Source organism: Bacteroides sp. HMSC067B03 (assembly GCF_001811315.1).
GTDB lineage: Bacteria > Bacteroidota > Bacteroidia > Bacteroidales > Bacteroidaceae > Bacteroides > Bacteroides faecis.
Window position 1 is genome coordinate 104,008 of sequence record NZ_KV804412.1, and the last position, 57,671, is coordinate 161,678.

At 43.8% G+C, this 57,671-nt stretch carries 42 protein-coding genes (2 of these 42 only partly in view); 30 read left to right on the top strand and 12 right to left on the bottom strand.

The genetic code is table 11. The features are described from left to right. Positions 1-2,803: the 5' portion of a hybrid sensor histidine kinase/response regulator transcription factor gene (locus HMPREF2794_RS19355; RefSeq protein ID WP_070752285.1), read on the bottom strand. 1,229 nt of this gene lie to the left of the window's left edge; the window shows 2,803 of its 4,032 coding nt (coding positions 1-2,803); the start codon lies at positions 2,801-2,803; its stop codon lies off the left edge, out of view. A gap of 177 nt (positions 2,804-2,980) precedes the next feature. On the opposite strand from HMPREF2794_RS19355, the gene HMPREF2794_RS19360 reads away from it, so the two are divergent. The 9 genes from HMPREF2794_RS19360 to HMPREF2794_RS19400 all read left to right on the top strand — a co-directional run bounded on the left by HMPREF2794_RS19360 (position 2,981) and on the right by HMPREF2794_RS19400 (position 20,304). After that, positions 2,981-5,410, top strand: a complete 2,430-nt coding sequence (locus HMPREF2794_RS19360; protein WP_070752287.1) for a glycoside hydrolase family 95 protein — start codon at positions 2,981-2,983, stop codon at positions 5,408-5,410. A gap of 440 nt (positions 5,411-5,850) precedes the next feature. After that, positions 5,851-7,212: a DUF4998 domain-containing protein gene (locus HMPREF2794_RS19365; RefSeq protein WP_192915345.1), complete on the top strand. Its 1,362-nt coding sequence runs from the start codon at positions 5,851-5,853 to the stop codon at positions 7,210-7,212. A gap of 19 nt (positions 7,213-7,231) precedes the next feature. After that, complete coding sequence (locus HMPREF2794_RS19370) at positions 7,232-8,605, top strand: IPT/TIG domain-containing protein (RefSeq protein WP_010535913.1); 1,374 nt, start codon at positions 7,232-7,234, stop codon at positions 8,603-8,605. A gap of 29 nt (positions 8,606-8,634) precedes the next feature. Then, positions 8,635-11,757 (top strand): SusC/RagA family TonB-linked outer membrane protein, encoded by a 3,123-nt coding sequence (locus tag HMPREF2794_RS19375; RefSeq protein WP_070752289.1) that lies wholly within the window; start codon positions 8,635-8,637, stop codon positions 11,755-11,757. Between the two features lie 5 nt (positions 11,758-11,762). Beyond that, positions 11,763-13,766: a RagB/SusD family nutrient uptake outer membrane protein gene (locus HMPREF2794_RS19380; RefSeq protein ID WP_070752291.1), complete on the top strand. Its 2,004-nt coding sequence runs from the start codon at positions 11,763-11,765 to the stop codon at positions 13,764-13,766. A 30-nt stretch (positions 13,767-13,796) separates the two neighbouring features. After that, complete coding sequence (locus tag HMPREF2794_RS19385; protein WP_070752293.1) at positions 13,797-14,747, top strand: BT_3044 domain-containing protein; 951 nt, start codon at positions 13,797-13,799, stop codon at positions 14,745-14,747. A gap of 21 nt (positions 14,748-14,768) precedes the next feature. Continuing rightward, complete coding sequence (locus HMPREF2794_RS19390) at positions 14,769-17,312, top strand: glycoside hydrolase family 3 C-terminal domain-containing protein (protein WP_070752295.1); 2,544 nt, start codon at positions 14,769-14,771, stop codon at positions 17,310-17,312. A 255-nt stretch (positions 17,313-17,567) separates the two neighbouring features. Continuing rightward, the gene (locus HMPREF2794_RS19395) at positions 17,568-18,245 is read left to right on the top strand and encodes an SGNH/GDSL hydrolase family protein (RefSeq protein ID WP_022301313.1); all 678 of its coding nucleotides are present in this window, start codon (positions 17,568-17,570) and stop codon (positions 18,243-18,245) included. A 34-nt stretch (positions 18,246-18,279) separates the two neighbouring features. Next, on the top strand, positions 18,280-20,304 hold the full coding sequence (locus HMPREF2794_RS19400) for a glycoside hydrolase family 97 protein (protein ID WP_070752296.1): 2,025 nt from the start codon (positions 18,280-18,282) through the stop codon (positions 20,302-20,304). 133 nt (positions 20,305-20,437) lie between these two features. Here HMPREF2794_RS19400 and nadA read toward each other — a convergent pair whose 3' ends face one another. After that, positions 20,438-21,376: a quinolinate synthase NadA gene (gene nadA / locus HMPREF2794_RS19405; protein ID WP_010535920.1), complete on the bottom strand. Its 939-nt coding sequence runs from the start codon at positions 21,374-21,376 to the stop codon at positions 20,438-20,440. A gap of 491 nt (positions 21,377-21,867) precedes the next feature. Between nadA and HMPREF2794_RS19415 the strand changes: the two genes are divergently transcribed. Continuing rightward, positions 21,868-22,395: an RNA methyltransferase gene (locus tag HMPREF2794_RS19415; protein ID WP_070752299.1), complete on the top strand. Its 528-nt coding sequence runs from the start codon at positions 21,868-21,870 to the stop codon at positions 22,393-22,395. Positions 22,396-22,779: 384 nt separating this feature from the next. Here the strand turns inward: HMPREF2794_RS19415 and HMPREF2794_RS19420 are convergent, their stop codons facing one another. Beyond that, a complete protein-coding gene (locus tag HMPREF2794_RS19420; RefSeq protein WP_010535923.1) occupies positions 22,780-23,355 on the bottom strand; it encodes a DUF4294 domain-containing protein in 576 nt (191 codons plus the stop codon). A gap of 145 nt (positions 23,356-23,500) precedes the next feature. Between HMPREF2794_RS19420 and HMPREF2794_RS19425 the strand changes: the two genes are divergently transcribed. From HMPREF2794_RS19425 to HMPREF2794_RS19435, 3 genes are all read left to right on the top strand, one after another. Then, positions 23,501-25,549: a helix-hairpin-helix domain-containing protein gene (locus HMPREF2794_RS19425; RefSeq protein ID WP_070752300.1), complete on the top strand. Its 2,049-nt coding sequence runs from the start codon at positions 23,501-23,503 to the stop codon at positions 25,547-25,549. Positions 25,550-25,629: 80 nt separating this feature from the next. After that, complete coding sequence (locus tag HMPREF2794_RS19430) at positions 25,630-26,403, top strand: radical SAM protein (protein ID WP_010535925.1); 774 nt, start codon at positions 25,630-25,632, stop codon at positions 26,401-26,403. A gap of 291 nt (positions 26,404-26,694) precedes the next feature. Next, complete coding sequence (locus HMPREF2794_RS19435) at positions 26,695-30,579, top strand: TIM-barrel domain-containing protein (RefSeq protein WP_070752301.1); 3,885 nt, start codon at positions 26,695-26,697, stop codon at positions 30,577-30,579. A gap of 238 nt (positions 30,580-30,817) precedes the next feature. Here HMPREF2794_RS19435 and HMPREF2794_RS19440 read toward each other — a convergent pair whose 3' ends face one another. Together HMPREF2794_RS19440 and HMPREF2794_RS19445 are read right to left on the bottom strand one after the other, a co-directional pair. Beyond that, on the bottom strand, positions 30,818-31,114 hold the full coding sequence (locus tag HMPREF2794_RS19440) for a hypothetical protein (protein ID WP_238702398.1): 297 nt from the start codon (positions 31,112-31,114) through the stop codon (positions 30,818-30,820). A gap of 897 nt (positions 31,115-32,011) precedes the next feature. After that, entirely contained in the window at positions 32,012-33,445 is a 1,434-nt protein-coding gene (locus HMPREF2794_RS19445; RefSeq protein ID WP_070752303.1) for a sialate O-acetylesterase, read from the bottom strand. A gap of 261 nt (positions 33,446-33,706) precedes the next feature. On the opposite strand from HMPREF2794_RS19445, the gene HMPREF2794_RS19450 reads away from it, so the two are divergent. Beyond that, positions 33,707-34,837: an acyltransferase family protein gene (locus HMPREF2794_RS19450; RefSeq protein WP_070752304.1), complete on the top strand. Its 1,131-nt coding sequence runs from the start codon at positions 33,707-33,709 to the stop codon at positions 34,835-34,837. 251 nt (positions 34,838-35,088) lie between these two features. Here the strand turns inward: HMPREF2794_RS19450 and HMPREF2794_RS19455 are convergent, their stop codons facing one another. After that, positions 35,089-36,768, bottom strand: coding sequence for a SulP family inorganic anion transporter (locus tag HMPREF2794_RS19455; protein WP_010535930.1), 1,680 nt, complete (start codon positions 36,766-36,768; stop codon positions 35,089-35,091). Between the two features lie 245 nt (positions 36,769-37,013). Here HMPREF2794_RS19455 and rbr point away from each other — a divergent pair, with 245 nt between their 5' ends. Next, entirely contained in the window at positions 37,014-37,592 is a 579-nt protein-coding gene (gene rbr, locus HMPREF2794_RS19460) for a rubrerythrin (RefSeq protein ID WP_010535931.1), read from the top strand. Positions 37,593-37,673: 81 nt separating this feature from the next. Here rbr and HMPREF2794_RS19465 read toward each other — a convergent pair whose 3' ends face one another. Together HMPREF2794_RS19465 and nadB are read right to left on the bottom strand one after the other, a co-directional pair. Then, complete coding sequence (locus HMPREF2794_RS19465) at positions 37,674-37,949, bottom strand: DUF4884 domain-containing protein (protein ID WP_029425154.1); 276 nt, start codon at positions 37,947-37,949, stop codon at positions 37,674-37,676. Positions 37,950-37,951: 2 nt separating this feature from the next. Beyond that, positions 37,952-39,523, bottom strand: coding sequence for an L-aspartate oxidase (gene nadB, locus HMPREF2794_RS19470; RefSeq protein ID WP_010535933.1), 1,572 nt, complete (start codon positions 39,521-39,523; stop codon positions 37,952-37,954). A 106-nt stretch (positions 39,524-39,629) separates the two neighbouring features. Here nadB and HMPREF2794_RS19475 point away from each other — a divergent pair, with 106 nt between their 5' ends. The 7 genes from HMPREF2794_RS19475 (at position 39,630) to HMPREF2794_RS19505 (ending at position 46,847) form a co-directional block, all read left to right on the top strand. Next, a complete protein-coding gene (locus HMPREF2794_RS19475; RefSeq protein ID WP_010535934.1) occupies positions 39,630-40,025 on the top strand; it encodes a PH domain-containing protein in 396 nt (131 codons plus the stop codon). An 11-nt stretch (positions 40,026-40,036) separates the two neighbouring features. Further along, the gene (lpdA, locus tag HMPREF2794_RS19480; RefSeq protein WP_010535935.1) at positions 40,037-41,380 is read left to right on the top strand and encodes a dihydrolipoyl dehydrogenase; all 1,344 of its coding nucleotides are present in this window, start codon (positions 40,037-40,039) and stop codon (positions 41,378-41,380) included. A gap of 139 nt (positions 41,381-41,519) precedes the next feature. After that, positions 41,520-42,920 (top strand): D-alanyl-D-alanine carboxypeptidase/D-alanyl-D-alanine endopeptidase, encoded by a 1,401-nt coding sequence (gene dacB, locus HMPREF2794_RS19485; RefSeq protein ID WP_022301305.1) that lies wholly within the window; start codon positions 41,520-41,522, stop codon positions 42,918-42,920. Positions 42,921-43,068: 148 nt separating this feature from the next. After that, a complete protein-coding gene (locus HMPREF2794_RS19490) occupies positions 43,069-44,250 on the top strand; it encodes a hypothetical protein (RefSeq protein WP_070752306.1) in 1,182 nt (393 codons plus the stop codon). Positions 44,251-44,271: 21 nt separating this feature from the next. Further along, positions 44,272-45,612, top strand: a complete 1,341-nt coding sequence (locus tag HMPREF2794_RS19495; protein WP_070752308.1) for a hypothetical protein — start codon at positions 44,272-44,274, stop codon at positions 45,610-45,612. Beyond that, entirely contained in the window at positions 45,609-46,199 is a 591-nt protein-coding gene (locus HMPREF2794_RS19500) for an RNA polymerase sigma factor (protein WP_055269302.1), read from the top strand. The genes HMPREF2794_RS19495 and HMPREF2794_RS19500 overlap by 4 nt, the downstream gene beginning before the upstream one ends. Further along, positions 46,200-46,847 (top strand): hypothetical protein, encoded by a 648-nt coding sequence (locus HMPREF2794_RS19505; RefSeq protein WP_081030803.1) that lies wholly within the window; start codon positions 46,200-46,202, stop codon positions 46,845-46,847. 109 nt (positions 46,848-46,956) lie between these two features. On the opposite strand, the gene HMPREF2794_RS19510 is transcribed toward HMPREF2794_RS19505, so the two are convergent. The 3 genes from HMPREF2794_RS19510 to HMPREF2794_RS29040 form a co-directional block, all read right to left on the bottom strand. Continuing rightward, on the bottom strand, positions 46,957-47,682 hold the full coding sequence (locus tag HMPREF2794_RS19510; RefSeq protein WP_055269303.1) for an energy transducer TonB: 726 nt from the start codon (positions 47,680-47,682) through the stop codon (positions 46,957-46,959). A 3-nt stretch (positions 47,683-47,685) separates the two neighbouring features. Continuing rightward, positions 47,686-49,185 (bottom strand): butyryl-CoA:acetate CoA transferase, encoded by a 1,500-nt coding sequence (locus HMPREF2794_RS19515; protein WP_070752310.1) that lies wholly within the window; start codon positions 49,183-49,185, stop codon positions 47,686-47,688. A gap of 103 nt (positions 49,186-49,288) precedes the next feature. Continuing rightward, positions 49,289-49,744 (bottom strand): hypothetical protein, encoded by a 456-nt coding sequence (locus HMPREF2794_RS29040; RefSeq protein ID WP_010535943.1) that lies wholly within the window; start codon positions 49,742-49,744, stop codon positions 49,289-49,291. 334 nt (positions 49,745-50,078) lie between these two features. Here HMPREF2794_RS29040 and miaB point away from each other — a divergent pair, with 334 nt between their 5' ends. After that, complete coding sequence (gene miaB, locus HMPREF2794_RS19525; RefSeq protein WP_070752312.1) at positions 50,079-51,446, top strand: tRNA (N6-isopentenyl adenosine(37)-C2)-methylthiotransferase MiaB; 1,368 nt, start codon at positions 50,079-50,081, stop codon at positions 51,444-51,446. Positions 51,447-51,573: 127 nt separating this feature from the next. On the opposite strand, the gene HMPREF2794_RS19530 is transcribed toward miaB, so the two are convergent. Then, positions 51,574-52,284, bottom strand: a complete 711-nt coding sequence (locus HMPREF2794_RS19530; RefSeq protein ID WP_010535945.1) for a helix-turn-helix domain-containing protein — start codon at positions 52,282-52,284, stop codon at positions 51,574-51,576. A 440-nt stretch (positions 52,285-52,724) separates the two neighbouring features. Here HMPREF2794_RS19530 and HMPREF2794_RS19535 point away from each other — a divergent pair, with 440 nt between their 5' ends. The 7 genes from HMPREF2794_RS19535 to HMPREF2794_RS19560 all read left to right on the top strand — a co-directional run. Beyond that, the gene (locus tag HMPREF2794_RS19535; protein ID WP_070101318.1) at positions 52,725-53,045 is read left to right on the top strand and encodes a hypothetical protein; all 321 of its coding nucleotides are present in this window, start codon (positions 52,725-52,727) and stop codon (positions 53,043-53,045) included. Between the two features lie 60 nt (positions 53,046-53,105). Further along, positions 53,106-54,164, top strand: a complete 1,059-nt coding sequence (locus HMPREF2794_RS19540) for a DUF4373 domain-containing protein (RefSeq protein WP_022301303.1) — start codon at positions 53,106-53,108, stop codon at positions 54,162-54,164. 179 nt (positions 54,165-54,343) lie between these two features. Next, positions 54,344-54,838, top strand: coding sequence for an HU family DNA-binding protein (locus HMPREF2794_RS19545; RefSeq protein ID WP_022301302.1), 495 nt, complete (start codon positions 54,344-54,346; stop codon positions 54,836-54,838). 170 nt (positions 54,839-55,008) lie between these two features. Then, positions 55,009-55,524, top strand: a complete 516-nt coding sequence (locus HMPREF2794_RS19550) for an N-acetylmuramoyl-L-alanine amidase (protein WP_010535949.1) — start codon at positions 55,009-55,011, stop codon at positions 55,522-55,524. Positions 55,525-55,529: 5 nt separating this feature from the next. Next, a complete protein-coding gene (locus tag HMPREF2794_RS29045; protein WP_149931992.1) occupies positions 55,530-55,625 on the top strand; it encodes a smalltalk protein in 96 nt (31 codons plus the stop codon). A gap of 103 nt (positions 55,626-55,728) precedes the next feature. Then, positions 55,729-56,418, top strand: coding sequence for a hypothetical protein (locus HMPREF2794_RS19555; protein WP_139147276.1), 690 nt, complete (start codon positions 55,729-55,731; stop codon positions 56,416-56,418). 2 nt (positions 56,419-56,420) lie between these two features. Next, positions 56,421-57,671, top strand: the 5' portion of a protein-coding gene (locus HMPREF2794_RS19560) for an FG-GAP repeat domain-containing protein (RefSeq protein WP_083312137.1). Its footprint extends 1,536 nt past the window's final position; only the first 1,251 of its 2,787 coding nucleotides appear in the window; its start codon is at positions 56,421-56,423; its stop codon lies beyond the right edge, outside the window.

Sequence of the window (57,671 nt, forward strand, 5' to 3'; positions counted from 1 at the left end):
CCACAGCTGCCCATACCTGCTCGTCTGTCGATTTCAACTGCAATTCTTTGCGGTTCAAACTGAACGTCACTTCAAAGCGTTCCACGATTCCGGCAAGAAGTTCGGTAATATCCACACTCTCAAATTTCATGGTCAGCTTGTTGGCGCCAATCTTCTGGAAGTCCAGCAGTTGCCCGGTAAGTTCCAGCAGGCGTTTGGTGTTCTGAACCATCACACTGATATATTTCTTCATCTTGGGTTCCTGTATTTCCATTTCCCCAATGGCTTCAAGGGGACCGTTGATCAGGGTCAAAGGAGTACGTACTTCATGCGCTATCTCTGTGAAGAAGTCTACTTTGGATTCGTACAGTTCTTTCTCCTTTTCAATCTCGAACAGCTTTTGCCGCTCTTCCAGTTGTTTCTCCTTGCGGCGTTTATACCATAAGATGACACCTACCACAATGAGGATAATACATACGGTATATACAATGTACGCAATGACAGACTGCCACCACGGAGGAAGAATGATAATAGACAGAGAGCGTGTGGACGACTCGGACTTATTGCCGTGAGTAGCCTGCACCCGGAAGGTATATTTTCCCGGCGGAAGTTTGGCATACGAGATATTCTGATTGCTGGCTGCCCGTACCCAATCCCTGTCAAGTGGTTCCATACGATAATAGTATTGGTTGGACTCGGCAGTAGAGTAACTGAGCAAAGCCACGTCAAAACTGATATTGGACTGGTCGTAAGGCAATACAATTTCATCCGTATGTACGATGCATTGTTTTAAGGGTGAGGCGGGAGTATGAACCGTTACCTCCTTATTATATATACTAAACTTGGAAATGTAGACAGGAGGGAGCGGCTTCTCTTCTTCCTGAACCGTAGGGTCAAAAGCGATCAATCCGTCCACCCCGCCAAAATAGAATCGTCCATCCTGAGCTTTCAACGCCGACTGATAATTGAACTGGTTGCCCAACAGCCCGTCTTTGTTGGTAAAAACACGTATATCCTTACTCTCAGGATTAAACCTGACCAATCCTTTATTGGTGCCAAACCACAGATTTCCGGCATCGTCCTCCAAGATGTTATAAGCGACATCGTCCGGTAGTCCGTCTTCGATACTGAAAGTCGTAAAGTCATCCTGTGCTTCATTATACCTGCATATACCGCCACGGTCGGTAGAGAACCATATATTCCCCTTGCTGTCCTGCATGATGGAGCTGACGGAGTTCGAACTTAGAGAGTTGTCCACTCCTTCTTTATAAGAATAATTCTTATAAGAATTGGTTTTAGGATCACATTTCCATACACCATTTCCCATAGTAGCAAGCCAAATTATGCCATCTTTGGACTCCATTATATCAAAAACCCAGTTATATCCTACTTCTTCCACACGACGAAACTTCCTTTCCTTAGGTTGTGACACATATAATCCCCATCCAGGTCCTATCCAGGTACGACCTTTACTATCTTTTAAAAAACTATATACACTTCCTTCTTCAATATTCAATTCCTTATCACTGATATATTTAAGATGTTCACCAGGTATACTGATATCATTCATTCCTTGTTTAAATAATCCAACATATATATGATTTTCATAATGTTTTACTGATAGTGTAATGAGACGACCTGGAACATTATCATGTATCTGATGTACTTTACCTGTTCGAGGGTCCAATACATTAACACCATTATCTTCAGTACCTATCCAAATACACCCATTATTATCCTCTGCTAATCCACGGATACGTTTGGTATTCAAAGAATGTGAATCGCTCCCCGGTACGTATTTATCAAAAGTCAAGATACGATTAGGCAGATAGTTGACACCTCCAAACATTGTCCCGATCCAAATTCCTCCTTCATGATCTTTGTAAATAGAATAAATACTATTATCCGACAGGCTAAATGAACGCATCAAGTCTTCTTTCAAATGAATAACATTATTTTCTTTCTCATTAATAATGAAAATTCCATGAAGAGAGCCTACCCAAATTTCATCTCCGAAACACATCACATCTCGCAAAAATGTCTTTTTCTCACCAAGGAACGAAACTTCACTCAATTCATCTGTTCGAGTATTATATTTCAGCAAATCTCCTTCATGTATTCCCAAGATAGCATTCTCCTTCTGAAAACAAATACTTATAATTGTTTTGCCAATTAACGAACGTCCCATTCGGTCTGCCAGATATTGTTCAAACTTATCATCCCGATAATTATACTTGAATAAACCCACTCCTGAAGTGCCTACCCATACTTCACCCTGCTCATTGATACAAATACATTCCGGATTATTATTTTTTAAATTGTCTTTATCTAACAAAGAATAATGATGAACCTTTCCGTCTTTATAACGAAAAAGTCCCTGATCAGGAATCAACACCCAAATATTATCTAGTGAATCAGATAGGATTTCCGCTACCCAGTTATCAAGAGTTATTCCTTCTGATGAAGCTATTTTGAAACGTTTAAATACATCGACCGCCGGATTATATATATAAACTCCTCTGTCTGTACCAACCCATAAATTCCTTTCTTTATCCTCAAAAAGAGCACCAATATTATGATTACCCGTACCCTCCTCCAAATCATCACAATCAAATTGAAGAATGGAAGTTCCGTCATAGCGGTTGAGTCCGTTTTTTGTCCCAAACCACATAAATCCATAGCTATCCTGCAAGATTGCTTTTACATTACTTGCCGACAATCCATTTTCTCCATTGACATGAGTGAAATAAAAATCGGAACGTTCCTGCGCACGAACGACACAGATAGAGAGTAACAACAAATAGTTCAGGAGGAACAATCGCATCAGGTGTTTTTTCATATATTATAGAGCTATTATGTTTGCTATGCGGGCAAATATACGCCAAAAAATGGTACGCAGAAAGCAGTTGACGCATTTGTTTCAGTAATAGCCGCATTTGTGCATTTTTTAAATAACCTTCCCGGATACCTTTGCAGCATCATTGAATAACTATTTTATAACATGAGAAACATAACGAGATCATTAGGCCTGATTATCGGGGCCGCACTTCTGTTTAGTGGTTGCCTGCCATCGGAGGCGACCGAAGATACGATGAAATTATGGTATGACAAACCCGCCGACGAATGGATGAAATCTCTTCCTTTAGGAAACGGTCGTCTCGGAGCAATGGTATATGGTGGCGTGGAAACAGAAACCATCGGCCTGAACGAATCGACTATGTGGTCGGGAGAGTACGACGAACATCAACAACGTCCGTTGGGAAGAGAAAAACTCGACCAGATACGGAAGCTGTTTTTTGAAAACAACCTCGCCGAAGGCAACCACATTGCCGGAAATACGATGGCAGGAAGTCCTCATTCCGCCGGAACGCATCTTCCGATCGGTGACTTGAAACTGAATTTCACCTACCCGGAAGGAGAATTATCGGACTATCATCACGAACTGGACTTAACTACCGCCGTCAATACCGTCACCTACAAAGTAGGCGATACAGAATATACCCGCCAGTGCATCGCCTCCAATCCGGATGACGTAATTGCGATGCATATAAAAGCCAGCCGTCCGGAATCCATCACAGTGGAACTGGAACTGCAGCTACTCCGGAATGCGGAAGTCGTAGCTTCCGGCAATCAACTGATTTATACCGGCAATGCCGAATTTGAAAAACACGGCAGAGGAGGCGTATTGTTTGAAGGACGCATCGCCGCAGAGATAAAAGGAGGGACCATCAAAGCGGACGGAAAGAAACTTCTCATCGACAAGGCTACGGAAGTACTCTTACTGTCTGACGTACGTACCAATTATAAGAATACGACATTTGCAGGATACGACTATCAGCAAAAATGCAAGGAAACAATTGAAGCAGCCTCCAAAAAGAGTTTCAAGACACTGAGAAATACACATGTAGAAGACTATACCCCACTTTTCTCCCGGGTAGCCCTCTCGTTCGGAGACAATGGAAAATTCAGCCATTTACCAAACGACCAGCGCTGGGCACGAGTGAAAGCAGGAGAATCTGATCCGGGACTGGACGCTTTATTCTTCCAGTATGCCCGTTATCTGCTGATTTCGTCTTCACGTCCCAACTCTCCGCTACCCGTAGCACTGCAAGGGTTCTTCAATGATAATCTGGCTTGCCACATGGGCTGGACGAACGATTATCATCTGGATATCAATACGGAACAGAACTACTGGATCGCCAATGTAGGTAACCTGCCCGAGTGTCATCTCCCGCTTTTCGACTATATCAAAGACCTGTCTGTACATGGTTCAAAAATAGCTCAGGACTTATATGGCTGCAAAGGATGGACCGCCCACACTACATCGAATCCGTGGGGATACGCAGCCGTATCAGGCAGTATTCTCTGGGGACTGTTCCCGACTGCCTCTTCGTGGATCACTTCTCACGTGTGGACACAGTACGAATATACACAAGACAAAAACTTCCTGAAAGAAACCGCTTATCCTTTATTAAAGAGCAACGCTGAATTTCTGCTGGATTATATGGTGACAGATCCCCGGAACAATTACCTCGTGACGGGTCCCAGCATCTCACCGGAGAACAGTTTCCGCTATCAGGGGCAAGAGTTTTGCGCATCCATGATGCCGACCTGCGACCGTGTACTGGTTTATGAGATATTCTCCGCATGCCTGAAATCTACGGAAATATTGAATGTCGATGCTGCATTTGCCGACAGCCTCCGTACCGCCATCAGCAAACTCCCTCCTTTCCGCATCAGTGCCAACGGAGGAGTACAGGAATGGTTCGAAGACTACGAAGAAGCACATCCCAACCACCGTCACACCACACACTTGTTATCGCTCTATCCTTATTCGCAGATTACATTAAATAAAACACCCGAACTGGCGAATGCAGCCCGCATCACTATTGAAAGACGTCTGGCCGCCAAAGACTGGGAAGATACGGAATGGAGTCGTGCCAATATGATTTGCTTCTATGCCCGCCTGAAAGATCCGATAAAAGCATACAACAGTGTAAAGCAGTTATTAGGACCATTATCCCGCGAAAACATGTTCACTGTCTCTCCTGCCGGAATTGCCGGAGCAGGTGAAGATATCTTCGCCTTCGACGGAAACACAGCCGGAGCCGCAGGCATCGCAGAAATGTTGCTGCAAGGCTACGATAACCGGATTGAACTGCTTCCCTGTCTGCCGGAAGAATGGAAAAACGGAAGCTTCAAAGGACTTTGCGCCCGCGGTGGAATCGAACTGGATGCAAGCTGGAAAAATGCTCAGATAGAACAGACAGAATTAAGGGCATCCGTCCCGGCTGAATTCTCTTTCCGCATTTCAAATGCAAGTGCATATAACTGGAAAATGAACAAGAAAACATTCACACCGGAAATAAATGCGGACGGTTCGGTACAGATCAGTATGAATGCGGGAGATAAACTCACTGTTTCGCTGTAAAGGGAGTACTTGATCAATTAGTTTCTAGTACCGGAGTTGTCCGTTCCTAGTATGCGACCAAACGGAACAAAGTAACAGCCTTGCTTGTGCCAAGCCTTTGGCACAGTTATGCCACCCTATTGGCACGGTTATGCCAAGCCTTTGGCACAGTTGTGCCAAAGGGATGGTACAAGCAAGAGCATACTATAAACTAATTTCAATAGCCTGTCGGCTACTCTTTAAAAAGAGCTTTTGCGGCAGACAATAGCGCGATATGGAAATAGTACGAGTTAAAACCTGCAGGACTCATAAAATAACAGGTATTATTCCCTATTTTGGCGCATTCTGACTAAAGTTTGCAGCATTCGTACTCAGATTTAAACCAGCTTTATCGTACGTTTGCAACACCAGATAACTAAAAAAAGAATAGATTAACCTTAAAAAATTAGGAGGAATTTACTATGAGTAAATATGTAAGTAAATTATCGAAAGTGGGTATATCGCTGTTTGCAGTCTTTTGCATGATGGCATGTCACACCGGAGAAATCGATCACAATTATGAGAACATGGTTTATGTCAATCAGAACTCATTGAACCTGTTCTTCGGAGATACGGAGCAACTGACCGCAAGCCCCACCGAAAGTACGTTTGAATGGACAAGTGAAGACCCATCTGTCGCCACAGTAAACAATAAAGGACTGGTAACCGCTACCGGAGTCGGCAACACACAAATCATCATTACGCAAGGAGAATGGACCCAAACAGTAGATGTAACCGTAAGCTTGCCCACATCCAAAGAAGTACTGGCACGCGCAGGAAATAAACGTGTTTTGATAGAAGTGACTATCGACAACGAAAAAGTTCAGAAAATGAACGTCGTATGCAATAACAACGACAGCTCTATCGAAGAAGATGTAAACTACAAAAGCGGCGTATTCAAATTCTATTATGACGACCTGGAAGAAAATAAAAAGTACGACTTTACAGTGACTTGTATAGACCGGTATGGAAATCAATCAAAACCGATCAACGTCTCTGCCAATGTGTACGGCGAATCATTCCAATCTACGCTGAGCAACCGTACGGTAGAAGTAGCTACCCGCTTCGGTAACGGACTGGTGGTGAAATGGAAAGACAGACCGGGAAGCTGTGTACTGAACTACAAAGACGAAGCAGGAAAAGAAGTAACCAAATACATCACTTCCGGTGAAACAAATTCTTATTTATTGGATTTCGGTTCCGACTTATCATACGCAACTTATGCAGTTCCCGAAAGTAATGCCGCAGATACATTCTATGTGGCCCCTGCCATACTGGACAATTATGAGGACCTGCGTTCCATCCTTTCCGCTTCTGAAACCCGCGAGATTTCCGTTTTCAATTTCGACTTGGGAGGTGAAGGCATAGGTTATCATGACAACAGCGCTAACAATGAGGCCGGCTACAACTACCGGTCGGAAAAAGGTGACGACAACAGCCCCGGTGTGGATTTGGAATTCGGTATGAACATCGGATACACCGGCGAAGGCGAATGGCAGATGTTTACTCTCGACGTACAAGACGCAGGTACATACGCGTTCGACCTGTTCCGTTCTGTCAACAACGGTAACGGCGGATACTATTCGCTGGAAGTGGACGGTGTGCCAACCAATTCCGTATATATGATAAATGACAATGACTGGAGCGCCTTCAAATGGCAACATGCTACTTATCCCGAAAATCAACCCAAACTTCACTTCACGAAAGGAAAACACACAGTGAAACTTGTCATTGGCGAGGGAGGTAACTTCAACTATAAATTCATACGTTTCACTTACGAATAATTAATGTTATATCAATATTATGAAGAAAAATTTAATACACCAAATTCTTTTTTTATTGTGCATAGGAGGATGTGCCCTGACAATCATCATCGCATCTTCCTGTGAAGATAAAACATCGGCTCAGGTACACAATCCCAATGAACCGATCACAGTCACTAATTTTTATCCGGACTCAGGTGGCATCGCTACGCAAGTGATTCTGAACGGGGAAAACTTCGGAACTGATTTGGAAAACATTGAGGTTTATTTTAATAATAAGAAAGCGGCATTAGTCGGCTCCTTGGGAAATAAGCTTTATGTCATTACTCCGCGCCGTCCGGGCGACGGTATGCCGGATGACGGTGATCCGGATCACGATCAGGTGGAAATCACCGTTAAAGTAGGCGAACAGTCGGCTGTATACGATAAGAAATTCGATTATCACATTCAGACGGTAGTTACCACATTGTGCGGACGTCCCGGCACAAGTGGCGTCAAAGTAGGTACACTGGGCGAAACGGAATTCCCTGAAGTCGGTTTCCTGGCTATTGATGCCGAAGATAATCTCTTTGTATGTCCGCGCGAACTGTGGGGAGCCAACAAACTGATTCTGATCAATGAAAAAGAAAACCAGTCTTCTATCATTATCGACAACGCAGGCCAATATCCGCTGAACCAGCCATGTATCATAGACAACGGATTAGGATTAGTGATTCCTACTGACGGTGGTAATACATTCTGGTCGGTCAACTCGATAGACTTCTGGACGCCCCGAAGAAGGGATTACATGGCAGCCGATGGAGAAGATGCAAGTAAAGTGAACACTACTTACAAACACTCATTCGCTTATTGCGAACTGGACAATCACTTCTACTGCCGTACCAAAGATGCCAACTTCTTCCTGAAGATTGACGGAAAAACAGGATATGCCTGGGTAATAGAAGTAGGCAATAATGATTTGTTAGCTACCTCTGACTGTTATATGACTTTCAGCCGGAAAGATCCGAAGAAACTCTACATGGCATTTACCAACCAGCATTGTATCGGTGTGTTTGAAGATATCACCGACCCAACCCGTGAAGGAAACTTCAGAATATATGCAGGAGACAAAGGACGTGCAGGACACGCTGACGGACAGGAGACAGAAGCACAGTTCAACAGCCCCCGCCAATTAGTATTGGACGAAGAAGAAAACCTCTACATTGCTGACTCCGGAAATCATTGTATTCGTAAAGTGACTCCCGAAGGTGTAGTCAGCACAGTAATCGGTAACCCGAACAGTTCGGGATATAAAGACGGAACGCCGGAAATCGCACTCTTCACCGAACCGTGGGGACTTGCCATCGACAGCGAAGGTACTATCTACATCGGCGACAAGGACAACCGTTGTGTCCGCAAACTCTCTATTGAATAACGCAGTAGGTCATTATAAACAATAACACTATGAAACATTTATATATTATAACCGCTTTTCTGCTCTGCTGCCTCTGCATCAAAGCACAAGAGCCAACCCAAAAAGAAAGTACAATCACCATTTCAGGTACGGTACTCGATGAATTCAACGCCCCGATTCCGGGTGCCAACGTCTTTTTGAAAGACCGTCCCGGTGTAGGTACCGTTACCAACATGGACGGTAAGTTTACCATCAAAGGAGCACAAATGGGCGATGTGATCACTCTGTCATTCCTTGGCTATGAAAAACAAGAAGTGAGAATTGACTCCAGACTGGACCGGAAAAACGCACAATTCAAACTGAAGCCTTCGACCAATACACTGGAAGAAACGGTGGTTGTAGGACTCGGCTCACAACGAAAAGTCAGCGTAGTAGGTGCCATAACGAATGTAGACGTAAAAGACCTGCAAACACCGGCTACCTCTATTCCCAATATGTTAGGCGGACGTGTACCGGGTATTATTTCCCTGCAAAACAGTGGTGAACCGGGAAAAAACATCTCTGAATTCTGGGTACGTGGTATCGGAACTTTCGGTGCCAACCAAGGTGCACTGGTACTGATTGACGGACTGGAAGGCAGCTTAAGTCAAATTGATCCGGCGGATATTGAGAGCTTCTCGGTATTGAAAGATGCTTCCGCCACAGCCGTTTACGGTACACGTGGTGCCAACGGTGTCGTACTGGTCACTACCAAACGCGGTGAAGTGGACAAACTGAAAATTACGGGACGTGCCAACCTGACCGTTTCCCACTTACAGAATATGCCCGAATACCTCGGTGCCTATGACTATGCAACGCTTGCCAACGAAGCAAAACTGGCTCGCGGCGAAGAAGCACTTTATTCGCCGATGGCGCTCGACCTGATCAAGTATCAGCTGGACCCCGATCTTTACCCGAATGTAAACTGGCGCGACCAGATTCTGAACAAGAATTCCCTGCAACAGACCTACTATATGAGTGCCCGTGGCGGTGGTAGTGTAGCCCGTTATTTCTTCAGCTTGGGTATGTCCAATGAAGACGCTGCCTACAAACAGGAAAAAAGCTCTAAATACAGTACTGACGTAGCTTATCGTACTTATAACTATCGTAGTAATATCGACGTCAACCTGACCAAGACAACTACTGCCTATCTGGGTACGGAAGGTTATCTGTCTGAAAAGACCGAACCGGGAAACGTTTCGACTGACGCACTCTGGAGCGCCCAGCAAAGACTGACTCCGTTGACGATTCCTCTGCAATACTCTACCGGAGAACTGCCGGCATGGGGAGCAAACAACGAATACTCTCCCTACGTCATGCTGAACCACACCGGAAAAGCGAAATGGCGCAGATTCACAAACAAAGTGACACTGGCTGTTACTCAGGATTTGCCTTTCATCACCAAAGGACTGAAGTTAAGGGCACAGATTGCTTACGACTCGGAAAGTTATCTGAAAGAAATACGTAAAGTACTGCCGGAAATGTACTATGCCAGCGGACGTACTGTAGATGGTACTTTAATTATGCGCAAAGTAGTAGATGCCCAAACTGCCACCTATAATAAGGATGAAGAGTCACAATGGAATAAGCTGCATTTTGAATCTACTCTAAACTATGACCGTGCATTCGGTGATCATCGTGTCGGCGGTTTGGTTTACTATTATATGAGCAGCTATCAAAGCACATGGTGCGATATACACGGTTATAATTGTAATGTAAATGTAGATAATGTACCTAAACGCTACCAAGGCTTATCCGGTCGTTTAACATACGGATTCCGTGATACATATATGATTGATTTGAACTTCGGTTATACCGGTTCCGAGAATTTCCAGAAAGGACGTCGTTTTGGCTTCTTCCCCTCCGTTGCCCTTGGTTGGGTACCGACCAATTATGATTTCGTACGCGAAACATTGCCTTGGTTGAGTTTTTTGAAAATCAGAGGATCATGGGGTTCGGTAGGTAACGACCGTATTACCAACAAACGTTTTCCCTATCTAACTATTATGAATGAAAATGCTAATAAAGGATGGAACGGAAGCAGTGGTGTAACGGAGCAGTCAGTCGGTGCCGATAACCTTCAATGGGAAAAAGCTATCAAACTGGATTTGGGTATTGAAGGAAAATTATTCAACGAACAGGTAGACTTTACAGTAGACTTTTTCCGCGATACCCGCAACGACATCTTCCAACAACGCACGATGGTACCCGACTATATCGGATTGGCAGAACAACCTTTCGGAAACGTGGGTAGCATGGTCAGCTACGGAGCCGACGGAAACATTTCATTCACACAGGATATTGGTAAAGACTTCTCGTTTACCCTTCGTGGTAACTTTACGTACACAGCCAATATGGTGAAAAACTGGGAAGAAGCTTTCCAAAAATATTCTTATCAGGAAAGAGCAGACAAACCTTACGAATATTATGCCGGCTACATCGCATTAGGATTGTTCCGCGATGAAGACGATGTGAAGTTCAGTCCCGACCAGAGCGGAATTGCCGGACGTAAAGTACTCCCGGGTGATATCAAATACAAAGATGTGAATGGTGACGGTGTTATCAACTCCGACGACCAGGTGCCTCTTTCTTACAAGGCGAACTATCCGCGTCTGATGTACGGATTCGGTGGAGAAGTACGCTGGAAAAAACTGACACTGGGATTCTTATTCAAAGGAACAGGCAATGTAGACAACTTCTGTGTGGATGGCTACAAAGCATTCGGATTCCTCCCATTCTCTTCCGGAGAAACAGGAAATACACTGGCTATCACCGCCAATCAAGCAAACCGCTGGACACCGCGCGAAATATCGGGCGATGCGTCCACCGAAAATCCGAACGCTATGTTCCCGCGTCTTTCTTACGGAAATGACCACAACAGTACACAGCCTTCTACGTTCTGGAAAGCCAATGTCCGCTACTTGCGTTTGCAGGAAATCAACCTCAACTACAACCTGAGTGCCGGCAAGATTCTGAAACAACTGGGTGTTTCGTCACTCGACTTACAGTTTGTAGCTTCCAACATCTGCGTATGGAGCCCATTCAAACATTTCGATCCGGAACAGGCATATTACAACGGAGGAGCCTATCCTATACCGGCCCGCTATGCTTTTCAGATGTATATTAACTTCTAAAAATAATGAATCGTATGAAAACCAAAATAAGCCAGATTATATCGAAGGGGCTTCTCTTCGCATTTATCGTCCTGTTAGGCTCTTGCAATTACCTGGACGTAGACCAATATTTCGACGATACACTGAAGTTTGATTCCGTATTCACACAGAAACGTTATTTTGAAGCGTACCTGTGGGGTGCAGCCGGACAATTGCCCGACGAAAGCAGAATCTTCGGTCACGAATATGCACCGGGCATTACTGCCGGCGATGATATCTTCACTGTAATGAGCAGCGACATCTTCCGCGGATCAGCTTTTGCACTGGGATATGTGAATCCTGATAATCTGAGAGGTATGAACGTCTGGAGTGACATGTACAAAGTAATCCGTAAAGCCAACCTGATGTTGGCACGTATGGACGAATGTCAGGATATGACAGCACTCGACCGCCGTAATTATACCGGCTATATTCACTTCCTGCGCGGTTACGCCTATTATCATATTCTGATGACTTGCGGCCCTGCTATTCTTGTAGGCGATGAAATATTCGAAAGTAACCTGGACGGCCCTGCTTACAACACTTATCGTGCCACTTATGACGAGACAGTAGAATACATCTGCTCGGAACTGGAAACAGCAGCGGCATACCTTCCGTTAAAAGCCTCTATCGCACAGTTTGAACGCCCCACAAAGGGAGCCGCTTACGCGCTGATAGCCCGTCTCCGCCTGCATGCCGCTTCACCGCTTTTCAACGGAACATCCACTGCCCGCCTCTACTTCGGCAACTGGAAACGTACTTACGATAAAGAATATTACATCAATCAAAACTATAGCGAAGAAAAATGGGCATTAGCTGCTGCTGCCTGCAAACGGGTGATTGATATGAATGTCTACGAACTGTTCACAGTGAGCAAAGACCAGAACACTCCGCAACTGCCGGCAGGTGTTCCTACAGAAAACTTCCCGAATGGAGCCGGAGGCATCGACCCGTTCAAGTCCTATTCTCACATGTTCACAGGAGACGAACCGTTCAAGAACAATAATGAAGTTATCTGGGGACGTATCTCCGAAGAGGTAAAAGGATATACACAACAATCGTTCCCGCAATATATGGGTGGATACAACGGTATGGGGCTGACACAGAAAATGATCGATGCTTACCGTATGGAAGACGGAAAAACAATCGAAGAAGCCATGGCAGTCGGAGAATATAAAGAAGGCCCTAACGACTTTACTTCCGGACCTCGTGATTTCTCGGACTATCATCTCAACGGCAATATCTGGCAGATGTATGCCAACCGTGAAATGCGTTTCTACGCCTGCGTAGGTTTCAACGGATGTTATTGGCCTGCTACATCGACTACCGACGGTTCTTACCGTCTGCAAACCGTGAAATACTGCATGGACGGTAATGCCGGCAAATATGCAGGTACAGTGGGTAGTGACAACTACACTCCTACAGGTTATGTGATCAAGAAATACATTTCTTCTTATGACGCATGGCGTGGCAACAGCAGCGAACGTTACGAAAAAGGATTCCCTATCATCCGTTATGCTGAAATATTGCTGTCGTATGCCGAAGCATTGAACCAGTTGACCACCACTCATGCCATCACACTGCCTACCGGCGAATCATACAGTTTGTCACGTGATGTGGACGAAATGGCCAAAGCATTTAATCAGGTACGCTACCGTGCCGGATTACCGGGACTTACTCAGGCCCAACTGGAAAGTCCTACGGAAATGTTCGAGCAAATCAAGCGCGAACGTATGGTAGAGTTCCTGGGTGAAGGACGCCGGTTCTACGATGTACGTCGCTGGGGTATTTATGAAGATGTGGATTCAGAACCTATCATGGGCCTCAACATCGCAGCCAACGAATTCGGTGGTTTCTACCAACGTACTGTTGTGGACGAGAAAAATTACCGTGACCGTGTAGTACACAGAAAACTGTTGTTCTTGCCTATCAGCAAATCCGAATTGAGAAAAGTAGAATTACTAGACCAGAATCCGGGATATAACAACTAATTTTGAATCATCAGTAAAACAGATAATCAAATGAAAACAATGATAAAAAAAGCCGGTTATTTTCTGGCATTGCTTGCCCTGACAGCCTGCGAATCTTTCGACTTTGAACAGGAAATGGGACAAAAGATAATTTGTATCATCAGTGACAACGATCTGGTATATACCGGTATGCACGACCTCAACGAAACAGAAAGTACCGGATATATCTCCATCAACTGCGGCGGTTCCCTTCGAATCGACCGGGATGTGGACGTAACACTGGAATATGCTCCGGAAGTATTGCAGAATTATAATAAAATAAAGTACGACATTGACCAGTCAAAGTATGCCAAAGAACTTCCTTCAAAGTATTACTCCATCGCTCAGATGGGAGTCACTTTGAAAGCCAGCAGCCCTGACACATATAATGTGATGCCGATTCAGGTAAAACCTGAAGGGCTGTCACCCGACTCGATTTACCTTATTCCAATGCGTATCAAGAGTGTGTCGGCTTATTCTGTCAATCCGGACAAGTCTCAGGTACTTTATCAGGTACAGATGAAAAACCTCTATGCACGTACTGACGAATCTACTATCTACAATGCTGCCGGAAAGCTACAGAAAGAAGGGGAATCGCAACGTGACGCAGCCGCTTCACAGACATTCCACCCGCTTACGAAAAACTCATTCCGTATCTTTGCCGGTATCAAGGGATATGAGAAAAATGAAGAAGTCATCAAAAAGAACGGTATCATAGTTACAGTGAACGAGGACAACAGTCTGACCATGAAACCATACAACGCAGACTTTATCGAAGTGGCTTCCATCGATGAAGAACAACCCGATTATTATGGAAATTATGAATTGTCGGATGTTTACGGCGGAAAGAAACGCCAACGTTTCAACTTCAAATACAAATACCGTTTCAAAGGCGAATCAAAATGGGAGATTGTCGATATACGTTCTTTACGCAGTGTCACACTCGACTTGATAAACGAATAAATAACACTAAAATAACATAGAATGAAGAAACTAATTTTACTTTTAATTTTCATGCAGTTAGGGGCGGCAGTATCAAAGGCTCAGGATTTATATAAAAATATGAATGCCCCCATACACGAAAGAGTACAGGATCTGTTATCGAAACTGACAATAGAGGAAAAGGTCTCTTTGCTTCGTGCTACTTCCCCGGGAATCGAGCGTATGGGAATTGATAAATATTACATGGGAAATGAAGCGTTACACGGAATCATCCGCCCGGGAAAATTTACAGTTTTCCCGCAGGCAATCGGACTGGCCAGTATGTGGAATCCCGAATTACATCATATCATTGCCGGCGTCATTTCGGACGAAGCTCGTGCCCGCTGGAATGAACTGGAACGGGGAAAGAAACAAAAAGACCAGTTCAGTGACTTATTAACATTCTGGTCACCGACTGTCAATATGGCTCGTGACCCGCGTTGGGGACGTACCCCGGAGACGTATGGAGAAGATCCCTATTTATCCGGAGTATTGGGTACCGCTTTTGTGAAAGGATTACAAGGAGACCATCCGCGTTATCTGAAAGCTGTAGCTACTCCCAAGCATTTTGCCGCCAATAACGAAGAACATAATCGTTTTTATTGCGATGCAGCTATCACCGAAACGGACTTAAGGGAATATTATTTCCCGGCATTTGAAAAATGTATCCGCGAAGGAAAAGCGGAATCCATCATGACAGCTTACAATGCCATCAATGGGGTGCCATGTACTGCCAACAACTGGTTATTGAATAAAGTATTGAAACAGGATTGGGGTTTCAACGGATACATCGTATCCGATTGCGGTGCTCCCGGACTGTTAATGACTGACCATCGTTATGTGAAAACTCCGGAAGCGGCAGCCATGATAGCTATCAAAGCCGGACTGGATGTAGAATGTGGAGACTATGTTTTTGCCAACCCACTATTAAACGCTTACAAACAATATATGGTCAGTGCTGCCGAAATAGACAGTGCAGCCTACCGTGTACTGCGTGCACGTATGCGTTTAGGCATGTTTGATGATCCGGAAAAGAATCCGTATAATCACCTGTCCCCTAAAATCGTAGGTTGTAAGAAACATCATGACCTGGCTCTCGAAGCTGCCCGTCAGAGTATTGTATTGCTCAAAAACCAGCAAAATACTCTCCCGCTGAATGCAAAGAAAATCAAGTCAATAGCTGTGGTAGGTATCAATGCCGCCAACTGCGAATTTGGTGATTACAGCGGAACTCCGGTCAATGCTCCGGTATCTGTGCTGGATGGTATCCGCAACCGGGTAGGCAATGAAATAAAAGTAGTACATGCACCATGGGTATCTTCGGAAGAAGGTTATCAGCTTATTTCTCCAACCCATCTTCCTAACGGACTAAAGGCTGAATATTATGACAATCCTACTTTCCAGGGAACTCCTAAAACTCGTGTAGACAAAGGAATCAACTTCGAACCGAAAAATCAGGCTCCGGACCCGTTCCTGCCTAAATCTCCGCTTTCTATTCGCTGGACAGGTGAATTAGTTCCGAATATATCCGGTGAATACGTGTTCAGCTTCACCAGCGACGATGGTTGCCGGTTGTACATCGATGATCAATTGGTCATAGACGACTGGAATGTACACAGTGTACGTACAGAAAAAGGTTCTATCTCACTGGAGAAAGGAAAGAAGTATCAGTTGAAAGCCGAATATTTCGACAATGGAGGTGAAGCGATCGCCAGACTTCATTGGCGTGTACCCAGCACAGATCAGTATGACATGCTGAATATGTATGGAGATGCCTCAAAAATTATCCGTGAATCTGATGTTGTCATCGCAGTAATGGGTATCAACCAATCCATCGAACGTGAAGGACAGGACAGAAACTCCATTGAATTATCCAAAGACCAGCAAATCTTTATCCGTGAAGCTTATAAAGCCAATCCGAATACAATTGTTGTATTGGTTGCCGGCAGTTCTATGGCAATAGGATGGATGGATCAGCATATTCCGGCTATTATTGATGCCTGGTATCCGGGCGAACAAGGTGGAACGGCTATCGCTGAAGTTCTGTTTGGAGACTATAACCCGGCTGGTCGCCTGCCGTTGACTTTCTACAACAGCATTGAAGATCTTCCTGCTTTTGATGATTACAATGTCAAGAACAACCGTACTTATATGTATTTCGAAGGCAAGCCTTTGTATGCCTTCGGCTATGGACTCAGCTATACTAAATTTGATTACCGCAATTTGAATATCAAGCAAGATACTCAAAACGTTACTTTAAACTTCTCTATAAAGAACAGTGGTAAATACAATGGTGACGAAGTAGCTCAGGTATATGTGAAATTCCCCGATCAGGGAATCAAGACTCCATTGAAACAACTCAAAGGATTTAAACGTGTGCACATCAAGAAAGGAGCTACCGAACAAATATCCATAGAAATTCCGAAAGAAGAATTACGTCTGTGGGATGATCAGAAGAAACAATTCTATACACCTTCGGGAACATACCATTTCATGGTCGGCAAATCTTCTGATAATATCTGTTTGCAAAAGACAGCGGAACTATAATTGTTCCATAAGAAGGCAGGCTGATATTATTAATAGTCACCTCAATACTGTAAATGCGGAGATACTGATTCTAAATAAAGAACGGTATTCTCCGCATTTCTTTATCATCACAGTCAGATTAAAAATAGATACTGTAAAGCGCGGAAATAAACCGTTTGCTGCAAATGTTTCATTTTTTGCTCTGTTTATATATACTTTCCAGCTTATTCTTGACTACTTTTGACACATCAAATTTATTTATTTATTCTAATTATCATGAAACACGTAATTACATTCATCCTATTGTTTTTGTGTATCCCCGTATTTGCCCAACAAAAGATTGCACGCGAATATATCGAATGGTCTGACATCTGGATTCCCGGAGCCAACAAAACAGACCTTCCCCATGTATTGCTTATCGGTAATTCCATCACACGCGGATATTACGGAAAAGTAGAAGAAGCACTGAAAGAAAAGGCATATGTAGGACGGCTTTCCAATTCGAAAAGTGTAGGAGATCCGGCTTTAATCGACGAACTGGCAGTGATACTCAAAAACACCAAGTTCGATGTTATCCATTTCAATAATGGCTTGCACGGATTCGATTATACCGAAGAAGAATATGATAAAAGTTTCCCTCAATTAATCAAAGTCATCCGTAAATATGCCCCTAAAGCAAAACTGATCTGGGCAACTACCACTCCTGTCCGCACCGGAGAAGGTATGAAAGAATTTGCTCCCATCACCGAACGATTGAAAGTCCGTAACCAAATTGCACTGAAACATATCAATCGTGCCGGCATAGAGGTGAATGACTTATGGAAAGTGGTCATCGATCATCCCGAATATTATGCAGGCGGAGACGGAACACATCCGGTCGATGCAGGATATTCAGCTTTAGCTGCCCAAGTCGTTTCCGTTCTGAAAGACAAGTTACAACAAACTCATAAATAAACAAACTATCTGTCATTGACTAAAACCGAATCATATGGATAAGAAAAAAATCTGTTATTTAATACTCCTTTGTTTATTCTCTCTGAGCTGTACACTACAGGCTGAGAAATACGAAACTGTTTCTCCTGACGGAAAACTGAAGATTAAACTGAAAATAGACAACGGTACCCAATATGAAGTATGGTACGATCATACACAACTGATACTCCCCTCTTCCATCGGCTTACATCTGGCTGACGGCAGAGTAATCGGTAACGGAAGTGTAAAGTCGGCTAAGAAAAGAAAAGTCGATCAGACCATCGACGTACCTGTCGGGAAAAATAAAGTATTACAGGATGCTTATAATGAACTGACCATTTCTTTTACTGATAACTACGATCTCGTGGTACGTGCTTATGATGAAGGAGTAGCCTATCAGTTCGTTACCCGTCTGGACGGAGAAATAACGATTATCAGTGAAGATGCCATTTTCAATTTCGCTTCTACTCCGACTATCTATTATCCGGAATGCGATGCTAATTATTCCGGTGAAAAAGACCAGTCCGGTCGCACCCACCAGGTACATCAGGGATACAGGAACTTCGAAAGGCTCTATAAAGTGTACAAAGGTCCGTTGGAAATTCCTTACGAACATTTCGCTGTTTCTCCGGTATTATACGAATATCCCGATTCTCCCTATAAAGTAGTCATTACAGAATCGAATACCTATGATTATCCGGCTCTGTACATGGAATCCAACGGCTACAATTCCATGCGGGGAAAATGGGCTAACTATCCGAAAGAAACAATGGATTCCGATCCGTCAAATCCTTATTACTGGTACTCCAATCATCTGGTTATCTCCAGAGAAAATTACATTGCAAAAACGGACGGAAACCGTAGCTTTCCCTGGCGGGTAATCATTGTCTCGGAAGAAGATAAATCATTGTTGAATAATGAACTGGTATATAAACTGGCCGACCCTTGCCGTCTGACCGATACTTCTTGGATTCAACCGGGCAAAAGTGCATGGGAATGGTGGCATAAAGCAGTTCTGGAAGGGGTTGACTTCCCCAGTGGAAATAAGCAGCTATCGCTCCAGTTATATAAATACTACGTAGACTGGGCTTCAAAGAATCATATCGAATATATGACTTTAGATGCCGGATGGTCCGAAGACTATCTGAAAGAACTATGTTCATACGCCAAAGAAAGGAATGTGAAGATTATCGTCTGGACATGGGCCAGTTGTGCCAAAGAAAATCCCAGCGACTGGATCGCTAAAATGCACAGTTACGGAGTATCCGGAGCAAAAATCGACTTCTTCGAACGAAATGACCAGATAGCTATGCGATGGGGAAAAGAGTTTGCCGAACGTCTGGCGGAAAAGAAAATGGTAGCTGTTTTCCATGGCTGTCCCGTTCCTACCGGATTGCATCGTACGTATCCCAACATATTGAATTATGAAGCTGTAAGAGGAGCGGAATGTAACTTCTGGGAAAAGACGTTAACTCCCGAATATCACACCCGTTTCCCGTTCATCCGTTTATTGGCAGGACCGGCGGATTATACTCCGGGATCGATGAGAAGTGTCACTCAAAGTGAATTCAAACCAATGGATATAGATAATACTCCGCCTATGAGCATGGGAACACGTTCGCACGAATTATCCATGTTTGTTATTTACGATCAATGGATGGCTTATTTGTGCGACTCACCGACCGAATACAATAAATATCCGGATGTGCTCGACTTCCTTTCTAAAGTTCCTGCCGTATGGGATAAGACCTTGCCATTGCAAGCAAAATTAAGCGAATACATCGTGACAGCCAAACAAAAAGGCAATGACTGGTATGTGGGCGGAATGACCAACTGGGATGCCCGTTCCACAGAAATAAACCTCAACTTCCTGAAAGACAATGTCTCCTATCAGGCAACTATCTTTAAAGACGCTCCAAATTCCTATGAGCAACCTAAAGAATATATGGTAGAGAAAAGAACAGTGGATAATAAAACTATATTGAATATGGATATGGCAAAAGGCGGTGGATTCGTTATCCGTCTGGAAGCAGAAAACTAATATCGCTATGAATGAAATTTAAATGAGATAATTACATCTCAAAGAACGGTACCATCTGATGCACGGAATGGTACACTTCAATACATTAAACGGTACCTTCCGACATACTGGATGGTACCGTTTGTATATCCTATCATAATCCCAACTTTGCAGAAATCTCCAGCATCCGCTGAATAGGCTTTACCGCCTTCTCCGCTATCTCAGGATCAACGGTAATCTCCGGTGACTCATTCTTCAGACACTCATAGAGCTTCTCTAACGTATTCAACCGCATAAAGCTACACTCGTTACATCCGCAGGTACTATCGTTCGGCGGAGCAGGGATAAACGTTGTTTGGGGACACTTCTTCTGCATCTCATGCAAGATACCTGATTCGGTAGCCACAATATACGTATTTTCCGGATGGTTCACTGCATACTTCAGCAGTGCAGCTGTAGATCCTACCACATCTGCCAGTTTCAACACAGTACTTTTGCATTCGGGATGTGCCAGAACCAACGCTTCCGGATGCTGCGCTTTCAGTTCCACAATCTTTTCCACCGAGAACTGTTCGTGCACATGGCAAGCTCCGTCCCAAAGCAACATATTCCTGTTCGTAACTGAGTTGATATAATTTCCCAGATTCCGGTCCGGACCAAAGATTATTTTCTCATCTTCGGGGAAACTTTCCACGATCTGCCGTGCATTGGTGGAAGTCACCACCACATCCGTTACCGCTTTCACAGCAGCTGTCGTGTTAACGTATGAAATAACGGTATGCCCCGGGTGCTCTTTGACAAACTGCGCAAACTGGTCCGCCGGACAACTGTCCGCCAACGAACACCCTGCTTCCATGTCAGGCACCAGTACTTTCTTATCCGGACAAAGCACTTTTGCCGTCTCACCCATAAAGTGAACGCCACACATCACAATGATGTCCGCCTCCGTCTTGGCAGCCAGCTGGGCCAACGCCAGACTGTCACCAACGTAATCAGCGATATCCTGTATTTCACCCTTCTGGTAGTAGTGCCCCAGAATGATTGCATTCTTTTCTTTCTTCAGCTCCTTAATAGCCTTTATGAGATTATTCATAATAATATTCTTTTATTTCCTCCTTTTAAAAAAAATCCTTTGTTAGTGATGATAGCCTGTTAATAATGTTAGCAAATAAATACGATTTTCCTTGCCGGATAAGTTATTAGTCTATCCTTCTGTTTTATGAGTCCGTTATGAACGGATGTAAAGCAGAAGATTTACTATTTATTATCTTCATTATCAATGTAAGCCTTGTCAAATGGGAGAATACTATTAACTCCCTGTTGATAAAGTGCAAAGTTAAAAACTTTATGGATATAAACAGGCAGATAAGTGCTGAAAAATATGTTGATGGATGCATAGAAAGTTTAGGCTTAGTTTTTTGGAATGTTCATAAGGAGTGTCCCTTATACCTTCTTTTGAATAATGCAAGAATTATTTTTCAAATTCTTTCCCGATTGTTTTGACAGGTTTTAAACCGTTATCAACACCTCTGTTAACAGAAAAGAACTACCTTTGCAACCGAAATGTAATAGAAGGAAGAACGTATGCGAAAACTGAAAATAACAGAGCTGAACCGTATCAGTGCCGAAGAGTTTAAACAGGCAGAAAAACTGCCTCTGGTAGTAGTGTTGGATGATATTCGTAGCCTGCATAATATAGGTTCCGTGTTTCGTATCTCGGATGCTTTCCGTATCGAGTGTATCTATCTGTGTGGAATAACGGCTACTCCTCCCCACCCCGAAATGCATAAGACGGCTTTGGGCGCAGAGTTCACTGTTGACTGGAAGTATGTTAATAACGCTGTTGATGCTGTTGATAACCTCCGCAAAGAAGGATATATTGTCTATTCGATAGAACAGGCGGAAGGCAGCATTATGTTGGATCAACTCGAACTGGACAAGACGAAAAGATACGCTATCGTAATGGGAAATGAAGTGAAAGGGGTGCAACAGGAAGTGATTGATCATTCGGATGGCTGTATCGAGATTCCCCAATATGGTACCAAGCATTCTCTGAACGTGTCTGTAACAACGGGTATTGTCATCTGGGATTTGTTCAAAAAGCTGCGTTGACAGTATAAAATCAGTCGGTTAATAATTAGTTAATAAGTGGTTGATATCGTAGTTAACTTGCTATTAATCAATATTCTTTTTCTGTTCATAATTGTGTGGGACGATAAGAGAGTATTGTAGCAACCTACTCTTAGATGAGTCTGATTGATTCAGTGTTTATTAACCATCCTGTTTCAAGCTGTTATCAGATGGCATCACAGCTATTAATAGCTGACTTCTCAGCTGTTAATACTTGTCATGCAGTGTATTAACACCTGAGAAGTCAACTGTTAATACCCTGAAAGTCAGATAAAGCGGGGTAATTTTCCTATGGTGATAGTGGAATTAGATTTAATAGAGATATGATGGTTAATAAGGACGTTGATAACCTTATAACAAGGTGAATCAGATTTGTCCGTTCTCTACCAGCAGCACGACTCTTTCCGTCAGTTTATCTTCTCCCAACGGATCATATTCCTTTTTCAGACTGGCACCGAACAATGCAGCGAACGTCTGATAGAATCCTGCTTTGAAAGGTCCCATAAATGCTTTTACCAGTTCATAACTGGTAGAATTGCTTTGTCGGTCTATCAATTTAATCAAGAGTTTACCCTGTGCAAAAGAGAGTTTCTTCATCCGTGCGGTATATTGTTCTTTCAATCCTTTTTCCACACGTTTCAGATGTTTCTGACGTGCCTTCTCGTTGGGTAATGTCTGAAGATATTCGTAAGTTTCGATGATAGCCTGGTTAATTTCTTTGGAGATAGGATATACCTTCTTTACGTTACGTACCAGCCGATAGTATTCCAGACGTTCTTTTTCATTCTTGAATTTAAGTGGGCGGAAGATATAAACAGTTCTTAACTGGATACATGGAATGGTATCCCCGTTGTAGATACACATAGGAACCAGGTATCCGTTGATGCTTTGCTTGTCCTGTGCCTGTATCTTCGATGAACAGACCATAGCAAACGCCATCATTATTACTATGTTAAGCCTCCTTTTCACATTACAAAAATAGAATTAAAATTTTATTATTCAGATATTTCTTTTAGACGTTAACCTATTTAAAGTATCTTTGCGCCCTTGTCTGTAAAAACGCAAGGTACAAACAAATAATTTATTAATGAAAACTACTCAACTATTTCGGTTGATAAGTATTATAAACAGCCTGTTCATTATTCCTGCTTGTAGTGCTCAAAACCCTTCTCAAAGTATTATAGAAGATATTTTTGAAGATTTATCTGTTAATAATAGTGTTGATAATGCTGTTAATGAACCCAACTGGGAGAATGAATTGGAAGAACTGTCCGTCCGTCTTCACGAACCTGTAGATTTAAACCGGGCTACCCGTCAACAACTGGAACAATTTCCTTTTCTCAGTGATATTCAGATTGAACATCTGCTGGCCTATATATATGTGCACGGGCAAATGGAGACCCTTTATGAACTTCAGTTAATAGAGGATATGGACAGGCAGACCATTCAGTATCTATTGCCTTTCGTATGTATCAAAGCTATTAACAATGAGTCGTCTTTTCGGTGGAAAACTATGTTGAAAAGCGCTATGAAGTATGGGAAGAATGAAGTTCTAACTCGCATAGATATACCGTTTTACGAGCGGAAAGGTTATGAACATACCTATTTGGGACCTTCTGTTTATAACTCTGTTAAGTATGCTTTCCGTTACCGCGATCAGCTCTATGCAGGTCTCGTTGCGGAGAAGGATGCCGGAGAACCTTTCTTTGCTCTGCACAATCGTCAAGGGTATGATTATTATTCTTTTTATCTCTTACTCAAAGATTGTGGGCGGTTAAAAACATTGTCTGTTGGTAACTATCGGTTAAGTTTCGGACAGGGGCTGGTGATTAGCACGGATTACTTACTGGGAAAGACCGTATATGCCTCTTCTTTCAACACCCGCAGCGGAGGAATCAAGAAACATTCTTCTACTGACGAAACTAATTATTTTCGGGGAGCGGCGGCAACTGTAAGCATTACAAAACAATGGAGTGTATCCGGCTTTTACTCACACCGTTCGCTGGACGGTGTGCTGACCGATGGCGAAATAACTTCTATCTACAAAACCGGACTACACCGCAGTCAGAAAGAAGCCGATAAGAAGAATCTATTCACCATGCAGCTGACCGGTGGAAACGTAAGTTATCAACAAAACCGTATCCGTCTGGGTATCACCGGAATTTACTATGTTTTCAACCGACCTTATGAACCGCAATTAACAGGTTATTCCCAATACAACATTCATGGAAATCAGTTCTACAATTTGGGGATAGACTATGCCTGTCGCTGGCATCGTTTTTCTTTTCAAGGAGAGACGGCTATGGGAAAACAAGGCAGTGCTACTTTGAACCGTCTTCAGTATTCACCGGTGGAAGGAACTCAGTTGATGATCGTACAACGATACTATTCATATAATTATTGGGCTATGTTCGCCCATTCTTTTGGGGAAGGAAGTACGGTTCAGAATGAACAGGGGTATTATCTGGGATTGGAAACCTCTCCTTTTCGGCACTGGCACTTCTTTGCTTCCTTCGATCTGTTTTCTTTCCCGTGGAAGAAATACCGGATCAGCCAGCCTTCCCATGGCGTAGACGGATTGTTTCAGGCTACGTTTACTCCGCACAGTCATCTGACGATGTACTTAAAATATCGATATAAACAGAAAGAACGTGACTTGACAGATAGCAAAGAAAAACTAACGCTTCCTATTTTTCATCACCAACTCCGATATCGTTTGAACTATTTTGGGGGAGATGTGTTTAGCAGTCGTACAACTTTAGATTACAACCATTTTCATTCTCAAGACAGGGCTGCTAGTAAAGGATATCAAGTTACACAAATGATATCCTCCCAACTGCCTTGGACCAGGCTGTTTGCTGACGTTCAAGGCAGTTATTTTTCTACAGACGATTATGACTCGCGTGTTTATGTATCAGAGAAAGGATTGCTTTATACATTTTACACTCCGTCCTTCCAGGGGCGTGGATTCCGTTGTGCCGTCCGTCTGAGATATGAACTGAATGAACATTGGATGTTGATAACTAAGTTCGGAGAAACGATCTATCTCGACCGGAATGAAATAGGTTCCGGCAACGATTTAATACAGGGAAATAAAAAAGCAGACGTACAAATGCAACTTCGTATTAAGTTTTGAAGTATCTTTGCCCTGCATAGGAGAATATCTGAATAGTGTACATTTAATTGTTAATACTAAATCGTCAAATCGTAAATAAAATGACTATTATTTTTCCTTCCCCCATTTTCGGCCCTGTTCATTCCCGCCGTTTGGGCGTATCTTTGGGAATCAACTTATTGCCGGAAGATGGTAAAGTTTGCTCGTTCGACTGCATTTATTGTGAATGTGGCTTCAATGCCGACCATCGTCCGAAAAAACATCTGCCTGCTCGTGAAGAAGTACGTACCGCTCTCGAAGAAAAGCTGAAAGATATGCAGCAGAACGGTCCTGCTCCCGATGTTCTGACATTTGCCGGAAACGGTGAACCGACTGCTCACCCTCATTTTCCGGAAATCATAGAAGATACACTGGCACTTCGGGATCATTATTTTCCGAAAGCAAAAGTAAGTGTATTGAGTAATTCCACATTTATCGACCGCCCTGCCGTATTCGATGCACTGAACAAGATAGATAACAATATCCTGAAACTGGATACGGTAAACGAAGAATATATTCATCTCCTCGATCGTCCCAATGGAAAATATTCCGTAAGGAAGATTATCGAAAAGATGAAAGAATTCAAGGGCAACTGTATTATTCAGACCATGTTTCTGAAAGGAAGTTATCTGGGAAAAGATATGAATAACACATCCGATGAGTTTGTACTTCCTTGGCTGGAAGCAGTCAAAGAGATTGCCCCGAGGCAAGTAATGATCTATACGATTGACCGGGAAACTCCCGACCATGATCTGCAGAAAGCCACTCACGAAGAGCTGGACCGGATTGTGGATCTGATAAAAGAAACGGGAATTCCGGCAACGGCATCCTATTGACAATTTAACCTGAGAATCATTTTTTAACACGCCTAACAACTAATATTATGAAACACACGAATTTAGTCTTTTATCTTGGCAGGTATTTCCTGAATGCCTGTCACCTTGTTACCCGAATAAAGTGCCATGCTATTGCCCTCCACTTATCCTGATGGGATTTGTGAATAAATAATAATAAAACAGCTCCCGTTTTAGGGTAACTGGAAGATAAAGTGTATTTATCACCGAACGAGTAATATTTTATAATCTGATATTAACAATCTTAATGTCTAATACTTAATAAATAGAATCATGAAAAAAGAACCCCCCTTCTATTTGCGACATTTCAGGCATATTGCCGTTTTACTATTTTTATCTTTGTTTTCCTTTTTATCTATACAAGCATCCGTAACTTCGGATCAGAGTGACGTTTCTTCGGCAGCCGTCCGGCAGGAACAGACATCGGGCATTCTCCGTGCGGAGAAAATAAATCCGACGACGGTTGATGTATTGTTCTCAAACCGGCAACGGATGACTATCGACTTTTACGGAGAAAATATTTTCCGTGTCTTTCAGGACAATTCCGGCGGTGTCATTCGTGATCCCGAGGCAAAGCCGGAAGCACAGATACTTGTCGACCAGCCCCGGCGCAAAGTTTCCGGACTGACGGTGGAAGAGAAAGGAGGAGATATCACCCTGACTACCGCCAGAGTACGGATTGAATTGAATAAGCAGACCGGACTGATGAAAGTCTTTAATCTGTTGACAAATAAATGCGTCATCGAAGAAGTCGCTCCGGTAGCATTCGGTCCTAAAGAAGTGACCGTGACATTGAAAGAGAATCCCGAAGAATACTTCTATGGAGGTGGTGTGCAAAACGGACGCTTCTCTCATAAAGGCAAAGTCATTGCCATCGAAAACCAGAATAGCTGGACAGATGGCGGAGTGGCCTCTCCTACTCCTTTCTACTGGTCCACCAATGGCTACGGAATGATGTGGTACACTTTCAAAAAAGGCGGGTACGACTTTGGAGCAACAGAAAAAAACAAAGTGAAACTATCTCACAATTCTTCTTACCTTGATATTTTTTATATGGTCAACGACGGAGCCGTTTCCTTGTTGAATGATTTCTATCAGTTGACGGGGAACCCCGTTCTGTTGCCCAAATTCGGTTTTTACGAAGGACATCTCAACGCCTACAATCGTGACTACTGGAAGGAAGACGAAAAAGGAATTCTCTTTGAAGACGGAAAGCGTTATAAGGAAAGCCAGAAAGATAATGGCGGTATCAAAGAGTCTCTGAACGGCGAAAAGAACAATTACCAATTTTCGGCACGTGCTGTGATCGACCGTTACAAGAATCAGGATATGCCTCTCGGATGGTTACTTCCGAATGACGGTTACGGAGCCGGATACGGACAGACGGAAACACTGGACGGCAATATTGCCAATCTGAAAAGTCTCGGAGATTATGCCCGCAAAAACGGTGTGGAAATAGGGCTCTGGACACAGTCGGACTTGCATCCGAAAGAAGGTGTAAGTGCCTTGTTGCAGCGTGATATCGTGAAAGAAGTCCGTGATGCCGGCGTGCGTGTACTGAAAACTGACGTGGCATGGGTAGGAGCCGGTTATTCCTTCGGATTGAATGGAGTGGCGGACGTAGGACATATTATGCCTTATTATGGCAGTGATGCCCGTCCATTTATCATCTCTCTGGATGGCTGGGCAGGCACGCAACGCTATGCCGGAATCTGGTCGGGCGACCAGACAGGCGGTGTCTGGGAATATATCCGTTTCCACATCCCGACCTATATCGGTTCCGGTCTGTCCGGCCAGCCGAACATTTGTTCGGATATGGACGGTATCTTCGGTGGAAAAAACGAAGTAGTCAATATACGTGATTTCCAATGGAAAACATTTACTCCTATGCAGTTGAATATGGATGGCTGGGGAGCCAACGAAAAGTACCCCCATGCTTTAGGCGAACCGGCTACATCCATTAACCGCATGTATCTGAAACTGAAATCCGAACTGATGCCTTACGCTTATAGCTTTGCCAAGGAAGCGGTAGACGGAATGCCGCTGATCCGTGCCATGTTCCTGGACTATCCGAATCCGTATACTTATGGTACGGCTACCTGTTACCAGTATATGTACGGTACGGATTTTCTCGTAGCACCTGTCTATCAGGCAACCAAAGCCGATAAGGAAGGCAATGATATCCGTAACGGCATCTATCTGCCCGAAGGTACATGGATTGATTATTTCACCGGTGAGAAATACGAAGGCAACTGTATCCTCAACAATTTTGAAACACCTATTTGGAAGTTGCCTGTATTTGTAAAAAGCGGAGCGATTATTCCCATGACTCATCCCAATAATAATGTCAGCGAGATAGATCCCTCCCTCCGTATCTACGAACTTTACCCGAACCGACACATGGCAACCGTGGAATACGATGACGATGGTGTGACCGAAGCCTACAAACGCGAACAGTCAGTTTCCACTATCATCGAGTCCAACGTAGATAAAAAGAACCGCCTTACCGTTACCATTCACCCGACTGCCGGAAACTTTGACGGCTTTGTGAAAGAAAAAAGGACGGAACTGCGTATCAACGTCACAGAGAAACCGAAGAAACTTTCTGCCCGGATCAATAACAAGACGGTAAAACTGACAGAAGTAAACACCCCCGAAGATTATCGTAAAGGTGAGAATGTGTACTGGTATGAAGCTGCCCCTGACTTGAATAAGTTTGCAACCAAAGGCAGCGAATTTGAAAAAGTAGTCATCACAAAGAATCCGCTGGTGCATGCTAAATTAGCGTCTGTCGATGTGACCGCCAATCAGGTGGTACTGAACATGGAAGGTTTCCGCTTCGAACCGGCTGACCGCCATCGTGTATCGACAGGGGTGCTGACTGCCCCGCAGAATTTCCGTATAACGGAAGAAAATAGAGAAGCATATACCTTGAAACCTACTTGGGACAAACTGGCTAATGCTGATTTCTACGAAATCGAGTTTAACGGAATGCTTTATACTACCATACGTGATACGGAATTGCTGTTTGAAGATCTGGAAGCGGATACCCCCTATTCTTTCAAACTCCGTGCAGTCAATAAAGACGGCGTTTCCGACTGGGCGGAACTCCAGGTGAAGACAAAGACGAACCCGTTGGAATTTGCTATTCAGGGCATTGAAGGAGAATCAACGGCAGCTGCACAAGGCGGAGCCGGTGTGAACCGCTTGTTCGACTTTGCAGAATCCGGAGATAACTGGCACACGAAGTATAATGTAAGTGCAGTTCCGTTCGATTTGATTATCGACCTCAAAACGGTTAACCAACTGGATAAATTCCATTATCTGCCACGTACGGATGCCGGAAACGGTACACTGCTGAAAGGTTCCGTATCTTACAGCATGGACAAGGAACACTGGACGGAAGCCGGAGCATTCGACTGGAAGCGGGATGCTGACGTGAAAGTCTTTGAGTTTACCGCTCATCCTACGGCACGTTACATCAAACTCAGCATTACGGCAGGTGTAGGCAATTATGGTTCCGGTCGTGAGCTGTATGTATTCAAAGTACCGGGAACGGCAAGTTATCTGCAAGGAGACATCAACAATGATGGCAAGATCGACCGCAACGACCTGATTTCGTATATGAACTACACGGGCCTGCGTCGCGGAGATTCGGACTTCGAAGGATACATCAGCAAGGGAGACATCAACCTGAATGACTTGATAGATGCCTATGACATTTCTGTCGTGGCCACTCAACTTGACGGTGGTGTCGACAGGAAAGCTACGGAGAAAGTATCGGGTTCTCTGTCCATCAGTACTCCGAAGAAGCTGTATCAAAAGGACGAAATCGTTGAAATCCGTGTGAAAGGCAATGAGCTGAAGTCGGTGAATGCCCTTAGTTTTGCTCTGCCTTACGACCAGAATGACTATGAATTTGTAGGTGTGGAACCGTTGAACATGAAAGCCATGGAGAACCTGACTTACGACCGATTGCATACGAATGGCGTGAAATCTCTCTATCCTACTTTCGTCAATATGGGAAAACAGGAATCACTCGAAGGTTCGGAAGATTTGTTCATACTGAAACTGAAAGCGAAACGGAAAGTGAAGTTTGAACTGACTTTGAAAGACGGAATGCTGGTTGATAAGCGACTGAGGATGCATTCATTTTAAAATGTGCTTCATGTAAAGCATTGATATATAAAATAAAAAGAGGATGCCTGTGGGGAAACTGTGGGCATCCTCTTTGGGAGACAGACGGGAAGGAGTACTTTCACAAGCAGTCCTTCAGTCTGCTACCTCCACATATTTAATCTGGTTAGGATTATTGAATGGTCTCTTTTATTAATAAATGTATTGAACATCTCTTCTTGGGGGAGTGAGCATCATCTATTCTCTTGGATAATAATCTTTATTCAATTGCACGCAAACTGATTAGTTCCAGCCATTTATTCATACTCAGGTCAATACCTCCTTTGGCTAAATATTGAATAGCTTTTTTATAATGCGGGTTGTCTTGTTCTCCAAATAAATTGTTACTTAGTTCCCCAAGATTATAATAAAGACGTGCCATCTGCATATAGTCCAGCATGGTATAATTTTCATCGACAGCTCCGTCAACCAAACGGTTCAACAGGTTATAAGCAATTCCCTTTTTTTCTTCCGATAATTCGGAGAGTGGAGACTGAAGGAGTTTAGTGGATTGCATTAACCGAATAATGTCCTTTTTGAAATCTGATTGCATGTTTTGTCAGGTTGCCGCATCAGTTTCCTGTTGGTGCGTGATTTATAAAAAAGAGGACGTGGAAACTATCTACTTATGCCACCATAGGTATCCACTACGACCCTTCCACGACATAAGTGATAGTCCCACGCCCAATTTGGTATATAACAAAGTTTATATACAATTGTGCGCGAGACCCGTCACTCATTGTCACTCGTGGATAAAATTAGTGGATTCTATGGTGAGTGCAATAAATAACCGTTCTCAATACAAAATTTAAAAGCTTTCTTTCTACAAGCGAAAGTAAGCATGTGACAAAAGTAGCAATAAATATTTGTAAAGCAAATAATATTGTTTTATAATTTGGGTGTAATAATAAAGAGAAATGATAGTCGGTGTCATTCAATTAATTGATTCTCATTTCAATTTTACTGCAATAGCGGGCAAAACTTTATGGTTCATTGAGCGAAATCATGAGGACGATTTACTTGTTTCTTCCGTATGAATTAATGATTTCTCCTTATCTATTTAGTCATTTCTTCTTCATCTATTCATGTGATGCACTTGTGTAACTGTCGTGTTGCAGAAGTGTAATCAATCAGTTGCACAAGTCTGTCTGAATGATTGCTTAAGTAAAAATAGATACTATCCAGGAATAAGTAATTAATGTGCTGATATCTTGTTTGTTACAGGAAAAGTGCAGTTTTCTCATAGAGAAAGATAAAAACGTCCTATAGTTTTTTGTGAACTTCTCTTAAAAAAGAGGACTTTTGAGGGATAAATAATTGATTAGTAGCTCTGTGACATTTTTGTTTTTCCCTGTATAATACTTAAGATAAAGACAAAAATGTCACAGGTTGTTGGAGGCGTTCCGGAGAGTTCTTATTTTACATCATCCCATGTATCCGTCCGGAATGGGAAAGCAGCTATACCCAACGTATTACGTAAGGTGATATGGTCAACATAATTGCGGAAAGCATATCGAACGGCTACCGGTTGGGTAACTTGGTCACTCCATACCTCTACGTTTCTTGTGCGGCCTGCAATTCGTGCTTTTGCCGGATAAAACTTCTTATCGGCTCCTGCAAGCTCAAAACCTTCCAATTCACAGTTGCCCGGTGCAAGTCCGTAGGGAGCATTGTCAAGTGTAACAATGGCTTTATTGCCGGAATATTCTACCTTTGTCATCATCGGTCCGGTAGATGGGAATTTATGGAGACCGTATGTTTTGGTCAGTGCGAGATTAGCCAATCGAAGTCCTACTACGTTTTTCTGAGGAGGATGAATGCAGAACTCGTCGCCGACATCTATTGTAGGAATCATTCCGGAGTTGGGAATAGTCTTCAATGCTTTCATTTGTGCTTCCTGCAATAAGGCGGAATTTATGTTCCGGCTGTTTCCGTATTTGTGCGGGGCAATCTGGACATAATAAAAAGGCATATCCGGTGCTTCCCATACATTTCTCCAGAGCTGAACCATTGCTGTCATCATCGGGGCGTAGAGCTGATAGTTGAATATATTCGATTCTCCTTGATACCAAAGGAAACCACGTGCTGTATAGTTTTTCACGGGCAATAACATAATATTATACAGGCATTGTAGCCGGCTGTTCGTATCCAGTTTGGGATTTTTGGCAGCTTCTATGTTTGCACCTTCCACAGAAGCCAGCGTTTCTTCCGTCATCCATGCCTCAATCCGTGAACCTCCCCAGCTATTGATGACCAGTCCTACAGGGAGATGGAGCGTTTCAGTCAATTGTTTGGCGAAGAAGTAACCCGCGGCACTACAATCCATCGTTGTTTCGGGCGAAGAAACTTCCCATTTTGCTCCTTCGAAGTCTGCCCGTTCTTTCACTCCTTTTGTTCTGGGAACGGTGATAAAACGGATACGGTCGCGATAGTTGCCTGCATTCAGAAGGGTTTCTAACGAATGGTCGATAGGTTGCCCCATATTTCCTTTCATAGTCATTTCCATATTGGACTGACCGGAGCATATCCATACTTCCCCTATTAATATATCTGATAGAGTGGTGCGAGTGCCGTCACTGATCGTGATGGAATAAGGCGTGTAACTCCCGGCAGGAGTGTCGACCTTGACCAGCCAGGCCCCGTCCTTGTCTGGTGTTACCTTGTAAGTCCGGTTGTTCCAGGAAGTGGTGACAGTCACTTTTTTACCGTCTGCCCATCCCCATAGTTTGACAGAACTGTTTTGTTGGAGTACCATGTGATCTCCCATCATGGCAGGAAGCCTCACTTTGCCTTGTGCAAGTGAAAAGAATAAAAGAGAAAGTGTAAAAATCAGGAAATGTTTTTTCATACTATTGTTTCATTAATTAGAATTTGATAAATACTTCATTTAGGTATGGGACAAAATTACAATCTAATTTGAATATGGAATAATACTATTTAGTCATTCTCTGACAGATTTTGGTCGATTTATTCAAATCTTGCTTTTCTTCCACTGATTCAATTTCCTTCCCCATAGGCTTGCCGGAGAAAGAAGTTTTGAATACATTTGTATTAAGATGCGTTACAGTCCATGTTTCCTGGGATACTAATTGAATAATATATTAATACTATGAGTAAAAAATCAGAGAATAACACATCCAGACTTGCTTCTCTGGATATTCTTCGCGGTTTTGATTTATTTCTTCTTGTCTTTTTTCAGCCGGTGTTTGCAGCATTGGTGCGACAGTTGAATCTGCCATTTCTCAATGATATCCTTTATCAGTTTGACCATGAAGTGTGGGAAGGGTTCCGTTTCTGGGACCTTGTGATGCCGTTGTTCCTGTTTATGACGGGAGCTTCGATGCCGTTTTCACTGTCTAAGTACATCGGGACTTCCGGCAGTTACCGGCCTGTCTACCGGAGGATTCTGAAACGGGTATTTCTGCTGTTTGTATTTGGGATGATCGTTCAGGGAAATCTGCTGGGACTGGATGGCAAGCATATTTATCTCTATTCAAACACCTTGCAGTCTATTGCTGTCGGCTATCTTATTGCGGCAGTCATCCAGTTGCATTTTTCGTTCAAGTGGCAGATAGGAATAACCTTGTTGTTGCTTTTCGTGTACTGGATTCCTATGACATTTTTGGGTGACTTTACACCGGCGGGAAACTTTGCGGAGCAGGTAGACAGATGGGTATTGGGTCGCTTCAGAGATGGTGTCTATTGGAATGAAGACGGAACCTGGAGCTTTTCACCCTATTACAATTACACATGGATATGGAGCAGCCTGACATTCGGAGTGACTGTCATGCTCGGAGCCTTTGCCGGAAAAATAATGAAAGAAGGAAAGGCGGACCGTAAAAGGGTGGTGCAGGTATTGTCGGTCGTTGGAGTGCTTCTGATAGGGCTGGCGATGCTCTGGAGTTTGCAGATGCCCGTCATCAAACGTTTGTGGACAGGTAGCATGACGTTGCTGTCCGGTGGTTATTGCTTTTTGCTGATGGCCTTGTTTTATTACTGGATTGACTATAAAGGGCACAGCCGTGGGCTGAACTGGCTGAAAATATACGGCATGAACTCTATCACGGCTTACCTGCTGGGTGAAGTGGTAAACTTCCGTTGTATAGCTGATTCGGTTAGCTACGGGCTGAAACAATATATAGGAGATTATTATCCCATATGGCTCACGTTTGCTAATTATCTGATTCTTTTCTTCCTGTTGAGAATGATGTATAAACGTGGTCTGTTTTTAAAAGTCTGATGAGGTAATGGGTACACAAAAAAGACAGCTGGGTGTCGGGTTGCATTAGCGGATAAATCGGGCGAATGCATTTTTATGGAATAGAATTTTAGTATATTCTCATTCCGGGATGTATTAGTAGAGAAGGTCCGTCTAATAAACGAACCTGACTGTGCAGCTTATAACTTGACACCCCCTCAAATAAAAAGAGCCATCTAACCCGGTCATCAGGTGTAAAATGGCTCTTTCTTTATTTTATCATCTGTCGTTTTTTACTGCATCACTTCTTTGGCTCTGTCCAGTGCTACATAGATATTCGGACAAATGTTCTCTTTTCCCAGCAATTCATAGAATCCTGATTTTTCCAGTACTTTGTGTACCTTTTCATTGACTCCGGAAAGGATGACGGTCGTCTTTTCCCTCTTTGACATTTCGCATAGCGTAGTCAGGTTGTGGATACCGGTAGAATCGATGAACGGTATTTTACGCATACGGATGATACGCACATCCGGGCGGTCGCCCAGTTGCGACATGGTTTCTTCAAACTTTGTGGCGATGCCGAAGAAATAAGGCCCGTTGATTTCATACACTTCCACCCCTTTGGGGATGATGATGTTCTCTTCATTCACGGCAATATCCGATTCCTTGTTCGGGTCGATTTCGTCTGTGATTACGGAGATTTCTGTAGTCTCCATGACACGTTTCATGAAGAGGACACAGGCAATGATCAATCCTATTTCGATGGCGACTGTCAAATCGAAGATAACGGTAAGGAAGAAAGTGATCAGCAATACGGTAACATCCGATTTTGGATTTTTCAGTAATGCCTTGAAGACTCTCCATCCGCTCATATTATAAGATACAATCACCAGTACTCCGGCCAGACATGCCATCGGAATGTATTGAGCCAGCGGCATCAGGAACAGAAGAATCAGCAACAGTACTACTGCATGGATAATTCCGGCAATGGGAGTTTTACCTCCGTTGTTGATGTTGGTCATTGTGCGGGCAATCGCTCCGGTAGCGGGAATACCTCCGAACAAAGGAGCTACGATGTTGGCGGCTCCCTGTGCGATAAGTTCCGTGTTGGAGTCGTGGCGGTCGCCGATCACACCGTCCGCTACGGTGGCGGATAACAAAGATTCGATAGCTCCCAGCACAGCGATGGTAATAGCTACCGGAAACAATTCTCTGATAGCTTCCCAGTTGAGGGCAGGCACTACAGCATCGGGCAACTCCGACTTGATAGTAAACCGGTCACCGATAGTCTGGATGCAGTCGATTCCGCCATAGGTCTTCATCAGATAAACGGCAAGTGTCACCACTACAATGGCGATCAGCGAACCGGGAATTTTTTTGGAGAACCGGGGAGTAATCGCTATAATAATGATACTGACAATGCTGACAATTGTATTCCACCAGTTTATTGTGTCGAAATGGTGGAAATAAATCATCCATTTCCCGATAAAATCCCCCGGTACCTTTTCACCTCCGAAGGACAATCCGAAGATATCGGCGATCTGCGTAGTGAAAATAGTAACGGCGATACCACTGGTGAAACCGACAATGATGGGATACGGAATAAACTTGATGACCGCTCCGAGTTTGAATACACCTAACAGTATCAGGATGATACCTGCCATAAGTGTAGCTACAATCAGTCCGGCTTCACCATATTGCTGGATGATGCCGTAGATGATAACGATAAAAGCTCCTGTCGGTCCGCCGATCTGGACCTTGCTTCCTCCCATCAGAGAGATGATGAATCCGGCAATGATAGCGGTGATAATACCTTTTTCGGGCGATACTCCCGAAGCAATACCGAAGGCAATAGCTAACGGAAGTGCCACGATACCGACGATGACACCTGCCATCAGGTCTGCCATAAACGTTTCTTTCGAATAATTCTTTAAACAAGAAACCAATTTGGGTTTAAATTCAAATAACTTCATTTCTGTGAATTGTTACATGTGCTTTTGCTATTTTGTAAAGTAGAGGTTGCAAAATTACATAAAATAATCGAAATAAGTATGTTTAGCAACATGCTATTTGATTGTTGATAGGTTTTGTCTATGAGTTGATAGTTTTTATTCATTAAGAAAAGGAGACTTATTACGAACAAATCTCTTATATTTGCGTTATAAGTAGTACGACAAGTTACGTTTGGTAATAACCAATTTTAAAATATAATAGAATTATGACTAAGAGTATCAAAGGAACCCAGACAGAGAAAAATCTGTTGACTTCATTCGCGGGAGAATCACAGGCAAGAATGCGTTACACTTATTTTGCAAGTGTTGCAAAGAAGGAAGGTTACGAACAAATTTCAGCAATCTTCACAGAAACAGCTGATCAGGAAAAGGAACACGCAAAACGTATGTTCAAGTTCCTGGAAGGTGGCATGGTTGAAATTACTGCCAGCTATCCGGCTGGTGTGATCGGCAATACACTCGAAAATCTTCGCGCTGCCGCTGCCGGCGAACACGAAGAATGGTCACTGGATTACCCTCACTTCGCAGATGTAGCAGAACAGGAAGGTTTCCCGATGATTGCTGCTATGTATCGTAATATCTCAATCGCTGAGAAAGGTCATGAAGAAAGATATCTAGCTTTCGTGAACAACATCGAAAATATGACTGTATTCGCTAAAGAAGGCGAAGTAGTATGGCAGTGCCGTAACTGCGGTTATATCGAAATCGGTAAGGAAGCTCCTGAAGTTTGCCCGGCATGTCTGCATCCGCAAGCATATTTCGAAGTGAAGAAAGAAAACTATTAATAGAAGCGTTTATTAGATAAAAAAATGCCACTTGCGGAAATTCTGCAAGCGGCATTTTTTTTATGGTTAGAAACTTGTCTTTTATCTGACAGTATCTTCTTTGTGGAACGTTACAGTCCTTTCAGCCGTAGAATCGTTTTTGATGCTGGTCACATCGCCTTTTGTCGTAAAGTATACATCGTTTCCCCTATCCGTAAAGCGATAGACTTTAACTCCGTCATGCTCGAACAGATAACTGATTTTGTAAGTTTCATTATTTTCCGCTTTTCCTTGTTTCAAAGGAATACTGGGAGGATAGCAGGAAGATATCCCTGCCATAATGATTAAAAGAATAAATAGTTTAGTTAGTGTTTTCACGATTACTTTTTTGCATGTGGATAATCAATCGTATAATGTAATCCGCGGCTTTCTTTGCGTTCCATTGCCTGGCGCATAATCAGATAGCCAACATTGACCATATTACGCAATTCGCAGATCTCTCTGGAAGCTACGCTGCGTTTGAACAAACTTTCAGTCTCTTCGTAGATAATATCCAGTCGGTCCCAGGCACGCTTCAGACGAAGATCACTGCGGACAATACCTACGTAGGTACTCATAATCTGGTTGACTTCTTTCATGCTTTGTGTGATCAGGACCATTTCTTCCGGTGAGCGTGTTCCCTCATCGTTCCATTCGGGGATAGCTTCGTTGTAAGCATACTGGTCTACCACTTCCAGGCTATGTTTGGCGGCGGCATCGGCATATACGACAGCTTCGATCAGTGAGTTGGAAGCCAGACGGTTGCCACCGTGAAGTCCGGTGCAAGAGCATTCTCCCACGGCATAAAGGCGTTCGATGGAAGATTGCCCGTTCAGGTCTACGAGGATACCGCCGCAAAGATAATGGGCAGCCGGAGCTACCGGGATATAGTCCTTGGTGATGTCGATACCCAGGCTGAGGCATTTCTCGTAGATATTGGGGAAATGTTTCTTTGTTTCTTCCGGGTCTTTGTGGGTAACGTCCAGATAGACGTGGTCGTCTCCCCGGTTTTTCATTTCGTTGTCGATGGCACGGGCGACGATATCACGCGGGGCAAGTGAAAGACGGGGATCATATTTCTGCATGAACTCTTTGCCGTCCATTGTACGGAGTACACCACCGTAGCCGCGCATTGCTTCCGTAATCAGGAAAGAAGGGCGGTCGCCCGGATGATAGAGGGCGGTAGGGTGAAATTGTACGAACTCCATGTCCTTTACCGTGCCTTTGGCGCGATAGACCATGGCGATACCGTCTCCGGTAGCGACCAGCGGGTTGGTGGTTGTTTTATAAACGGCCCCTACTCCACCGGTGGCCATTAAAGTCACTTTGGCGAGGTATGTATCTACTTTTCCGGTTTTCGGGTCGAGGATGTAAGCACCGTAACATTTGATGTCCGGTGTCTGGCGGGTAACGGTCACTCCCAAGTGATGCTGTGTCAGGATTTCAACGGCAAACTGGTTCTCAATCACTTCGATGTTCGGATGCCGCTGTACGGCTTTGATCAGGCTGTCCTGAATTTCTGCTCCCGTATTATCTTTATGGTGAAGAATGCGGAATTCGGAATGCCCTCCTTCGCGGTGCAAGTCAAATTCGCCTTTCTCGTTTTTGTCGAAGTCTACCCCCCACTTGATAAGTTCTTCAATTTGCGCAGGCGCTTCGCGCACTACTTTTTCTACTGCTTCACGGTCACTGATCCAGTCTCCTGCAATCATCGTGTCTTCAATGTGTTTGTCGAAATTATCTACCAGAAGGTTGGTGACAGACGCCACCCCTCCTTGGGCGAAGTACGTATTGGCTTCTTCCAGCCCGCTTTTACAGATAAGAGCAACTTTACCTTTGTGCGCTACTTTGAGCGCAAAACTCATACCGGCAATTCCGGAGCCGATAACGAGGAAATCGAATTTTCTTACCATAGTTTTGTTATTTCTCACCGCAAAGCTACAAAATAAGTTACTTCGTTGTTCTTTTCGTTGTCACTAATTCATAAAATTGCTACCTTGCAGGCAAAAAATTGACAAAATGAATCGAATTTTTCATGCCCGCATTGCCTGGTACCACTATTTTCTGTTGCTGGTGCTTACTGTAAATGCCGTCGGCGCTTTGTGGTGTAAATATATCTTGCCGGCAGTGCTGTTGATGCTTCTGCTTATTGTAGTGATCGAACAGATTATTCATACGGTTTATACCGTGTCTGCCGATGGCAATCTGGAGATATCTATGGGACGGTTTATCCGTAAAAAAGTAATCCCCATTGCCGAAATTACCGCTATCAGGAAGTATCATTCCATGAAGTTCGGAAAGTTTTCGGTGACGAACTATGTGCTGATAGAGTATGGAAACGGGAAGTTTGCCTCGGTAATGCCTGTCAAGGAACATGAGTTTGTGGAGTTGATTAAAAAGAAAATGGAACAATAAATTCTATATCTATGAAATACCAAGTTATTATCATCGGTGGCGGTCCCGCAGGATATACAGCTGCCGAAACTGCCGGTAAAGCCGGTTTGAGCGTATTGCTGATCGAGAAAAACAGTCTGGGCGGTGTCTGCCTGAATGAAGGATGTATCCCGACAAAAACATTGTTGTATTCGGCCAAGACTTATGACAGTGCGCGGCATGCCTCGAAATATGCGGTGAATGTTTCCGAAGTTTCCTTCGATTTGCCTAAAATCATTGCCCGTAAAAGCAAAGTAGTGCGCAAGTTGGTATTGGGTGTCAAAGCGAAGCTGACTTCCAATAATGTAACGATGGTGACGGGAGAGGCACAGATCATAGATAAGAACACTGTTCGCTGCGGTGAAGAAACCTATGAAACGGAAAATCTGATACTGTGTACGGGTTCCGAAACTTTTATCCCTCCTGTTCCCGGTGTGGAAACGGTGAATTACTGGACACATCGGGATGCGCTGGATAGTAAGGAACTGCCTGCTTCTCTGGTTATTGTCGGTGGTGGAGTAATCGGTATGGAATTCGCATCGTTCTTTAATAGCCTGGGTGTGCAAGTGACGGTGGTCGAGATGATGGATGAGATTCTGGGGGGAATGGATAAAGAACTGTCCGGCCTGCTCCGTGCCGATTATGCGAAGCGGGGTGTTAAGTTTTTGCTCAGCACTAAAGTTGTCGCTTTATCACAGACGGAAGAAGGTGCGGTGGTTTCGTATGAGAATTCGGAAGGAAATGGTAGTGTTACGGCAGAGAAACTATTGATGAGCGTCGGACGTCGTCCCGTGACAAAAGGTTTCGGACTTGAAAATCTGAATCCGGATAAAACCGGGCGTGGTGCTATCAGGGTCAATGAGAAGATGCAGACTTCATTGCCCGGTGTCTATGTTTGCGGTGATCTGACAGGGTTCTCTTTGCTGGCTCATACAGCTGTTCGTGAAGCGGAAGTGGCTGTGCATACTATTCTGGGTAAAGAAGACGCTATGAGTTATCGCGCTATTCCGGGAGTGGTCTATACAAATCCGGAAATTGCCGGAGTCGGTGAGACGGAAGAATCGGCCTCATCAAAAGGCATTACTTATCAGGTAGTGAAACTTCCGATGGCTTATTCCGGTCGTTTCGTTGCAGAGAATGAAGGAGTGAACGGGGTTTGCAAGGTACTGCTGGACGAACAGGAACGGGTGATTGGTGCACACGTACTGGGTAATCCTGCTTCGGAGATTATCACACTTGCCGGAACAGCTATCGAGCTTGGGCTGACTGCTGCCGCATGGAAAAAGATCGTTTTCCCTCATCCTACGGTAGGGGAGATTTTCAGGGAAGCGTTATAATGGTTGCATCGGTTTTGCCGCAAGTTATCAGGCACGGGGGGATTCTTCATTATGTGCTGATAGCTCCTGACGGCAAAAGCCAGGGCATATAGGGGTGGTTATGGAAAAGGACCACCTTTATTGCCATAAATTGTTTAGCATGAAGAAAAGTCTTTTATTAGCTGTTTTGTCAGTATGCCTTCTTCCCTTGTGGGGACAGGCAAATCTTTCCCAAATAGATTCTCTGGTTCGGAAAATGCTTCCCGAAGCGTCCGAAGTCGGCATATCCGTATATGACCTGACGGCAAAGAAATCCCTCTATACCTATCATGATACGAAACTTTCCCGTCCGGCTTCTACCATGAAGTTGCTGACTGCTGTTACGGCGCTCTCCCGTTCCGACGCGGACAATCCTTTCTGTACGGAAGTATGGTATGATGGCGTGATAGAACATGACACGTTGCAGGGCAACCTGTACGTTGTCGGCGGATTCGATCCGGAATTTGATAGTCTGATGATGGATTCATTGATAGAAGAAGTAATCACCTTCCCTTTTTCGGTCATCAGCGGACAGGTATATGGTGATGTTTCGATGAAAGACTCTCTTTATTGGGGACATGGATGGGCATGGGATGATACTCCGGAGGCTTATCAGCCTTATTTATCTCCATTGATGTTCTGTAAGGGTGCTGTAGAGGTGACGGTAGTTCCCGGTTCCCAGCAAGGAGATACGGCGAGTATATCCTGCAAGCCGGCATCTTCTTATTATACAATGACGAATCGGACCAAGACACGTACTCCTTCTGCCGGAAAGTATTCGTTATCGAGAGATTGGCTGACTAACGGGAATAATCTGACCGTAACAGGGAATGTTTCTACGTTTAGGAAGGATCTGGTAAACGTCTATGATTCAGGAAGTTTCTTTATGCATGCCTTTCTGGAACGTCTCCGTGCGAAAGGAATCGTAGTCCCCGAATCGTATGGTTTTACTGAATTACCGGCGGATGGAGTTGAACAAATGGCTCGTTGGGAGACTCCGGTACAGAAAGTGCTGAACCAGTTGATGAAGGAAAGTGATAATCTGAATGCGGAAGCGATGCTTTGCCGTATTGCGTCACAAGCCACCGGAAAGAAACATGTGACGGCGGAAGATGGTATTGTCGAAATTATGAAGCTGATCCGTAAACTTGGACACGATCCGAAGGACTATAAGATTGCGGACGGTTGCGGACTGTCTAATTATAATTACCTCTCTCCCGCCCTGTTGGTCGATTTCTTGAAATATGCTTATTCGCAAACAGATGTTTTTCAGAAACTGTATAAGTCTCTTCCTGTTGCCGGGATAGATGGAACGTTGAAAAACAGAATGAAGAATACTTCCGCATTCAGAAATGTCCATGCAAAGACCGGCTCATTTACTGCTATCAACGCGCTTGCCGGATATCTGAAGATGAAGAACGGACATGAAGTGGCTTTTGCTATTATGAATCAGAATGTGCTTTCGGCAGCTAAGGCAAGGGCTTTTCAGGATAAGGTTTGCGAGGTCATTATCGGGCGTTAATTCCGGTGAATGAAAAAGGCTGTTGATAGAAAAAGTGAATACCTGCTTAAAATAATGCTCTTTTATTTGAACGTTTGCTTTATTGGCGTGTATGCTTTGTCAGAACGGTTCTAATTAAGCAATGTTGAATTAAATAAAAGAGTAAACAATGAAAGCTATCAAATATCTGTTACTTATTATGCTGTGTTTTTACGGCGAACAGATTTATTCTCAAAAAAAAGCGGTCTGGGTGCCAGACTCTATTGCGTCTCAAATTTCTGTGATTCAGAATCAGGCCCGCGAGTGGAAACAGCATACCGATGAAAATCCAAAAGATGAGAAAGCATGGATGCGCTATGTACGAACGATCCAAACACTCAAATCGCTTACTCCCGGCGATAGCATCGAAAAGGAAATCAATGAAATGATGGTCAAAGTGAAGAAATACATACCTAATACTGCTACTTATGCTTTGATACAAAATATGATTTTGCCTTTTAGTAAAAGTGATATGAGTTTCGATGAAATCATGGATAAGTGGCCTGATGCTGTTATGCATTATCCTACTTATATGGCTCTGTCCTTTCATAATAAGAATAGGTTGAAGGATGTTTCTATCCGATGGTATCAATCAGGTACGTACCCTCTCCAGTCTTTAAATTATACCTATAATGAATTGATTTCTGCAGAAAAAGATGCGTTAATATTTACTGATGCTAATTGGACGTTGTTTGCAAGCTATCTGCTTCAATATGGAAAGGGATTGTTTAACGATAAGAAAGTGATCTTCTCTGCTTTGATGCTTACTCCGTTCTCAATGAATGAGCTGACAGAGGAACTGGGCATACCGGAGTTCAAAGATGCTGATCCGGAGTTTTATAAAAGTAAAACTCCAACAATGACATTTGCGAATGAAATGAAAAAACGCATAGAACATATTGCCAAATATACCAAACGTCCCATTTATATCTCTGTTTCAACCAACGAAGCTGTGAAGAATTTATTGAAAGACCATTTATATGGTGAAGGGCTATTAATGAGATATTCTTCCAAACCTTATGATAATCTGGCTGTCATGCGTCGTAATTTCGAGAATACCTATTTATTGGATTACTTATATGAAACGTTTTATCCGGAGACACTGACAGATGTTTGTCTTGATCTTAAAGGAGTAAAAATGCTAAGCATCTATTATGTACCGGCTTTCAAATCTCTTCTTCAGTTTTATAAGGAGTCTGGTGATGTGACTCATTATGATAAGCTTTATTCTTTGCTGGAATCTATCGTTAAGAGAGCAGATTATTATAGTGATGAAGTGCGTGAGCGTTATCTGAAAAGTATTAATTTCTAAACTATCCCCCTTAAAAAGACTATGAAACAACTCATTTATATATTATTCCTGTTGGTAAGTTTTGGGCAGGCTTTGTTTGCTCAGTCTGTTGAGACAGAGCTATTAGAAGTTCGTTTGCTCGAAAGAATGCCTTTCCCGTTAGGAAAAGACTGGTATCAAGCTCAAAAAGAAGGTTGGAAAGCAGAAGTGATGAAGGATAAGAAAGATGTGCGGGCATGGGAAAACTATTTGTCTGCGTGTGATGCCGAATATTGGGAAGAAATGGATTCACTACAGAAGCAGAAGCTGGATAAAGAACGCCACAAAGCTTTCAGAAAAATGCAGAAGTGTGTGCCCGATACCCGATTTTGTTACCAGCGTTTGCTGGATCAAGTAAAGGATAAAAAGAAGGAAGAGGTTCTTCTGCAAAAGCTTTTTTCTTTGAAGCGTACAAGTGAACTCGATTATGTGAATGATATTATACGTTGTCAGCGTGCAGGTCAGACAGATAAAATAAAGGAAATATGTAAAGAGTGGTACTCTAGCGGTTTATATTCTCATGATCTTTTGTCTTACTGTTATAATGAACTTGTCGGATTGCAGGAAAATGCAATATTTGTTTCTGGTGCTTATGCTACTTTATGTTATCATTATCTGCTTCAATATGGGGCAGGACTTTTTAAGAATGTTCAGATTGTAGATGCGGACGATTTTAATCATCCTTCTTCAGAAAGTGAATTTTGGAGAGAGATAGGAATGGATTCGGAAGAACTTCCTGATTGGAAAACAATGGCAGGTGGAAAATCTAAATCATGTTCATGGGATTCGGAAACTTCTCCTAAGTGGAAAGGAAGAAATAATCCGGGCGCATGGTATCTGACTGTTAAGAAAAACCGTCCGGTATATTATCCGCAGTTTACCTCAACTTCGTATTTGAAAGAACTGAAAGACAGCCTTTACTCGGAAGGACTAGTATTTCGATATTCTACAAAACCTTATGATAACTTAGCTGTGATTCGGAAGAATTATGAGCAGAAATATTTGTTGGACTGTTTGCGGCAACCTTTGGTTCAAAATTCCTCGGTCTATTTTTCCGGCATTAATTATTCAAAAAATTACATCGTATCTCTTTCTCCGCTTTTGCGCTTTTACGATGCAAGTGGCGATAAGAATCAAGCAATAAAGTTGCGGCACTTGTTACAGGGAATTTTAGATAGAAGAGAAGAGGACGAGATTGTGAGTGTGGAGAGAGCTGAGTTTAATAAGTTAATGAAGGCAGTTGCTGATCGTATAAAGAATATGATAAAACAGGGAACTACTACGGTTACTGTTAACAGTATTAAAGAGGAATACCAGCAACTAATTGATCCAGTGGAACCATGACATTATTCAGTTCTTTCAAACGCGACGAAACAGATGAACAGCTGATGGAACGCTTTGTATTCAGAGACAACGAGAAAGCATTCGAAGAGCTTTATTGTCGCTATGCTCCCCGCTTCAAAGGTTTCTTTATACGGATGCTGTCGGCGGACAGAGCATTGGCAGACGATTTCCTGCAAGAGTTGTTTCTCCGGATTTATGAAGCCAGAGGTAGTTATCAGCATGGAAAGCAGTTTTCTACATGGGCTTTTTCGATGGCATATAATCTTTGCAAAAATGAGTACCGCCACCGTGACATAGTAGACGAGTACCGTTTGCAACAGTCGTATACGAATGAAGAAGATAGTTGCTCTTCACCTGAGTTTGAGGCTGTGCATGATCGGCAGGTTTTCGACCGGCAGTTGAAGAAAGCGCTTGCAGGATTGACAGACGAACAACGGGCGGCATATACGCTCCGTTATGAGGAAGAACTTCCGGTACAGGAGATTGCCCAAGTCCTGTGTTGTCCGGAAGGTACAGTAAAATCTCGCTTATATTATACTTTGAAAGTATTGCAGCGTTCTTTATCAGATTATAATCCCCAAAAATAGATGAATATGAAAAGTGATGATTTAGAAAGATTGGAAGAATCGCAGGAGATGCAACAGTTGATTCGCTCTGCTAAAGAGCAGTATGAGCAGGAAAAGTCTGCCCAGCCTCCGGTTCCTTATTCTGTCTTTGCACGGACTCTTAAAGAAAGGCAGAAAGGCGAAAAGATGGAAGTGAAGCAGAAGCCATTCGGCAGGGGCGTTCTCGGGGAGAAGCATAAATATGGAAAACGTTCGGGGATTTCTCCCTGGTGGTTGGTAGCTGCCTGTTTGCTGGGGTGTATCATTGGTTATGGTGTTTCCAATACCCCGGATAGTCGGGAGACCGCTACGGACAGGCTTGCTGTAACAGATACGGTGATCATTGTGCATGAGCGGGTGGATACCGTTTATCGGGAGGTAAAAGTGCCTTCCCAATCTTTGGTCGCTTCGCAAGCTGTCCCAAGATCTAAGGATACAAAACTTCCGGGAGAGCGTGTCGAGTCGGATCGAATAGAACGGGAATCAGAACCTGCTTTTATCTCTATCGAGTTCTTACAGCAACAACGAAATCTGCCGGACCCGGATAGTGAATGTTATGCTGCAAACGGAATGACGGTTGCCGAAGGCAACTATCCGTTTCATTTGTTGGCAACTGTTCCGTGCAAATAGTGTTTTCCTGTTGGAGGGATGATGTAGATATTATTTAGGTCCGGAGGGGGGATGGCTTAAGAGGTAAAAGGAGCTCTATAGGTCCATGTTTCTGTTTGCCGGCTTTTGCTCAATCAGTGACTTGGTAATCTTGCTCAATGACAAAGTTTATAGGAACAGACATACAGACTGCTACAGGACGCCCAAGTTGCATACCCGGTTTCCATCGTGGCATCGATTCGATGATGCGTAATGCTTCTTTATCTAAGCTGGCAGATACGCTTTTGGTAACTTTTGCATCGCTGACATATCCGTTTACGTCGATAGTAAATTCTACGGTGACTTGTCCCTCTTCTCCTGCCTGAAAAGCTTCTTCCGGGTATTGTATGTTTTTCTTGATAAATTCATCGAGCCCGCTTAATCCTCCCGGGAAGTCGGGATTGTTGATTATAACATTAATGAGCGTTTGCTCAGGCATATCTTCGGGCTTCACCTTAATAACTTGCTTTTTTCGAATAAATATATTATGAATTTGAAAAGTGTCCGGCTCCATTCGCACAAAAAGTTCCGATGGAAAATCTTTATTCAATTGTAACAGCACATCTTTCATACCTATATGTGAGAAATGGAGCGTCTCTTTATGTTTGGCTTCAATAGAAAAGCCTCCATTTATATCGGAAGAGGTGCTTCTGTCAGCTCCCGGAATATAGATACTGACATTGCGCACAGGTTCTCCTTTCAGATTGATTACCTTACCTGTGAACTGCTGAAATTCCCTTTTTTGTGCAAAAACGTCGTTTGTATTTGCAACGCAAATACAAACGACGAATGAAAGTATGAATGACAGACGTTTCATGCTTTATCTGGCATATTCAGCCCAATTCGTATTCTTCATATCCCCACTTTTGGCCAGTTCGGCGTGCATGCCAAGTGCAGCCTGAATAGCGTGCGGAGTTTGTGCTTTGCCGCCTGCCAGTTTGAGATAATCCCAAAGTAACTGTTTGTAGTCCGGGTGTGCACAGTTTTCGATGATAGCCTGTGCGCGTTCTTTCGGGCTTTTGCCACGAAGATCGGCTACACCTTGCTCGGTGATGACGATGTTCACAGAGTGTTCGCTGTGGTCGAGGTGGGACACCATCGGTACGATAGCACTGATTTTTCCTTCCTTAGCCACAGACGGACAAGTGAAGATTGAGATATAAGCGTTGCGGGTGAAGTCTCCCGAGCCGCCGATACCGTTCATCATCTTTGTACCGCCGATATGAGTAGAGTTTACGTTTCCGTACAGATCGACTTCGATTGCCGTATTGATAGAGATAATGCCGAGTCGGCGTACCACTTCCGGATTGTTTGAGATTTCCGACGGACGGAGAACCAGCTTGTCACGGAAGAAGTCCATGTCATTGTAGATACCTTCCAGACAGTCATTAGTTACAGTCAGCGAACAAGCACTGCCAAACTTGATACGTCCTTCACGGATCAGACCGATCACAGAGTTCTGGATCACCTCCGTATACATTTCGAAAGCAGGAATCGTTTTGTCACGTCCCAGTGCACCGAGTACAGCGTTCGCAATGTTTCCCACTCCCGATTGCAAAGGAAGGAAGGTAGACGGGATGATGCCGCGTTTCATGTCGGCAGCAAGGAAGTCGGCAACGTTCTGGCCGATTTTGTCAGTCAACGGATCGGCGGCAGCGAATGAACGTGCTTCGTCCGGCCAGTTGGTTTCTACTACACCTACAATCTTCTTCGGGTCTACCTGGATATAAGGCAATCCGATGCGGTCACTCGGTTTGTAGATAGGAATTTCGCGGCGGTAAGGCGGGTCGAGCGGTTCGTACACGTCATGCAGACCCATGCAGGATTTGCTGTGTGCGGCGTTCAATTCAACGATGATCTGGTCGGCAAGGCGGCAGATAGTCGGAGAGATACCACCGGCAGCGGTCAGATAAATCTTTCCGTCCGGAGTCAGCTCACAGGCTTCGATGATTGCTACGTTTACCTTGCCCATAAAGCCATAACGTACTTCCTGTGCCATTTGTGACAGGTGAATGTCGTTGTAGGCGATCTCCCCGTTGTTCACGGCTTTACGGAAGTCGGAGTTGGTGGTATAAGGAGCGCGGTAGCGGATCGCTTTTGCACGTGACATAACGCCGTCGCAAGATTCTCCGGTAGATGCACCTGTGAAAATTCCTACTTGAAATGGGTTTCCCTTGGCATGTTCTGCTTCTGCAATTTTTGCGAGTTCAGCTGTAACAGCCTTTGCCGTTCCTGCCGGAGTAAATCCGCTCAGACCGATGTTGTAGCCATGTTTGATCAGGCTTGCAGCTTCTGCTGCCGAAATACGATTGAATGACATAAATAGTATAATTTCGCGTTAAATGCGGTTGATATTTGTTAGTTAATACTCAATGTTCAAAATACTTAAAAACTCATTACCGGTAATCTGGAAAGTTCATTACTTAATACTTGCGTTGCAGGATTTCTCCCCAGATAATAGCGCGTCGGGCTTCTTCTGCAGAATGGATTGAAAAATCTTCCTGGTTGCTGTTGTCCGTTTCGGGATGATCATAATGAGAACCTTGCTTCGTGTTTCGTTTATCTTGTGCGGAACTGTTCGCTATGGATGCGGCTACAGATATTTCTTCTTTTTTCTTCTTGGGTGTCGGTTTGGGAGCCGGTTTGGGAGCGGGCTGTTCCACCGGAAGTGATTGGAGGAAATCGTCCAAAACCTTGCTGCCTCTCCCCCAAAATTCGGGTATGGGAGTAGCATCGGGATCTACTTCGACCGGAGATGGTGTGGGTGGGACGGGGCGTTTATTCTGAGTCTTTTTCGACTTGTTATTTTTGCTCACCTCTTTGAATATTCCCACGAGGATGACACCTGCTATCAAGAGAAATTTCAAAAAATCTTCCATTCTGTTTCACTTCTAAATAGTTATCCGCCAAAGGTAGGCAATAAATCTGATTCGAGCTAACATTTTGTTATGAAAAAAGGGCAGCTTCACAGCTCCCCTTAATTTTTTTAACCTAAACCTTAACTATGAAAAAATCTAATGTTTCTTTCATTGCACAAATGTGAAAAATAAAATTAAATTTAGCAAGGATATGCCCCTCAAATGTTTATTCCATTAACATTAATTACCAAAATAATGCCTGAACTACAAGTTTTTGCGTTATTTTCGTACCATTTTACCACTTATTGAATTCGAAGCCGTATCTTTGCGGACAAATTTAAAACGAGATTTGAATATGAACGAATTAACGGGAGCGGACTTTAAATCCGCAACTGCTGATGACAACAAGAAGTTGTTTATCGAAACTTATGGCTGCCAGATGAACGTGGCAGACAGTGAGGTGATTGCTTCGGTAATGCAGATGGCAGGCTATTCGGTAGCCGAAACGCTCGAAGAAGCCGATGCTGTGTTTATGAATACCTGTTCGATCCGCGACAATGCGGAGCAGAAGATTCTGAACCGTCTGGAGTTTTTCCACTCACTGAAGAAAAAGAAGAAGAATCTGATTGTAGGTGTGTTGGGCTGTATGGCCGAACGGGTGAAGGATGACCTGATTACGAATCATCATGTCGACCTGGTGGTGGGCCCCGATGCTTACTTGACGCTACCCGAACTGATTGCGGCGGTAGAAGCCGGAGAGAAAGCGATCAATGTAGACCTTTCGACGACTGAGACCTACCGTGATGTGATTCCTTCGCGTATCTGCGGCAATCACATTTCCGGATTTGTGTCCATCATGCGCGGCTGCAATAACTTCTGCACCTACTGTATCGTGCCTTATACCCGCGGACGCGAACGCAGCCGTGATGTAGAGAGCATTCTGAATGAGGTGGTGGATCTTGTGGCGAAGGGCTACAAAGAAGTTACCCTGCTGGGACAGAACGTAAACTCTTACCGGTTTGAGAAGCCGACCGGTGAAGTCGTTACCTTCCCGATGTTGCTTCGTACCGTAGCTGAAGCTGCTCCGGGCGTACGTGTCCGTTTCACGACTTCCCATCCGAAGGATATGAGTGACGAAACGCTGGAAGTAATTGCCCGGGTACCGAACGTGTGCAAGCATATCCACCTCCCCGTGCAGAGCGGCAGCTCCCGCATCTTGAAACTGATGAACCGCAAATATACCCGTGAGTGGTATCTGGACCGGGTAGCCGCTATCAAACGTATCGTTCCCGATTGCGGCCTGACAACCGATATCTTCTCGGGCTTCCATTCCGAAACGGAAGAAGATCATCAGCTCTCGCTTTCTTTGATGGAAGAATGTGGCTACGATGCCGCCTTTATGTTTAAATATTCTGAACGTCCGGGGACGTATGCTTCGAAGCATCTCGAAGATAATGTGCCCGAAGATGTGAAAGTCCGTCGCCTGAATGAGATTATCGCTTTGCAGAACCGTCTGTCCGCAGAGTCCAACCAGCGCTGTATCGGAAAGACGTATGAAGTATTGGTAGAAGGTGTTTCCAAGCGTTCGCGCGATCAGTTGTTTGGCCGGACGGAGCAGAATCGTGTGGTGGTGTTCGACAGAGGTACGCATCGTATCGGTGATTTTGTCAATGTACGGGTGACCGAGGCTAGTTCGGCTACGTTGAAAGGCGAAGAAGTCTAGTATATCATTCTCTATTTAGGCACGGATTTCACGGATTAACACGGTTTCAATAAACTAAAGCCGTGTAATCCGTGAAATCCGTGCCTAAATAATATTATTTGGGGAGAGCCGGAGAGTGGTTGTCAAACTACATCATCATGTGCCTGCGGATGGAGAACTTCACGATTGCCATTGCGTTGATGGTGCTGAAGGGGATATCCATTGGGTCGTGATGAGCGTTGTAGCTTACCAGCTTGAGGTATCCCTCCTTTTCCGAGCGGTTCACATATTTCACTGCCAGATACTCATCCCCTTCGATCGTAAACGAAACCAGGTACATTTCACCGTAAATGAGATTGCTGAAACTGTTGATCTCTTTAAACCCTACAATGTCTCCCGATTTCAATATCGGATACATACTGTCGCCGCTGATATAAACGGCTCCGTCGCATAGGGGAATGCTTGGGATCTGTATCTTTCCTACCATATATTGTTGCTTGTTGGTGAGCAACGTTTTCAGGTTGGCAGCAGCTGTAATATCATATAGGGTAACGCTGCGGTCATCCATTGCTTCTGCTGTTTTAGGATTGTGAATCATCTGAACCTCGCCGCTTACTAAATCGCTTTCACAGAACTTGGTTCGATGTCTGGGGGTACCCTTCCCAACCAGCAGCCAATTAAGGTCTACATCTCTCATTTTGTTGAGCAGCAGATGAAAGTCAATCCGGTTTCTGGCGCACCAGTTGGATAATGTTGCACGTGAAACACCTAAGTAACTGGCCAGTTCACTATCCTTTTTAAAGTTGAGCGCCTGCTTGGCGCGCTTTACTATTCCCGAAACATCTAGAAATGTATCCATATTATTCTTGTTATATTTTTAGTGGTGTGAATAATGTTTATATTATATTGATCCTCAGTTTATTTATTGTTTTAACATTCTTAATTTTAAAAACTATTTGTTTTATGTATAAAACATGTATTATATTTGTGACGATTTGAAATTTAATATGTTTCAAAAATAGGCATAAATTAGGTAATAACTATGAATATGAAGGAGAATTTTATAGAAAATTGTAAAATGGCTGTTTTCAATAGCTCTTAGACAAGGTACACATCGCCTGGATGAATGGTACTTGCCAACCTGTCGGAGGGTACCATTCGGCAGCTTGACCGGTACCGGCCAATAGCCTGACCGGTACTTGCCGGCAAATTGACCGGTATCATTCTAAATAGCTGTTATAGGGGAACATACAAACATACACACCGTCAACATTATGTAATATTTTGATTATGGATAACATGAATAACTTAGAAAACGCCACCGCTCACTACTGCGGACAATGCAAACGCAAGCTCCCTTTGGATGCTTTTTACTTCAACAAACGCCGGCAATGTTTCGACCGCTACTGCAAAGATTGCCGCAAGGAAAGAAGCCGTATCTACTACCAAAAGAAAGAAGATACACAGTATGTAAATGAACGTACCAACTATCCGGTGATCACCCGTACGGAAGATCCTGAAAAGAGAACTGAACTCATTCTTCACGCCATGCAGGTAGTAAGGGCGAGCGTCTTGCAGAAATGTAAGAAGCAACGGGAAGAAGAAGCGATGAGAGAATGAGGAGAAAAGTGATAAGTAACAAGTAATAGGTACAAGTATAACAATTTAAAACTCGCTGATATGCCACGAATAAAAAAACAGGGACTAGACTATTTTCCCCTTAATACCGATTTTATACACGACCGCCTGGTGCGTCGTATCATGAAGCGCGAAGGTGACGCTTCGCTTTCCGTACTGATAGAGGTACTTTCCTATATCTATTCGGGCGAAGGTTATTATGTGTGTGCCGACGCGCTTTTCTACGAAGATCTGTCGTCCAATCTATACGAGAAAACCAGTGATGATATCAGGCGCATTGTCTCCTTAGCCGTGGAGTACGGAATATTCGACGCTGCGCTCCATGCCAAGTATGGCATTCTGACCTCTGCCGATATACAGCGTCAGTACCTTTTCAGCACCAAGCGCAGAAATGTTTCGCATCTCGACCCTGCCTATTGCCTGATAAGCGAAGAACTGCTTGCTCGTCCGTCCGGGAAAAACGGAGCGGGCAACCGGAGTAGCCAACCCCGTGAAACTGTAAATTCTGTTAATGAAACAAGCATGGAATCATCCGTTACTGCCGATGAACAAGGGGGATCGGACGAATTGGAAGTAAATGTTAACAGGGCTGAAAATGGATCGTTTATCCCCGAAAATGTAACATCCGGTACACATAGCATAGCACAGAATAGCATAGCAGAGCATAGCGTAGCAAAGAATAGAAAAGATTCCCCCTCTCCTTCCTCTCCCGAGGCGGAGTGCGGGAATACGGAAAGCGGAAACCCGAAAGGAGAAGAAGAAAAGGAAAAAGAAGAAAGAGGAGGGAAGGAAGGAGGAAAGGAGGAAAATTTTCTCGAAAAGAACACGGAGGCGCCCCTTCCGTCCAAACGTCGGGAATGGACCAACGAAACCCTCTCCGAACTGCAACCTCCCACTGATGGTATCGGGCGAAACTATGATGGATTACTTTACAACATGCGCCTCTACGGGATACCTCCTATGGAACAGTACGCAATCATCCGAAAAAGCAACTTTGGGGCAATCGGAGGACCTGTCTGGAAAGGATTTTGTGCGTTGCGTGACAGTTGTGGAAAAATCAAGATGCCGGGACGGTATTTGCTAAGTGTGATGAATCGGTAGGACGATAGTTGATGAGTTTAAATATTTGATATATAATGCATTAAATAAAAATATTCATTTGTTTAAGACGGTTTTTGAAAATAATTTCTTCATGTAAAACCATTCCCTTATCTTTGTAGTGTCATTAAGCTTGAGGACAACATAACACAATTTTATTAACAACAAAAACTATTACAATTATGACTGTATTATACAAACCGTACCAATCGAGTGTGGTAAGTAAAAGTGGTAAAAAATTATTCTACCCAAGAGTGGTCCGTACCGGTAATGTCGGTACATCGACCATAGCCGAAGAGATTGCTGAATACTCATCCCTTTCCCGGGGAGATGTAAAGAACACCATCGATAACTTGATTACCGTCCTGACCCGGCATCTGCAATCTTCTCAGACCGTGACACTTGAGGGACTCGGCACCTTCCGGATAGTGATGATAGCGGGTGGCAGGGGTGTCGAAACCGCTAAAGAAGTGTCTGCCTCCCAAGCATCGCTCACAGTTCGTTTCCAACCCTGCACTACCAAGAATCTGGATCATAGCGTAGCCACCCGCTCCATGGTGACAGGGGTGAAATGTATGCGCTTCGATCTTGCTGATGCTGCCGCTCCGGGTGGAGAAGTAAATCCGGACCCGAATCCCGACGATGGCGATGAGGAAGCGCCGGATCCGACAGTATAACGAACCGCCACACGCAACACACATAACGGACGACTAGACTATACTGCATTATGAATTTTTAGAAACAACGACTTAACTAGAAACAACAATTAGACTAAGGCAGTGACTTAACTAAGACAACGACTTAACTAAAAATAATGACTTAACTGTCTGATAAATTATCAATTCACATGAGAACTATCAATTTGATCGTGGTGCATTGTTCCGCTACGCAGGGGAATCGTATGCTCTCTCCGGAGGCTCTCGACCTGATGCACCGCCGCCGCGGTTTCAACGGAACAGGCTATCACTATTACATCCGCAAAGACGGAACGGTGCATCTCACCCGCCCTGTCGAACGTATCGGTGCACACGTGAAAGGCTTCAATGCAAACAGTATCGGAATCTGCTATGAAGGTGGTCTGGACTGCCGGGGACGCCCGGCAGATACCCGGACTCCGGAACAGCGTGCTGCACTTCGGCTACTTGTACATCAGCTGCTTGAGAAGTTTCCGGACTGCCGGGTGTGTGGGCACCGGGATCTCTCGCCGGATAAGAACGGTAACGGGGAGATAGAGCCGGAAGAGTGGATGAAAGCGTGTCCGTGCTTTGATGCTGAAGAGGAATTTAAAGAACTTGTGGCAGAAGGTACGGTAGAAACACAGAGTAAACTAAACTATTTAAAGAACGAGAAAGGAGGTAAATGATGGCAATGAAGAAATCTGTATGGGACATGATCCTGAAGGTGGTTATCGCGATAGCGTCGGCTGTGGCAGGCGTGTTGGGGGCTAATGCGATGAATCTTTGAAAATAGCTTGAGTCAAGATACTCAGTTCCCCGCCACGAAAGTGTGCGACGCTCTCGTGTAGCGGGGATCATTATACATTAATTATTAAAATAAATAGATAACAATGAAGAAACGAATTATATTCTTTATAGTGATGGCATCTCTCATTTATTCCGGATTATTTGCTCAAAGTCCCCCAAAGAATGGAATTGGATTTCTTGACGCAATACCTGTGACTTTATCTGCGGGGCAGTCATCTTTTACTGATACGCGAAATACGAGTGAGCCTGCTTATGGGCAATACCGGTATTTTTCACCGAGAACGGGGTCATATGAGATTACTGATGGGTGTGCAGCGTATTATAGGCTACAAACGACTGCGAGTGGCGATATTAGAATTCATAACTGGGATTCGGAAACTGCATTTACCACTTTATTTTTGGTAGCTCCGCTCCACCCGGGTGATGAGTCCGAATGGGGTTACAATAGCGATGCAATGTACACTGTAGCTATGTTTGATAGAGGAGATACTTATGACTTTGATGAAGCGGGTATTCCCGAATATGCTTCGCACGGAGCGGCATATCTCCATATCCCTAATCTTCCGGCAGGCACTTATTTTCTTATAGCTGCCGGATATAAGGGAAGCAATGGGTCGGTGCGGAACGGAAAGATTAAAACGACTATTATAGCAGATCTAAGTTCAGGTATCCCGGAAGAACCGGATATGAAACCTGAAGAAATTAATACCTGTCCGATACAATACCAATACGATCAGTCAGGAAATCGAATAAAAACTATCAAAACGAAATAATTATGAATATAATATCAAAAATAAGGATTATAGTGGCAGGGCTATTAGTGACTCTACCAATGCAAGCGCATACATCTGTGTCTGAGGATAATACGGATGTGGGAAAAATCCCTGTTCAGTATGCTTTAAGTCCGACAGGTGCCGTTACCTATCAGGTACCTATAAATGTTCATTCCGCCCCGGATGGTTTTCAGCCGCAACTGTCATTTAGCTATAACAGCCAGCAGAATGAAAGCGCACTAGGGTATGGATGGACTATTGGAGGGTTGTCTGCTATCAACCATGTTAGCGGTAGCATTTATTATGATGGAAAAGCTACCCCGTTGTCTACTTCAGAAGATAAATTAATGCTGGATGGTATGCGACTGATGAAGAAAAGCACGGATACCTGGCAATCCGAACAGGGATTTGTCAAAGTGAAGAAATTGGCAGATGGCGCATTGGAAACTCGCTATCCGGATGGAAACACTGTCCTGTTCAAGACTTTTCCGCAGGCTCCTTTCAGCTATGTGATGACTTCCTGTGTAAATCGCAAAGGACAGTCTATAAAATACGAATATATGCAAGTGGATAATATGTCCTATATTAGCAAGATAATGTATGGTGAAACTGGAGGAGTATATAATGACTCTGTTATATTTACCTATCGGAATGTGACTGATGATATCACGCGTTATGCTGACGGAAAGCCACTTAAATATAGCCGTCTGTTAGAAAAGGTAGAGTCTTATTATAAAGGTAGGCTGTGGCGTCGTTATCGACTTTCTTATCAAAACAGGGGAGTGAATCTGCCCGTACAGTTGGATTGTGAGACCGAAAGCCGCAAACTTGCTCCTTTATCTTTCAAGTATGGTGACGGACGGAGCATCGAGTTTTTAAGCGGAAATACTATTTATTTGGAACGGTATTTTCCGAACTCTGCTCAGGGAGGCAGTTCTTACAGGTCTCTTGCCTTGTCGCGCGGCAAGTTCAGCCGGACATCAAAGAGTGACGGACTGATCTCGTATCCGGTATTTTATGGCGAGTATAGTGAAGACCAGCATTTGCTTATATATAAAGATTTATCCGATTATCCAGTTTCTCCCGTAGTTTTTACGGCTGGAAAGGGTTTTAAGCAATTAGTTGCGGCTGATGTAAACGGAGATGGTCTGGAAGTCCCGGTAAAAGTGAATTATTATGAAGAAAACGGTACGGATAGGCTGGTGGCTTCTGTTTATGGAAACGACGTTGATCCCAATCGTCATTCAGACTAC

Bases quoted from the DNA above. Each gene is read 5' to 3' on its own strand.
- HMPREF2794_RS19360 (WP_070752287.1), top strand. From the start codon at position 2,981: ATGAGAAACATAACGAGATCATTAGGCCTGATTATCGGGGCCGCACTT.
- HMPREF2794_RS19365 (WP_192915345.1), top strand. From the start codon at position 5,851: ATGAGTAAATATGTAAGTAAATTATCGAAAGTGGGTATATCGCTGTTT.
- HMPREF2794_RS19370 (WP_010535913.1), top strand. From the start codon at position 7,232: ATGAAGAAAAATTTAATACACCAAATTCTTTTTTTATTGTGCATAGGA.
- HMPREF2794_RS19375 (WP_070752289.1), top strand. From the start codon at position 8,635: ATGAAACATTTATATATTATAACCGCTTTTCTGCTCTGCTGCCTCTGC.
- HMPREF2794_RS19380 (WP_070752291.1), top strand. From the start codon at position 11,763: ATGAATCGTATGAAAACCAAAATAAGCCAGATTATATCGAAGGGGCTT.
- HMPREF2794_RS19385 (WP_070752293.1), top strand. From the start codon at position 13,797: ATGAAAACAATGATAAAAAAAGCCGGTTATTTTCTGGCATTGCTTGCC.
- HMPREF2794_RS19390 (WP_070752295.1), top strand. From the start codon at position 14,769: ATGAAGAAACTAATTTTACTTTTAATTTTCATGCAGTTAGGGGCGGCA.
- HMPREF2794_RS19395 (WP_022301313.1), top strand. From the start codon at position 17,568: ATGAAACACGTAATTACATTCATCCTATTGTTTTTGTGTATCCCCGTA.
- HMPREF2794_RS19400 (WP_070752296.1), top strand. From the start codon at position 18,280: ATGGATAAGAAAAAAATCTGTTATTTAATACTCCTTTGTTTATTCTCT.
- nadA (WP_010535920.1), bottom strand. From the start codon at position 21,376: ATGAATAATCTCATAAAGGCTATTAAGGAGCTGAAGAAAGAAAAGAAT.
- HMPREF2794_RS19415 (WP_070752299.1), top strand. From the start codon at position 21,868: ATGCGAAAACTGAAAATAACAGAGCTGAACCGTATCAGTGCCGAAGAG.
- HMPREF2794_RS19420 (WP_010535923.1), bottom strand. From the start codon at position 23,355: ATGATGGCGTTTGCTATGGTCTGTTCATCGAAGATACAGGCACAGGAC.
- HMPREF2794_RS19425 (WP_070752300.1), top strand. From the start codon at position 23,501: ATGAAAACTACTCAACTATTTCGGTTGATAAGTATTATAAACAGCCTG.
- HMPREF2794_RS19430 (WP_010535925.1), top strand. From the start codon at position 25,630: ATGACTATTATTTTTCCTTCCCCCATTTTCGGCCCTGTTCATTCCCGC.
- HMPREF2794_RS19435 (WP_070752301.1), top strand. From the start codon at position 26,695: ATGAAAAAAGAACCCCCCTTCTATTTGCGACATTTCAGGCATATTGCC.
- HMPREF2794_RS19440 (WP_238702398.1), bottom strand. From the start codon at position 31,114: ATGCAATCCACTAAACTCCTTCAGTCTCCACTCTCCGAATTATCGGAA.
- HMPREF2794_RS19445 (WP_070752303.1), bottom strand. From the start codon at position 33,445: ATGAAAAAACATTTCCTGATTTTTACACTTTCTCTTTTATTCTTTTCA.
- HMPREF2794_RS19450 (WP_070752304.1), top strand. From the start codon at position 33,707: ATGAGTAAAAAATCAGAGAATAACACATCCAGACTTGCTTCTCTGGAT.
- HMPREF2794_RS19455 (WP_010535930.1), bottom strand. From the start codon at position 36,768: ATGAAGTTATTTGAATTTAAACCCAAATTGGTTTCTTGTTTAAAGAAT.
- rbr (WP_010535931.1), top strand. From the start codon at position 37,014: ATGACTAAGAGTATCAAAGGAACCCAGACAGAGAAAAATCTGTTGACT.
- nadB (WP_010535933.1), bottom strand. From the start codon at position 39,523: ATGGTAAGAAAATTCGATTTCCTCGTTATCGGCTCCGGAATTGCCGGT.
- HMPREF2794_RS19475 (WP_010535934.1), top strand. From the start codon at position 39,630: ATGAATCGAATTTTTCATGCCCGCATTGCCTGGTACCACTATTTTCTG.
- lpdA (WP_010535935.1), top strand. From the start codon at position 40,037: ATGAAATACCAAGTTATTATCATCGGTGGCGGTCCCGCAGGATATACA.
- dacB (WP_022301305.1), top strand. From the start codon at position 41,520: ATGAAGAAAAGTCTTTTATTAGCTGTTTTGTCAGTATGCCTTCTTCCC.
- HMPREF2794_RS19490 (WP_070752306.1), top strand. From the start codon at position 43,069: ATGAAAGCTATCAAATATCTGTTACTTATTATGCTGTGTTTTTACGGC.
- HMPREF2794_RS19495 (WP_070752308.1), top strand. From the start codon at position 44,272: ATGAAACAACTCATTTATATATTATTCCTGTTGGTAAGTTTTGGGCAG.
- HMPREF2794_RS19500 (WP_055269302.1), top strand. From the start codon at position 45,609: ATGACATTATTCAGTTCTTTCAAACGCGACGAAACAGATGAACAGCTG.
- HMPREF2794_RS19505 (WP_081030803.1), top strand. From the start codon at position 46,200: ATGAATATGAAAAGTGATGATTTAGAAAGATTGGAAGAATCGCAGGAG.
- HMPREF2794_RS19510 (WP_055269303.1), bottom strand. From the start codon at position 47,682: ATGAAACGTCTGTCATTCATACTTTCATTCGTCGTTTGTATTTGCGTT.
- HMPREF2794_RS19515 (WP_070752310.1), bottom strand. From the start codon at position 49,185: ATGTCATTCAATCGTATTTCGGCAGCAGAAGCTGCAAGCCTGATCAAA.
- HMPREF2794_RS29040 (WP_010535943.1), bottom strand. From the start codon at position 49,744: ATGGAAGATTTTTTGAAATTTCTCTTGATAGCAGGTGTCATCCTCGTG.
- miaB (WP_070752312.1), top strand. From the start codon at position 50,079: ATGAACGAATTAACGGGAGCGGACTTTAAATCCGCAACTGCTGATGAC.
- HMPREF2794_RS19530 (WP_010535945.1), bottom strand. From the start codon at position 52,284: ATGGATACATTTCTAGATGTTTCGGGAATAGTAAAGCGCGCCAAGCAG.
- HMPREF2794_RS19535 (WP_070101318.1), top strand. From the start codon at position 52,725: ATGAATAACTTAGAAAACGCCACCGCTCACTACTGCGGACAATGCAAA.
- HMPREF2794_RS19540 (WP_022301303.1), top strand. From the start codon at position 53,106: ATGCCACGAATAAAAAAACAGGGACTAGACTATTTTCCCCTTAATACC.
- HMPREF2794_RS19545 (WP_022301302.1), top strand. From the start codon at position 54,344: ATGACTGTATTATACAAACCGTACCAATCGAGTGTGGTAAGTAAAAGT.
- HMPREF2794_RS19550 (WP_010535949.1), top strand. From the start codon at position 55,009: ATGAGAACTATCAATTTGATCGTGGTGCATTGTTCCGCTACGCAGGGG.
- HMPREF2794_RS29045 (WP_149931992.1), top strand. From the start codon at position 55,530: ATGAAGAAATCTGTATGGGACATGATCCTGAAGGTGGTTATCGCGATA.
- HMPREF2794_RS19555 (WP_139147276.1), top strand. From the start codon at position 55,729: ATGAAGAAACGAATTATATTCTTTATAGTGATGGCATCTCTCATTTAT.